This window comes from Kouleothrix sp., from assembly GCF_046328425.1.
In the GTDB taxonomy this organism is placed as follows: domain Bacteria; phylum Chloroflexota; class Chloroflexia; order Chloroflexales; family Roseiflexaceae; genus Kouleothrix.
In genome coordinates this window covers 1-57671 of sequence record NZ_JAXLWP010000013.1, presented here as the reverse complement: position 1 = coordinate 57671, position 57671 = coordinate 1, and the positions used below count along the sequence as shown (strand labels likewise).

48 protein-coding genes and 1 riboswitch (1 of these 49 running past the window's edge) are annotated in these 57671 nt (G+C 67.7%); of the genes, 32 read left to right on the top strand and 16 right to left on the bottom strand.

The genetic code is table 11. The features are described from left to right. The 7 genes from U0177_RS13500 to U0177_RS13470 all read left to right on the top strand — a co-directional run. Positions 1–296, top strand: the final stretch of a protein-coding gene (locus U0177_RS13500) for a HEAT repeat domain-containing protein (protein ID WP_409571161.1). 619 nt of this gene lie to the left of the window's left edge; the window shows 296 of its 915 coding nt (coding positions 620–915); its start codon lies off the left edge, out of view; its stop codon occupies positions 294–296. 2 nt (positions 297–298) lie between these two features. Next, positions 299–1402 (top strand): lipid II:glycine glycyltransferase FemX, encoded by a 1104-nt coding sequence (locus U0177_RS13495; RefSeq protein ID WP_409571160.1) that lies wholly within the window; start codon positions 299–301, stop codon positions 1400–1402. A gap of 24 nt (positions 1403–1426) precedes the next feature. After that, the gene (locus U0177_RS13490) at positions 1427–1708 is read left to right on the top strand and encodes a DUF2203 domain-containing protein (protein WP_409571159.1); all 282 of its coding nucleotides are present in this window, start codon (positions 1427–1429) and stop codon (positions 1706–1708) included. A gap of 8 nt (positions 1709–1716) precedes the next feature. Further along, a complete protein-coding gene (locus tag U0177_RS13485; RefSeq protein WP_409571158.1) occupies positions 1717–2457 on the top strand; it encodes an HAD family hydrolase in 741 nt (246 codons plus the stop codon). Between the two features lie 84 nt (positions 2458–2541). Then, positions 2542–3255, top strand: coding sequence for an SGNH/GDSL hydrolase family protein (locus tag U0177_RS13480; protein ID WP_409571157.1), 714 nt, complete (start codon positions 2542–2544; stop codon positions 3253–3255). Positions 3256–4148: 893 nt separating this feature from the next. Then, the gene (locus tag U0177_RS13475) at positions 4149–5789 is read left to right on the top strand and encodes a UDP-N-acetylmuramoyl-L-alanyl-D-glutamate--2,6-diaminopimelate ligase (protein WP_409571156.1); all 1641 of its coding nucleotides are present in this window, start codon (positions 4149–4151) and stop codon (positions 5787–5789) included. 184 nt (positions 5790–5973) lie between these two features. Beyond that, complete coding sequence (locus U0177_RS13470; RefSeq protein ID WP_409571155.1) at positions 5974–6948, top strand: alpha/beta fold hydrolase; 975 nt, start codon at positions 5974–5976, stop codon at positions 6946–6948. Between the two features lie 500 nt (positions 6949–7448). Here the strand turns inward: U0177_RS13470 and U0177_RS13465 are convergent, their stop codons facing one another. From U0177_RS13465 to U0177_RS13450, 4 genes are all read right to left on the bottom strand, one after another. Then, entirely contained in the window at positions 7449–8537 is a 1089-nt protein-coding gene (locus U0177_RS13465) for a response regulator (protein ID WP_409571154.1), read from the bottom strand. Positions 8538–8586: 49 nt separating this feature from the next. Continuing rightward, positions 8587–8811, bottom strand: coding sequence for a hypothetical protein (locus tag U0177_RS13460; RefSeq protein ID WP_409571153.1), 225 nt, complete (start codon positions 8809–8811; stop codon positions 8587–8589). A 447-nt stretch (positions 8812–9258) separates the two neighbouring features. Further along, the gene (locus U0177_RS13455) at positions 9259–9978 is read right to left on the bottom strand and encodes a rhomboid family intramembrane serine protease (RefSeq protein WP_409571152.1); all 720 of its coding nucleotides are present in this window, start codon (positions 9976–9978) and stop codon (positions 9259–9261) included. A gap of 192 nt (positions 9979–10170) precedes the next feature. Further along, entirely contained in the window at positions 10171–11361 is a 1191-nt protein-coding gene (locus U0177_RS13450; RefSeq protein WP_409571151.1) for an aspartate aminotransferase family protein, read from the bottom strand. Between the two features lie 238 nt (positions 11362–11599). Here U0177_RS13450 and U0177_RS13445 point away from each other — a divergent pair, with 238 nt between their 5' ends. Continuing rightward, positions 11600–12775 carry an esterase/lipase family protein gene (locus U0177_RS13445; protein ID WP_409571150.1) on the top strand — a complete coding sequence of 392 codons (1176 nt, stop codon included), beginning with the start codon at positions 11600–11602 and terminating at the stop codon, positions 12773–12775. A gap of 42 nt (positions 12776–12817) precedes the next feature. Next, entirely contained in the window at positions 12818–13975 is a 1158-nt protein-coding gene (locus tag U0177_RS13440) for a pyridoxal phosphate-dependent aminotransferase (RefSeq protein ID WP_409571149.1), read from the top strand. Here the strand turns inward: U0177_RS13440 and U0177_RS13435 are convergent, their stop codons facing one another. The 4 genes from U0177_RS13435 to U0177_RS13420 all read right to left on the bottom strand — a co-directional run bounded on the left by U0177_RS13435 (position 13976) and on the right by U0177_RS13420 (position 18387). Next, positions 13976–14674: an ABC transporter ATP-binding protein gene (locus U0177_RS13435; RefSeq protein ID WP_409571148.1), complete on the bottom strand. Its 699-nt coding sequence runs from the start codon at positions 14672–14674 to the stop codon at positions 13976–13978. It abuts the gene before it with no gap. A gap of 59 nt (positions 14675–14733) precedes the next feature. Further along, entirely contained in the window at positions 14734–14883 is a 150-nt protein-coding gene (locus U0177_RS13430) for a hypothetical protein (RefSeq protein ID WP_409571147.1), read from the bottom strand. A 154-nt stretch (positions 14884–15037) separates the two neighbouring features. Then, positions 15038–16348, bottom strand: coding sequence for an ABC transporter permease (locus tag U0177_RS13425; RefSeq protein ID WP_409571146.1), 1311 nt, complete (start codon positions 16346–16348; stop codon positions 15038–15040). 272 nt (positions 16349–16620) lie between these two features. Next, the gene (locus U0177_RS13420) at positions 16621–18387 is read right to left on the bottom strand and encodes an HlyD family efflux transporter periplasmic adaptor subunit (RefSeq protein WP_409571145.1); all 1767 of its coding nucleotides are present in this window, start codon (positions 18385–18387) and stop codon (positions 16621–16623) included. Between the two features lie 465 nt (positions 18388–18852). Between U0177_RS13420 and hrcA the strand changes: the two genes are divergently transcribed. The 10 genes from hrcA to gcvPB all read left to right on the top strand — a co-directional run bounded on the left by hrcA (position 18853) and on the right by gcvPB (position 30899). After that, complete coding sequence (gene hrcA / locus U0177_RS13415; RefSeq protein ID WP_409571144.1) at positions 18853–19920, top strand: heat-inducible transcriptional repressor HrcA; 1068 nt, start codon at positions 18853–18855, stop codon at positions 19918–19920. A gap of 144 nt (positions 19921–20064) precedes the next feature. Next, positions 20065–20619, top strand: a complete 555-nt coding sequence (gene grpE / locus U0177_RS13410) for a nucleotide exchange factor GrpE (protein WP_409571143.1) — start codon at positions 20065–20067, stop codon at positions 20617–20619. A 61-nt stretch (positions 20620–20680) separates the two neighbouring features. Beyond that, a complete protein-coding gene (gene dnaK, locus U0177_RS13405) occupies positions 20681–22543 on the top strand; it encodes a molecular chaperone DnaK (protein WP_409571142.1) in 1863 nt (620 codons plus the stop codon). Between the two features lie 78 nt (positions 22544–22621). Further along, on the top strand, positions 22622–23740 hold the full coding sequence (dnaJ, locus tag U0177_RS13400; RefSeq protein WP_409571141.1) for a molecular chaperone DnaJ: 1119 nt from the start codon (positions 22622–22624) through the stop codon (positions 23738–23740). A 360-nt stretch (positions 23741–24100) separates the two neighbouring features. Further along, positions 24101–24203, top strand: a riboswitch (glycine riboswitch). A gap of 204 nt (positions 24204–24407) precedes the next feature. Next, a complete protein-coding gene (locus U0177_RS13395; protein WP_409571140.1) occupies positions 24408–25202 on the top strand; it encodes a biotin/lipoate A/B protein ligase family protein in 795 nt (264 codons plus the stop codon). Positions 25203–25286: 84 nt separating this feature from the next. Beyond that, on the top strand, positions 25287–26405 hold the full coding sequence (gene gcvT, locus U0177_RS13390; RefSeq protein ID WP_409571139.1) for a glycine cleavage system aminomethyltransferase GcvT: 1119 nt from the start codon (positions 25287–25289) through the stop codon (positions 26403–26405). A 106-nt stretch (positions 26406–26511) separates the two neighbouring features. Continuing rightward, the gene (gene gcvH, locus U0177_RS13385; protein WP_409571138.1) at positions 26512–26901 is read left to right on the top strand and encodes a glycine cleavage system protein GcvH; all 390 of its coding nucleotides are present in this window, start codon (positions 26512–26514) and stop codon (positions 26899–26901) included. Between the two features lie 67 nt (positions 26902–26968). Beyond that, positions 26969–28306, top strand: a complete 1338-nt coding sequence (gene gcvPA, locus U0177_RS13380) for an aminomethyl-transferring glycine dehydrogenase subunit GcvPA (RefSeq protein ID WP_409571137.1) — start codon at positions 26969–26971, stop codon at positions 28304–28306. A 69-nt stretch (positions 28307–28375) separates the two neighbouring features. Beyond that, complete coding sequence (locus U0177_RS13375; protein WP_409571136.1) at positions 28376–29332, top strand: phosphotransferase family protein; 957 nt, start codon at positions 28376–28378, stop codon at positions 29330–29332. Between the two features lie 37 nt (positions 29333–29369). Continuing rightward, positions 29370–30899: an aminomethyl-transferring glycine dehydrogenase subunit GcvPB gene (gcvPB, locus tag U0177_RS13370; protein ID WP_409571135.1), complete on the top strand. Its 1530-nt coding sequence runs from the start codon at positions 29370–29372 to the stop codon at positions 30897–30899. Between the two features lie 106 nt (positions 30900–31005). Here the strand turns inward: gcvPB and U0177_RS13365 are convergent, their stop codons facing one another. Further along, positions 31006–31671, bottom strand: coding sequence for a deoxynucleoside kinase (locus U0177_RS13365; protein WP_409571134.1), 666 nt, complete (start codon positions 31669–31671; stop codon positions 31006–31008). Positions 31672–32030: 359 nt separating this feature from the next. On the opposite strand from U0177_RS13365, the gene U0177_RS13360 reads away from it, so the two are divergent. The 4 genes from U0177_RS13360 to U0177_RS13345 all read left to right on the top strand — a co-directional run bounded on the left by U0177_RS13360 (position 32031) and on the right by U0177_RS13345 (position 39735). Continuing rightward, positions 32031–33218, top strand: coding sequence for a GAF domain-containing protein (locus U0177_RS13360; RefSeq protein WP_409571133.1), 1188 nt, complete (start codon positions 32031–32033; stop codon positions 33216–33218). A gap of 48 nt (positions 33219–33266) precedes the next feature. Next, positions 33267–35411, top strand: a complete 2145-nt coding sequence (locus U0177_RS13355) for a GAF domain-containing protein (RefSeq protein ID WP_409571132.1) — start codon at positions 33267–33269, stop codon at positions 35409–35411. 183 nt (positions 35412–35594) lie between these two features. Then, entirely contained in the window at positions 35595–38279 is a 2685-nt protein-coding gene (locus tag U0177_RS13350) for an ATP-binding protein (RefSeq protein WP_409571131.1), read from the top strand. Between the two features lie 76 nt (positions 38280–38355). Further along, entirely contained in the window at positions 38356–39735 is a 1380-nt protein-coding gene (locus U0177_RS13345; protein ID WP_409571130.1) for a hypothetical protein, read from the top strand. A gap of 9 nt (positions 39736–39744) precedes the next feature. On the opposite strand, the gene U0177_RS13340 is transcribed toward U0177_RS13345, so the two are convergent. From U0177_RS13340 to coaBC, 5 genes are all read right to left on the bottom strand, one after another. Continuing rightward, positions 39745–40509: a prepilin peptidase gene (locus tag U0177_RS13340; RefSeq protein ID WP_409571129.1), complete on the bottom strand. Its 765-nt coding sequence runs from the start codon at positions 40507–40509 to the stop codon at positions 39745–39747. A gap of 165 nt (positions 40510–40674) precedes the next feature. Further along, positions 40675–41529: a shikimate dehydrogenase gene (gene aroE, locus U0177_RS13335; protein ID WP_409571128.1), complete on the bottom strand. Its 855-nt coding sequence runs from the start codon at positions 41527–41529 to the stop codon at positions 40675–40677. Positions 41530–41533: 4 nt separating this feature from the next. Further along, the gene (gene mltG / locus U0177_RS13330; RefSeq protein WP_409571127.1) at positions 41534–42634 is read right to left on the bottom strand and encodes an endolytic transglycosylase MltG; all 1101 of its coding nucleotides are present in this window, start codon (positions 42632–42634) and stop codon (positions 41534–41536) included. A 281-nt stretch (positions 42635–42915) separates the two neighbouring features. Next, positions 42916–44076 carry a HEAT repeat domain-containing protein gene (locus tag U0177_RS13325; protein ID WP_409571126.1) on the bottom strand — a complete coding sequence of 387 codons (1161 nt, stop codon included), beginning with the start codon at positions 44074–44076 and terminating at the stop codon, positions 42916–42918. A 12-nt stretch (positions 44077–44088) separates the two neighbouring features. Next, complete coding sequence (gene coaBC / locus U0177_RS13320; RefSeq protein ID WP_409571125.1) at positions 44089–45297, bottom strand: bifunctional phosphopantothenoylcysteine decarboxylase/phosphopantothenate--cysteine ligase CoaBC; 1209 nt, start codon at positions 45295–45297, stop codon at positions 44089–44091. 199 nt (positions 45298–45496) lie between these two features. On the opposite strand from coaBC, the gene U0177_RS13315 reads away from it, so the two are divergent. Further along, positions 45497–46567, top strand: a complete 1071-nt coding sequence (locus tag U0177_RS13315; protein WP_409571124.1) for a multicopper oxidase domain-containing protein — start codon at positions 45497–45499, stop codon at positions 46565–46567. A gap of 156 nt (positions 46568–46723) precedes the next feature. Here the strand turns inward: U0177_RS13315 and U0177_RS13310 are convergent, their stop codons facing one another. After that, entirely contained in the window at positions 46724–47701 is a 978-nt protein-coding gene (locus U0177_RS13310) for an STAS domain-containing protein (protein WP_409571123.1), read from the bottom strand. Between the two features lie 78 nt (positions 47702–47779). Here U0177_RS13310 and U0177_RS13305 point away from each other — a divergent pair, with 78 nt between their 5' ends. From U0177_RS13305 to pstB (U0177_RS13280), 6 genes are all read left to right on the top strand, one after another. After that, positions 47780–48658 (top strand): class I SAM-dependent methyltransferase, encoded by an 879-nt coding sequence (locus U0177_RS13305; protein ID WP_409571122.1) that lies wholly within the window; start codon positions 47780–47782, stop codon positions 48656–48658. Positions 48659–49094: 436 nt separating this feature from the next. After that, a complete protein-coding gene (gene pstS / locus U0177_RS13300; protein WP_409571121.1) occupies positions 49095–50336 on the top strand; it encodes a phosphate ABC transporter substrate-binding protein PstS in 1242 nt (413 codons plus the stop codon). 442 nt (positions 50337–50778) lie between these two features. Continuing rightward, positions 50779–51756 carry a phosphate ABC transporter permease subunit PstC gene (gene pstC, locus U0177_RS13295; RefSeq protein WP_409571120.1) on the top strand — a complete coding sequence of 326 codons (978 nt, stop codon included), beginning with the start codon at positions 50779–50781 and terminating at the stop codon, positions 51754–51756. Continuing rightward, positions 51753–52622, top strand: coding sequence for a phosphate ABC transporter permease PstA (gene pstA / locus U0177_RS13290; RefSeq protein ID WP_409571119.1), 870 nt, complete (start codon positions 51753–51755; stop codon positions 52620–52622). Before pstC ends, pstA begins: the two co-directional genes overlap by 4 nt. A 30-nt stretch (positions 52623–52652) precedes the next feature. Next, on the top strand, positions 52653–53435 hold the full coding sequence (pstB, locus tag U0177_RS13285; protein ID WP_409571118.1) for a phosphate ABC transporter ATP-binding protein PstB: 783 nt from the start codon (positions 52653–52655) through the stop codon (positions 53433–53435). A gap of 13 nt (positions 53436–53448) precedes the next feature. Continuing rightward, positions 53449–54309 (top strand): phosphate ABC transporter ATP-binding protein PstB, encoded by an 861-nt coding sequence (gene pstB, locus U0177_RS13280; RefSeq protein ID WP_409571117.1) that lies wholly within the window; start codon positions 53449–53451, stop codon positions 54307–54309. 96 nt (positions 54310–54405) lie between these two features. Here pstB (U0177_RS13280) and U0177_RS13275 read toward each other — a convergent pair whose 3' ends face one another. Beyond that, on the bottom strand, positions 54406–54990 hold the full coding sequence (locus tag U0177_RS13275; RefSeq protein WP_409571116.1) for a hypothetical protein: 585 nt from the start codon (positions 54988–54990) through the stop codon (positions 54406–54408). A 170-nt stretch (positions 54991–55160) separates the two neighbouring features. On the opposite strand from U0177_RS13275, the gene U0177_RS13270 reads away from it, so the two are divergent. Together U0177_RS13270 and U0177_RS13265 are read left to right on the top strand one after the other, a co-directional pair. Then, a complete protein-coding gene (locus U0177_RS13270; protein ID WP_409571115.1) occupies positions 55161–55943 on the top strand; it encodes a DUF2270 domain-containing protein in 783 nt (260 codons plus the stop codon). 48 nt (positions 55944–55991) lie between these two features. Further along, positions 55992–57506 carry a 1,4-alpha-glucan branching protein domain-containing protein gene (locus U0177_RS13265; RefSeq protein WP_409571114.1) on the top strand — a complete coding sequence of 505 codons (1515 nt, stop codon included), beginning with the start codon at positions 55992–55994 and terminating at the stop codon, positions 57504–57506. The last annotated feature ends 165 nt before the right edge of the window (positions 57507–57671 follow it).

Genomic DNA, 57671 nt, shown 5'->3' with positions numbered 1-57671 from the left:
GGCTGCCGACGATCGGCCAGGCGCTGGCCGACGCGTCGCCGGCGCTGCGCTACGAGGCCGCCCGCGCCGTCGGCGAGATGGGCGAAGACGCGCAGCAGCTGCTGCCCAAGCTTACGCCGCTGCTGAACGACGGCGATAGCGAGGTGGCGTTCGCGGCGATCTGGGCGCTTGGCCAGGTCGGCGGCAGCAGCGCCGAGCGCCTGCTCAAGCAGATCGCCAAGAGCGAAGACGAGGCCCGCCGCCAGGCCGCGCGCGACGCGCTCGACGAGCTGTCGCTCGGCGAGAGCCTGCTGTAGCGATGGCGCACGCCACCACGCCGCCAGCGGCTGCCCCCGCCGCCCGGCTCGCCGTCGTCGAGCCGGGCGCCGCCGAGTGGGACGCGTTCGCGCAGGCACACCCGCACGGCCACCTGCTGCAGTCGAGCAGCTGGGGCGCGCTGAAGCAGCGGGTGGGCTGGCAGGCACGCCGCGTGCTCGTGATCGGCCCCGACGGACCGCGCGCCGGCGCGCAGCTGCTGATCCGCAGCCGCCTGGGCCTCGGCGCGGCGTATGTGCCGCGCGGGCCGCTGCTGGCCGACGACGCCAGCAACGCGGCTTTGATCGGCGCGCTCGACCGCATGGCGCGCCGGGCGCGCGCGGTGTTTCTGCGGCTCGAGCCGAATGTGCTCGAGCGCGCACCCGGCGCGGGGGCGCTGCACAGCGCGATGCTGGTGCAGGGCTTCGCGCCCGCGCCGCCGCTCCAGCCGCACACCACCCTGCTGCTCGGCCTGGCGCCCGCGCCCGAGCGCCTGCTGGCAGGGATGAGCAAGGGCCACCGCGCCGACATCCGCCGCGCCCAGCGCGAGGGCGTGCAGGTGCGCGTGGGCGCGGCGCCCGCCGACCTCGACGCGTTCTACGCGATCATGCGCGAGACTGGCCAGCGCGCTGAGTTTGGCATCCACAGCCGCGAGTACTACGCCAGCGCCTGGGAGCAGTTCCGCGCCGCGCCCGGCGGCGAGGGCGCGCGGCTGCTGCTGGCCGAGTATGCCGGCGCCACCGTAGCGGCCTGCCTGGTGTTCGCCTGGGCCGGCGCCGGCCTGTACCTGTACGGCGGCTCGAACGACGCGGGCCTGAGGAGCGGCGCCAACCACCTGCTGCAGTGGCACGCGCTGCAGTGGGCGCGCGAGCGCGGCTGCCAGACCTACGACTTCTGGGGCGTGCCCGACCAGTTCGGGCAGGCCGCCGACGCGGCCGGCGACGCCGAGCGCGCCCTGCTTGAGGAGCAGGCCAGGCGCGACCCGCTGTACGGCGTGTTTCGCTTCAAGAAAGGCTTTGGCGGCGAGGTGGCGCGCTTCCTGCCGGCCTACGACCGCGTGTATATCGCGCCGCTCTACCGCGCCTGGATGCGCCGCTTCGCCAGCTAGAGCCCCACCGGTAAGTAGTGCAATATGACAGATATGAGCGAAGAACAGCAGACCGCCGACGAGGCCGAGCGGCTGATCGCCTGGCTGCGGCGCGAGCTTGAGCACCAGCGCGAGCTGAACGGCGAGATGCGCCGCGCCGTGGCCGAGCTTGCGCGCGCCTTCCAGGAGTCGCTGGCGCGCGCGCACGACGCCGCCGAGAGCGGCGACCTCGAGCGGGTGCGGCGGATTACGATCGAAAATCGCGACGCCTGGCAGGCGTACCTGCAGCAGATCATCGAGGCGGCCAAACCTAAGCGCGACATATAGGAGGCGCCATGACCCGCGCGATTATCTTCGATATGGGCAACACGCTGATGCAGTTCGTGCGGCCCGGCACCGGCAGCTGGCGCGAGTTCGAGACCCCCGGCATTCGCGGTATCTACCAGTACCTGATCGACCAGGGCCACCCGATCGGCTCGCACGTCGACGATTTCGTCGAGGCGATGTTCGCGCGGCTGGCCGAGGGCTGGGCGCAGTCGACCGGCGGGCACATCAACCTGCGCGCCGTCGATTGGATCGCGGCCGGCGCCGCCGCGCACGCGCTGACGCTCGACGAGGCGGCGCTGCTCGAGGCCGCGCGCCACTACGCCCGCCCGATGCGCCAGGGCGTGGCGGCAACGCCTGGCGCGGTGGCAACGCTGGCCGAGCTGCGCGAGCGCGGCTACCGGATCGGGCTGATCTCGAACACGATCTGGCCGGCCGAGCTGCACCTCGAGGACCTGGAGACGATCGGCGTGCTGCCGTACCTCGAGCACCCGCTGTTCTCGGGCGAGCTGGGGATCTGGAAGCCAAACCCGCGCGTGTTCCGGCACTCGCTCGAGCTGCTGGGCGTGGCGCCCGCCGACGCGGTGTTCGTGGGCGACAGCCCGCGCGAGGATATTGTCGGTGCGCAGGGCGTGGGCATGCGCGCGGTGTGGATGCGCGGCCAAGAGTTCCCGCTTGGCGATGTGCAGCCCGACGCGACGATCGTGACGCTGCCCGAGCTGCTGCCGATCCTCGAGCGCTGGGGCATCTAGCCGCCTGGCCGGCGCAGGCCGGTGCGCCCGCGCCCTGAGGCATCCGCAGCGGGCGCTTGTTCAACCACAGGAGATCTTCAAACCATGGGCGCAGGCAAGACGCTGGTGTGCTTCGGCGATAGTATCACCGAGGGCTTGATCGGCGCGTCGTATGTCGAGCGGCTGCGCACGGCGCTGCCGGGCGTCGCCGTGGTGAACGCCGGGGTCAACGGCGACACGGTGCTGCACCTGTTGCGGCGCGTCGAGCGCGATGTGATCGCGCGGCGCCCCGACGTGGTGACGATTATGGTGGGCCTGAACGACCTGACGACGCTGTACGGCCTGCCCAGCAGCAGGGCGTACTACCGCACGCTGAAGAACCTGCACGTGGTGCTGACGCCGCGCCGCTTTATCGCCGGCTACCGCCGGCTGATCGCGATGCTGCGCGCGCGCACCGACGCGCGGATCGCGCTGTGCACGCTCACGACCGTGGGCGAAGACCCGAGCGACCCGGTGCAGACGCTGATCGACGGCTACTCGACGATCGTGCGCGCGCTGGCGGGGCAAGAGCAGCTGCCGCTGATCGACGTGCGCGCGGCGTTTCTGGGCGCGCTCGCGGCCGACCCGCGCGTCGGCCCGCCGTACAGGATCTGGGTGCCGGTGCAAGATTGGCTGGCGATCGGCGCGCGCGGCGCCAGCTACGCGGCGCTGGCCGAGCGGCGCGGCTACCGGCTGCTGTGCGACGGCGCGCACCTCGCCGATGCCGGCGCCGCGCTGGTAGCCGAGACGATGCTGCCCACACTGCGCGACCTGCTCTGAAACCCGCGCGCCTGGCTTTTAGCAGAGCGTTGGAGCTTTGGAGCGTCGGAGCGGAGAGCGGGAGAGCGGGAGAGCGGGGAGCATATTACCAAATGTAGGGCGCGCATGGTGCGCGCCTCCACAGGAAAGAAGGCCAGGCCACCATCAGCGCCGGTGGCGCATGCCTCAGGGCAAGCCAACACATTCTGCCGCGCCACGAGGCATGCGCCACCAACGGTGTACACACGACGACATTGATTACGGGGTCTGGGGCGCGCAGCCCCGACAGGGAGAAGGCGCGCACGATGCGCGCCCTACGGGGAGGCCGTGCCAGTGGCAACGTCAGGCGCGCATGCCTCAGGGTGAACCACCACCGGCATCCGTGCCACGAGGCATGCGCCACCAACGGTGTACACACGACGGCATTCATTACGGGGTCTGGGGCGGAGCCCCATTGGGAAGTGCAGAGGGCGGGCGGCCGCCCTCTGCCGCGGGCACGGGGGCGCGTAGCCCCCAAAGCCCTCGCAGGGCACGGGGCGCGTAGCCCCGAACGCCCACGGAGGGAAACGGTGGCGCGAAGCCTCCGAAGGCTCACCCGATTGGGAGAAGGCGCGCACGATGCGCGCCCTACGGGGGAGGCCGTGCCAATGGCAACGTCAGGCGCGCATGCCTCAGGGCAAACCACCACCCGCATCCGCGCCACGAGGCATGCGCCACCAACGGTGTACACACGACGGCATTCATTACGGGGTCTGGGGCGGAGCCCCAGCGGGGAAGTGCAGAGGGCGGGCGGCCGCCCTCTGCCGCGGGGGCACGGGGGCGCGCAGCCCCGAACGCCCTCGCAGCCCCCGAACGCCCTCAGGCGCGCGCCCGCGCGCCGATTAGAATGGCGCGGCATTTCACAGGGAGGGCATATGCAGCTACACGAGCTTCTGGCCGGCCTGCCGGGCGCGCAGGCGACCGGCCCAACCGATATCGCGATCGACAGCCTGGCCTACGACTCGCGCGCGGCCCAGCCCGGCGGCCTGTTTGTGGCGATCAGCGGCTTCCATACCGACGGCCACGCGTTTATCGGCCAGGCGCTGGCGCGCGGCGCGCGCGCGGTGGTGGGCGAGCGCGACCCGGCCGACCTGGCGCTGCCGCCCGACGTGGCGTATGTGCGCGTCGGCAATGCGCGCGCCGCGCTGGCGCCGATCGCGGCGGCATTCTACGGCTACCCCGGCGCGCGCATGCGCGTCGTCGGCATCACCGGCACCGACGGCAAGACCACCACCACGTTTCTCACCAGCGCGGTGCTGGAGGCTGGCGGCCACACCACCGGCACGATCGGCACCGTCGACTTCAAGATCGCCGGGCGGCAGTGGGCGAACGACACGCGCCAGAGTACGCCCGAGGCCCCCGAGATCCAGGCGATGCTGCGCGACATGGCCGCGGCCGGCTGCGATTACGCCGTGCTCGAATCGACCTCGCACGCGCTCTCGGCGCGCTGGAACCGGCTCGGCGGCGCGCTGTTCGACGTGGCGGTGCTCACCAATGTTACGCACGAGCACCTCGACTTCCACGGCACCGTCGAGCAGTACCGGCGCGATAAGGCGAGATTGTTCGAAATGCTGGGGGACGACCAAGGACAAAGGACGAAAGACCAAGCTCCGCCCCTGCTTGATAGTAGTGCTGCGGCCTCCGACGGCGCGGAGGCATTGATCCTTGATTCTTCGTCATTCGTCCGCCGTCCCGACAAGCGCCGCAAGGTTGCGATCGTCAACGCCGACGACCCGAACCACCAGATGTTTCTCGACGCCGCGCCGCCTGGGGCGCAGCGGCTGACCTACGGCATCGCCAACGCGGCCGACGTGCGCGCCTACGACGTGGCCGCCAGCCAGCACGGCCTGCGCTTCCGCGTGGCCACGCCGTGGGGCGAGCGCGAGCTGCGGCTGAAGCTCACCGGCGATTTCAACGTGGCCAACGCGCTGGCGGCGCTGGCGGTGGGCCTGGCCGAGGGCGTGCCGCTCGAGGCTGCGGCGCGCGCGCTCGAGGCCATCCCCGGCGTGCGCGGGCGCATGGAGCGCGTCGAGCAGGGCCAGCCGTTCACCGTGCTGGTGGACTACGCCCATACGCCTGGCGCGTTCGAGAAGCTCATGGGCATCGTGCGGCCGCTGACGGGCGGCCAGCTGATCGCGGTGTTCGGCAGCGCCGGCGAGCGCGACCGCGAGAAGCGCGCGATCCAGGGGCGCGTGGCAGCGCGCTTCTGCGACTTCGTGGTGCTCGCCGACGAAGACCCGCGCCTCGAGGACCGCGACGCGATCATCGGCGAGATCGCCGAGGGCCTCGAGGCGGCCGTGGCCGAGGGCGCGGCCCGGCCGGGCCTGGCGTACGCGCGCATCCCCGACCGGCCGGCGGCAATCGCGGCGGCGTTCGCGCGCGCGCGGCCGGGCGATATTGTGCTGCTGCTCGGCAAGGGCCACGAGGCCTGCATCATCTATGGCGAGCAGAAGGTGCCGTGGGACGAGCCTGCGGCCGCGCGCGCGGCGCTGGCGGCACTCGGCTACGCGGGCTGATACCAACTCCGTTTGATTACTTGTGTTTTCTTGTGCGGCGGGCCGGCCAGCCGGGGGGCGCACAAGAAAACGAAATTTCGGGGGCGGCTTTGCCGCCCCGAACCCCCACCATAATCCAAGCGCTCAGCCGGATTTGGTATGACGTGGGCGTACGCGCCGCTCGCGGCAGAAAGGTCGCTACACTATGGCAAAACTTCCGGGGCGCTCGGCGCTGGCGCTGGCGCTGTGCCTGATTGTGGCGCTGTGCGCGGCGGGCTGCGGCCGGCAAGGCGCCGAGCCTCCAGCGCAGGGCCTGAAAGACATCAACGGCACACGGCTCTTCTACACCGCGCTCGGCAGCGGCCAGCCGATCGTGTTTGTGCACGGCCGCAGCGGCTCGCATCGCTATTTCTTGCCGCACGTGGCGCCGCTCGCCGATCAGTACCGGCTGCTGCTCTACGACCAGCGCGGCACTGGCGCATCGGACGCGAAGCTCGAGCTGCGGGCGCTGTCGATCGACCAGTTCGCCGACGACCTCGACGCGCTGCGGGCGGCTTTTGGCCTTGACAAGATCACGCTGGTCGGCCATTCGTGGGGCGCTGTTGTTGCCCTATTCTACGCCTTCAAGTACCAGAACCACCTCGACAAGCTGATCCTGGTGGATGCTGTGCCGCTGACGCGCGAGTTTGTCGCGGCGCAGCTCAAAACAGTGCAGCAGCGCATCGCGCGCCTCAGCCCAGCCGATCAGCAAACCCTCAGCAGCACCTGCTCGCGACCGTATAGCCAGCTGAGCGCGAGCGAGCAGGCCGAGTGCAACCGGCTCGACGCGGCGCTGCGCTTCTACGACCCCGCCAGGGCCACGGCGCTCGATACAACTGCCGAGGCCAATACCCTGCGCAACGCGGCAACCGTGCAATCCATGCTCGCTACCAGCTTCAACCGCAGCCAGCCGGGCATTGAGGCAGGGCTCAAGAGCATCCACGTGCCAACGTTGCTCGTCCACGGCGATTTCGACCCGATCCCGGTCGCCGCCTCCGCGTATATCCAGCAGCACATCGCGGGCGCGCAGCTGGTGGTATTGAAGCAGAGCGGGCACTTCCCGTTTGTCGAGCAGCCCGAGCAGTTTCTGGCAGCAGTGCGCGCATTCATGGGCGGGCAGGCCGCCACTCCGGCCCGGTAATACCACTTGCCCGGCTTCGCCGGGCAGAGCAGCGCAAAAAAGTGATCCAGCGGGATATGGCGGACGGACGTTGCGGGGTGGCGGACGGACGTTGCGGGGTGGCGGACGGACGTTGCGGGGTGGCGGACGGACGTTGCGGGGTGGCGGACGGACGTTGCGGGGTGGCGGACGGACGTTGCGGGGTGGCAGACGGACGTTGCGGGGTGGCGGACGTAACGTTGCGGGGTGGCGGACGGACGTCGCGGGGTGGCGGACGGACGTCGCGGGGTGGCGGACGGACGTCGCGGGGTGGCGGACGGACGTTGCGGGGTGGCGGACGGACGTTGCGGGGTGGCGGACGGACGTTGCGGGGTGGCGGACGGACGTTGCGGGATCGCGCCGAAGCATGCTGCTCAGGGCACTGTCGATGGCGTGATCGCGTATCGGCTGAGCCACCAAACGTTCATGTCAGGCGCAACAAAGCCTCGCTCGTTCCACGCGGAACCAGCGAAGGGCGGGCGCTACTCGGCGGCAGGCAGGGTGAAAAAGAACGTGCTGCCCTGGCCCGGCACGCTCTCGACGCCGGCGCGCCCGCCCAGGCGCGCGACGATCCGCTGCACGATCGCCAGGCCCAGGCCGTAGCCCTGCGAAAGGTTCAGGCGCGTGAACTCCATGAACAGCCTGGCCTGCTCGGCCTCGCTCAGGCCGTGCCCGTTGTCGCGCACCCAGAAACGCAGCATGCCGTCGCTCTGCCGGTCGGCGCCGAGCGCGAGCTGTGGCGGGGTACCGCCGTACTTGAGGCCATTGCTCAGGTAGTTAAACCATACCTCTTCGACCCACGGCCCATAGCCGCGCGCCACCGGCCAGCTGGGCGGCAGCTCGAACTGCGCGCCGCACTGCCGGGCGATATGGTCGAGCCGGTGGCGCGCCTCGGCAACGATCACGGCCATACCCAGCGGCTTGGTGGCGATCGACACCTGCTCGACCTGCGCCAGCAGCAGGATCGCGTCGACGATCTTGGTCGCCTTCTGGGCGTGCTGCCTGAGCTTGCCGAGGATCTCTCGGCGATCTTCGGCCGGCAGGTCGTCGAACATATCGAGCAGCACGTCGGCGTAGCCGTCGATCACCGTCAGCGGGTTCTTCAGGTCGTGCGCGACGGTGCGGGCGAAGCGCTCGAGATCGGCCACCTGGTTCTGGAGCAGGCGGCGCGCCTGCTGAAGCTCGAGCTGCGTGCGCACGCGCGCCAGCACTTCGGCAGGCTGAAACGGCTTGGAGAGGTAGTCGGCGGCGCCTTCGGCAAACGCGCGCACTTTGTCGGCCACGCCATCGAGCGCGGTGATAAAGATCACCGGGATGTCGCGCGTGGCGGCGTCGGCCTTGAGCAGCCGGCACACGGTGTAGCCGTCCATGTCCGGCATCATAATATCGAGCAAGATCAGGTCGGGCGGGGTCTGGCGGACCACCGCCAGCGCGATCGGGCCGCTGAGCGCCGGCTGCACGCTGTAGCCGTGGCGCGCGAGCAGGTCGGCCAGCACCCACAGGTTATCGCGGCTATCGTCGACGACAAGGATCGAGCCGGGCGTGCTGGTGCGCTGTTGCTGTATGCTCATATCAACTTCGCTGTGAAATAATCTGGACTTTCCAAGTCCTTTTACAATCCTACGCGGTGGCCAGCTCGTTGATATGCTGCAGCAGCGCCAGCGCCTCGTCGTAGCGGCTCCAGGACGAGAGAATGCCGCAGAGGATATCGAGGGTCGAGGGCACGCCCGCGGCGATGCCGAGCGGCTCGAACAGCTCGGCGCGGCGCATGCACACGTAGCTCTGGGTGCGCAGGCTGTAGGCCAGGCAGGTACGGCGACTGCGCGTACGGGCCGCTGTGGGCAAGCGCCTCGGCCCGCGCCAGGTCGCGGTCGCGCAGCGCCCACGCCAGCTGGTTCAACAGATCGATCCGATCGCATGGCACAGCCGGCGCATCGCCGTCGAGCGCGGATAATCGAGCTTCGAGCGCTGAGCGATCGCCGACCATACGAAGGCAGACTTTCAGGCAGTCACGCAGCAGCCAGGCTGGATGGTTAGGCTAGCAGGGTTGCCGATCGTGCGTATGGCTTCTTACGTAGCGCGAGTGGTAGCCTCAGTATAGCATGATTTCGCTATCTGGAATAGAAGCATACAGTGCCGTCCAGGGCTTGTGCAACGTCTCGCGCCCCTGATCTACTTTATCGGGGCAGGGGAAGCAGGTTGGCGTCGTGGCGCGGCGCGAAGCGCCCGCGCCACGACGCCAACCTTGCTTCCCTCGCTCACGATACAGCACACGATCGGCCGGGCCTGGCCTCAGCGGCGGTAGTACTGCTGGTACGCCTCGTAGCGCGGCGGCAACTGGGGCTTGCGGAAGAACAGCGTCAGCACCAGGCCAGCGACGAAGCCGCCGACGTGCGCGCCATACGCCACGCCGCCGGTCATCTCGGCGGCGCTGGTGAGCGCCGCATAGCTATTCAGCAGCTGGCCGCCGAACCAGATGAGGATCATGAGCCAGGCGGGCACAAAGAACGAGAACAGGAACAAGATCGGGATGGGCAGGATCGCCCGCACCGAGGCGCGCGGGTACAGCAGCAGGTACGCCGCCAGCACGCCGCTGATCGCGCCCGACGCGCCAATCGCCGGCACGCCGGAGGTAGGCGTAAGCAGCGCCTGGGCCAGCACCGCGCCAAAGCCGGCCAGCAGGTAGAACAGCAGGTAGGGCACGCTGCCGAAGTTATCCTCGACATTATCGCCGAAGATCCACAAAAAGAGCATGTTGAAGATCAGGTGCAGCCAGCCGCCGTGCAAAAACATCGACACCAGCGACTTCAGCAGCACCACGCGCAGAAAGCCAAGCTGGCCGCCCAGCAGCGCGATCACCTCCGGCGAGCGCACGCCCCACGCGCCGATGAACTGGTCGAGCCGGTCGCCCAGCGACAGCTCGTACACAAACACCAGGATATTCGCGAACAGCAGCACGTAGTTGATGAACACGAAGTTGCGCGTCGGATTGCGGTCGCCGATTGGTATCATGCTCTTGCGCCCCCGCCGTACGGGCGCGATAGTATCGCGCCCGTACCGTAGCCGCCACCGTACCATACGGGCGCGATACTATCGCGCTCCTGATCGTCACAAGCTGATTCTGCCTGCGGCAGCTCTGTGCACCGCTTGTGGCGCGGAGCGCCACAAGCGGTGCACAATAGACTTGATTGGAAATAACAGATGTTACGCCTGGCCGAAGGCCACACCCAGCTTCTGCACCAGCTCGTCGACGTGGCGATGCTCGGCGATCAGCGGCGGCAGCAGGCGCACCACGTCATCGCCGGCGGTGGCGACGAGCAGCCCGGCGGAGTGCGCGGCCTCGCGCAGCGCCGCGGCCGAGCCGTCGATCTGCAGGCCGCGCATCAGGCCACGGCCGCGCAGCTCGCGCACCTGTGGGTGGGCGCTGGCAAAATCGTGCAACGCCTCGTCGAGGTAGTCGCCGACCTCGCGCACGTGCGCGAGAAACGCCGGGTCGGCGATCTTGTCGAACACCACGCGCGCGATGCTAGCAACAAACGGCCCGCCGCCGAAGGTGGTGCCGTGCTCGCCGGCGTGGATGGCGTCGGCCACAGCCTGCGTCATGAGGATCGCGCCGATCGGCAGCCCGCCGCCCAGCGGCTTAGCGACGGTCATGATGTCGGGGGTGATGCCGTAGGGCTCGTAGGCCCACAGCGTGCCAGTGCGGCCCATGCCGCACTGGATCTCGTCGGCGATCAGCAGCGCGCCCACCGCATCGCAGCGCGCGCGCAGCCCGCGCAGAAACTCGGGAGTGGCCACGCTCAGGCCGCCCTCGCCCTGCACCGGCTCGACGACCACGGCGCACACGTCGTCGCCGATCGCCGCCTCGGCGGCGGCCAGATCGTTGAACGGCGCGAAGCGCACGCCGGGCATCACCGGCATAAACGGCAGGCGGTACTTCTCGCGGTGCGTCACCGCCACCGCGCCCATGCTGCGGCCGTGAAACGAGCCGCTAAACGCAACGATCGTGGTTTTGTCGTCGTGGCCGTGCTCGCGGGCGTACTTGCGCGCGAACTTCAGCGCGCCCTCGATCGCCTCGGCGCCGCTGTTGCTGAAGAACACCCGGTCGGCGAACGAGTGCTCGGCGAGGCGCTGGGCCAGCTCGGCGGCCGGGCGGGTGTAGTACAGGTTCGAGGTATGGATCAGCCCGCCCGCGCCCGACGCAATCGCGCGGGCGACGTCGGCGTCGCCGTAGCCCAGCGCGTTCACCGCGATGCCGGCGACAAAATCGAGATAGCGGCGGCCCTCGGCGTCGAACAGGTAGCAGCCCTCGCCGCGCTCGATCACGAAATCCGGGCGCTGGTAGGTCTGTAGCACGTAGTCGTGGTCGGCGGCGATCACATCCTCGGCGGTCATGGCGGCTCCTCAACTAGCGTTTGGCGGGGTGCGAACACGCGCAAGTATAGCACAGGTTCGCGCCGGCACACTGCGGCGCCACGCCTCGCACAGGCCGATGTCAACGTCTTTCGACCCCTCCCCCTTGCCCCCCTCTCCCGCGCGGGGGGGGGGGGGGAGGGGGGTGAGGGCCGACGTTGCACGAGCCCTGCCCCAACCCCAACGTGGTATACTGGGATCACACGCATGTGGAGGCAGCATGGCCGACCAGTCGCACCTGCACCCCGCCGACATCCACGGCCTCAGCCGGCTGGCCGTCGAGGCCACGCTCGGGGTGGCCGGCATCGCCGAGGCGCTGCACTACAGCATCGCCGGCACGGCTGCCGGCGGCATCACCGGGCTGGTGTACGGCAGCATTCGCGGCATCACGCGCCTGGTTGGCGGCGCGCTCGACACCACGCTCGCACCGCTGGCGGCGCTGCTCGGCGAGCGCGCGTCGACGCCGGCGCGCGAGGCGATGCTGGCGGCGCTCAACGGCGTGGTCGGCGATCACCTGGCCGCCAGCGGCAACCCGCTGGCGATCGGCATGCAGCTGCGCTACGCCGGGCAGGCGCTCGAGCTGGCCCCGGCGGCGATCGCGGCGGCAGTGCCAAACCCCGGCCGGCGGGTGCTGCTGCTGGCCCACGGGCTGTGCCTGAACGACGCGCACTGGCTGCGCAACGGCCACGACCACGGCGCGCGCCTGGCCGGCGACCTTGGCTACACGCCGGTGTACCTGCGCTACAACACCGGCCTGCACATCGCCGAGAATGGGCGCGCGCTGGCCGCGCTGATCGAGCAGCTGGCCGACGCCTGGCCTGCGCCGATCGACGAGCTGGCGATCGTGGCGCACAGCATGGGCGGGCTGGTGGTGCGCAGCGCCTGCCACTACGGCGCGCAGGCCGGCCTGCGCTGGCCGGGGCGCCTGCGCGCCATCGCGTTCCTCGGCACGCCGCACCACGGCGCGCCGCTCGAGCGCGTCGGCAGCTGGGTGCACGCCCTGCTCGCGCTGAACCCCTACACCGCCGCGTTTGCGCGGCTCGGCCAGATCCGCAGCGCCGGCATCACCGACCTGCGCTACGGCAGCGTGCTCGACGACGACTGGGCCGGCCGCAATCGCTTCGCGCTCAGCGGCGATCACCACCACCCGGCGCCGTTGCCCACAGGGCCGCGCTGCTACGCCATCGCCGCAACGCTTGGCCGCGCGCCCGGCGACGCCCGCGACGCGCTGCTCGGCGACGGACTCGTGCCGCTCGCGAGCGCGCTCGGCCAGCACGCAAGCCAGCGCCTGGCATTCCCCGAGGCCCACCAGTGGGTCGGCTACGGCATCGGCCACATGGGCCTGCTCGACCAGCCGGAGGTCTACGATCGCCTGCGCGAATGGCTCGCCGGCTGATACCGGCGAGCCGAGCGCCCGCACGCCCGCGAAGGAGAGACTATGCCCGTGTCGCGCCTGGCCCACATCGCGCCGATCGGCGTCGAGCAGATGGGCGACCTCGCCGACAGCTTGAAGGACCCCGAAGTCCTACGGCTCGAAAACCTCGACACCGACCTGCGGCCGCCGCCCGCCGCGCTCGACGACACCAGGCGCGCCGTCGACGACGACGCCGCCAACAGCTACCTGCCGTTCTTCGGCCTCGATAGCCTGCGGCAGCAGGCCGCCGCGCTGGTGGGGCGCCAATCGGGGCAGCAGTACAGCTGGAAAACCGAGTGCATCATCAGCGCGGGCGGGCTCTCGGGCGTGCTGAACGTACTGCTGGCCACGCTCGAGCCCGGCGACGAAGTGCTGATGACCGACCCGATCTATGTCGGGCTGATCAACCGCGTGCGGCTCGCGGGCGGCGTGCCGCGCTTTGTGCCGCTGGTGCCTTCGGCGGCGGGCTGGCGGCTGGATCTCGCGGCGCTCGCGGCGATCGACCCAGGCCCGGTGCGCGCGGCGCTGCTGATGAGCCCGTCGATGCCGACAGGCGCGGTGTTCAACCAGGAGGAATGGCAGGCGCTGATCGACTTCTGCCGGCGCGCCGACGCGTGGCTGATCAACGACGCGGCGATGGAGCGCATCCTGTACGACGGCCGCCAGGTCATCCACCCGGCGTCGTTCGCCGGCATGCGCGAGCGCGTGATCACCATTGGCGCAGCCTCGAAAGAGTACCGCATGATCGGCTGGCGCGTGGGCTGGGTGGTGGGGCCGGCGGCGATCGTGGCCGACGTCGCGCGGGCCAGCATCAGCAACGTAGTATGCCAGGTTGGCATCGCGATGGGCGCGGTAGCCGCCGCCATCGCCGCGCCCGACGACGGCATCGCCGCCAGCGTGGCCGAGTGGCAGGCGCGGCGCGACGTACTGCTGGGCGAGCTGCGTGATTTTGCGGTGGTTCCGCCGCACGGCGGCTGGTCGCTGCTGCTCGATGTGGCGCCGCTGGGGCTGGATGGGCCAGCAGCGTCGCGGCGCCTGCTCGAGCATGGCAAGATCGCCGCGACGCCGATGGTGAACTGGGGCAGCGCGCGCAGCGGCAGCTACGTGCGCTTTGTGTTCGCCAACGAGCCGGTGGCGCGGCTGCGCGGCATCGGCGAGCGCGTCAGGCGCGCGCTGGGCTAATCAGCCCACCAGCGCGGCGGCCGGGCGCGCAGCATCCTCGGCGATCAGGCCGTCGCGCACGTGGATCACGCGGCGGGCGTGCGCGGCGATATCCGGCTCGTGCGTCACCAGAATAATCGTCATGCCCTGCTCGCGGTTCAGGCGCTCGAAGATCGCCATGATCTCCTCGCCGGTCTTGCTGTCGAGCGCGCCGGTGGGCTCGTCGGCCATGATGATGCGCGGGCTGGTCACGAGCGCGCGCGCGATCGCCACGCGCTGCTGCTGGCCGCCGGAAAGCTCGTTGGGCTTGTGGTGCAGGCGCTCGCCCATGCCCACCGCCTCAAGCGCGGCGCGCGCGCGCCCGGCCCGGTCGCGGCCGTCGCCGTACAGCAGCGGCATCTCGACATTGCGCAGCGCGTCGGTGCGCTGCAGCAGCATATACTGCTGAAACACAAAGCCGACCTTGCGGTTGCGAATGGCCGCCAGCTGGTCGTCGTTCAGCCCGCCCACGTCGACGCCGTCGAGCATGTACGTGCCGTCGGAGGGCTGGTCGAGGCAGCCCATGATATTCATCAGCGTGCTCTTGCCGCTGCCCGACGGCCCCATGATCGCCACCATCTCGCCCTCGTCGATCGACAGCGAGACGCCGCGCAGCGCGTGCACCTCGACATCGCCCATCTTGTACACCTTGGTGACATCGCGAATATCGATCAGCGGCATAGGCTTCCTCATCCTCCTTAGGCAGGCGGCGCCGGGCGGGCGCAGCGGCGAGAGCCGGATCAGCGCAGCACGCTCAGCACCAGGTAGGCCACCACGGCGATAATCACCAGCGTCAGCGCCAGCTTGATCGCGCCCTTGATGATCCGAAACACCAGCGCAATCAGCAGAATGCCGACGACAATATAGATCAGTGGTTGCAAGCTTGTCACAGGCCGCTCCTTCTCCATGGTTCACGAGCTGCGCGGTGGGCGCCTGAGCCTTCGGCAGGGTGTACCCACCCTGCGGCGTCAGCGCCAGCTCGCGACGCGAGCCACCGCGTTGCTCCTGCATGTTACACAGGGGCCTGTAAGTATAGCACGCCGATCACTCGTAGCGCAGGGCCTCGATCGGCCGAAGCCGCGCCGCGCGGCGGGCCGGGTAAATGCCGAAGAACAGCCCGATGGCCATGGAAAAGCCCAGCGCCAGCAGCATCGCGCCGGGCGTCACCACCGGCGTGATCAGGCCGGTGAGCTTCACGATAAACGAGATCAGCGCGCCCAGCAGCAGCCCGACGATCCCGCCCAGCAAGCTCACCGTCAGCGCCTCGATCAGGAACTGCTGCAGAATATCGCGGCGGCGCGCGCCCACCGCCTTGCGCAGGCCGATCTCTTTGGTGCGCTCGGTGACGCTCACCAGCATGATATTCATCACGCCGATGCCGCCTACCAGCAGCGAGATCCCGGCGATCGCGCCGAGGAATGCCGTCAGCACCGAGGTGATCTGGTTGAGCGACGAGAGCACATCGGCCTGGTTGAACACCGAAAAATCGTCCTCGCTGCCGTCGGCCTTGAGGCGGTGGCGCTGCCGTAAGATCGCCGAGATCTCGTCCGACGCGGCGGTCATCTGGTCGGCGTTGGCCACCTGGATGCTAATGCTCGAGATGCGCGGGCTGGCGGTGTCGAGGTTGCGCGCGCCGAACAGCTTCCGCTGGGCCACGCTGAGCGGCACGAACAGCTGGTCGTCGATCGAGCCGAAGCCGCCGCCGCCCTTGGCCTCGAGCACCCCGATCACCTGGAACGTCTGGCCCTGGATGCGCACGCTGCGCCCGACCGGGCTGGCGAGGCCGAACAGATCGCTGGCGACATTGCTGCCGAGCACCGCCACCGAGCGCTGGCCGCGCATCTGCACCTCGGTGATGAAGTCGCCGCGCGACAGCACCAGGTTGCGCACCGTGGCGTAGCTGGGCGTCACGCCCACCACGTTGGCCTGAAGGTTATTTGAGCCGGCGACAACCTGCGCGCCGCCCTGAAACGACGGCGCAACCGCCGCGAGGCTCGGCACCGCGCCGGGCTTAAGCAGCGCCTCGGCGTCGGCGAGCGTCAGGTTCTGCGTCGGGCCATTCGCGCCGCCCGGCCCAGGGCCGCGCCCGCGCTGGCCGGGGAAAATCGTCAGAATATTGCTGCCGATGCTCGAGATCTGGCTGGTGATCGCGGCCTGGGCGCCATTGCCGATGGCCATGAGCGCCACCACCGACGCCACGCCAATAATAATGCCGAGCATCGTCAGAATAGTGCGCAGCTTGTTGGCGCGCAGGCTGGTGAGCGCGATGCGCAGGCTTTCCCATAGCCCGCCCGCGATATTCAGCCGCAGGCCGGCGCGCGCCGGCTCGGCGGGAAGCTCCCCAATTCGTGCCATGTCGTCTCCCGAATACTTTGCTTGTGTTGCACCGCCTGGCGAAGCCACGCAGTGCAACACAAGCTTAGGACTTACGCAGTGGTGGGGGTTCGGGGCGGCTTTGCCGCCCCCGAAACTTCCTTTTTGGCTATCGCGGCCACGGCGCTGGCCGCGATAGCCAAAAAAAGAGTGATTTTGGAGGGCTTGCGCCCTCCAAGCCTCCCTCGCGAGAGGACACCGCGTAACTCGTGTAAATATATAAGTGATCCAGCGAAGAGCGAATGACAATCGCGCTAGCCGCCTGGCGGGCCGAAGCCGCCGTTGCGCGGCCGTGCCGCCGGCAGCACTACATCATCGCCCTCCTGCAGCCCTTCCAGCACCTCGGTATCGCTGTCGCCCACCAGGCCAATCTTGATCGGCACCAGCGGCGTATCGTTGCCGCGCTTCACCTGCACCTGCGGGCCGGTATCGGTCTCGCGCACTGCGCCGCTCGGCACCAGCAGCACATTCTCGCGCTTGCTGGTGATGATCGACACGGCCGCGCTCAGCCCGACGCGCAGCGGCTGCTGGGTGGGCTTGAGCGTAACCCGCGCGAGGTACGTCGTCACGTTCTGCTGGGTCGTGCCGGCCGGCGAGATATAGTCGAGCGTGCCGGGCAGCTGCTGATCGGGCAGCGCGTCGAGCTCGACCAGCGCGTCCTGGCCAACCTTGAGCTTGCCAAGGTCGGCCTCGCTGATATTGACATCGACATGGAAGGCCGAGTCGTCCACCAGCACGATCGCGGCGGTCTGCGACGCGCCGCCGGCGGTATCGCCGGCCTTGATATTCACCGCTGTAATCGTCCCGCCGAACGGCGCGATCAGCTCGGCGTGCGTGCGGCTGAGCTTGGCCTTGGCCAGGCTGGCGGCGGCCTGGGCCACGTTCGCGTCGGCCTGCGCCAGGTCGCGCTCGGTCGGCGGGGCCTTCAGCGCGTCGAGCGCGGCCTGGCGCTGTGCCACAGTCGCCTGGGCAATCGCCGCGTCGTTCTTGGTGCCGCCCAGCAGCTGGTTGAGCTGCGCGCGCGCCTGGGCGAGCTTGGCCTCGGCGGCGGCGAGCTTCTGCGGCGTAGGGTGCGCCAGCGCGTCGAGCTGGCGCTGCGCGTCGGCAAGCTGCGCCTCGGCCAGCGGCACATCGGCGGCTTCTTTCTGGCGCGCGTTATCGAAGGCCACCTGCGACTGCTGCAGCGCGTCTTCGGCGCTGTGCATCGCGGCCTCGGCCTGCACAAATGCGTCGTAGTACTGCTGGCGCTGGGCGTCGTTCACCGTGTTGGCCACCGCCTTGCCCTGCGCGGTGGTCTTGGTCGGGTTCAGCGGGTCGTTGCCGGTTTCCTGCACATACTGCCAGTTCTGCAGCGCGGTAGAGTAGCGCGACTGCGCCTGGGTCAGCGCGGCGGCCGAGCGGCTGAGATCGGCATCGGCGCGGGTTTTGGCGGCCGAGTCGCCGTCGCGGGTGATCTGCAGGTTCGCCTGGGCCTGCGTCACGCGCAGCTGGGCCGCGCTGAGGTCGGCGGCGGTAGGATTCTTGATCGCGTCAAAGTCGGCCTGGGCGGCGGCAAGCTGCGCCTGGGCGCTAGCGACATCGCTGGCGCGCGCGTTGCCCTTGAGCGCCTGGTTCAGCTGCGTCTGGGCGGCGGCGAGCTGCGCCTCGGCGGTGCGCAGGTCGGTATCCTTCGCGCCGGCCTTGAGCGTGGTGAGCGCGGCCTGGGCGCTCTTGAGGTTCGCCTCGGCCTGCAGCACCTGCTGATCGAGATCGCTCGTCTCGAGCAGCGCCAGCCGGTCGCCCTGCTTCACACGCTGGCCCTCGCGCGCCTGCACCTGGGCGATCGTGCCGGCGGTGCCGAAGTTCAGGTTGATATCTTGCGTAGGCTTGACCTGCCCGCTGCCGCTGACGCTCTGCGTCAGGTTGCCGCGTCGCACCTTGGCGGTGCTGGTGGTGGTTGTAGTGGTGCCGCCGCAGGCAGCCAGCGCCAGCGCGGCGAGCAACAGCCCGCCCACAAGGCGGGGAGGCATTCGAATGGCCATGACATCCTTCTTCACATAGGCTGCGGGTGCCGGCAGAGATCCGCACCCATTATACCGCGCCGGGCCGAAGTGTGGATAGAGCGCGTATGCGCGCTGAGCAGGCTGCCCGAGAAGCCTGTGTATCGCCAAGGCGCCAAGCCACCAAGCGGTACTGCGCTGAGCAAGCACCAACACTACAATACACGATCGTAGTGTCTTCGCGTCGTAGTGGTGACTTCTCAGGGCGCCGTCCACGTCCGGCGCGCGCTATGCGCGCCGAGGCGGAAGCACGCTGCGGGGCGGCGGAGGCAGGCCGGCTGCGCTCGCGGCGCGCAAAAACAGCGTTGAAGATACACGTAATCTATGGTAAAATACTGCCTGGTAGGCGTGCATATGAGCACGCCAATCATTTAGGCTCGTGCCTTAGCACTTAAGGGTCTTGAGTGCTAGATTGTGCAATATCGAACGCAACGCAGGGAAACGGCGATGGCAGGCGAGATGAATGAGCGTCGCCAGCTGATCCTCAAGCTGGTGATTCAAGAGTTTATCGAAACCTCGACACCGGTAGCCTCGGAGCTACTGGTGCGCAAATACGGCCTGAACGTCTCGTCGGCGACGATCCGCAACGAGCTATCCGCGCTCGAGGAGCTTGGCCTGCTGACACACTGGCATACCTCGGCCGGGCGCGTGCCCACCGACGCAGGCTACCGCTACTATGTCGAAACGCTGATGGACCGCACGCCGCTCTCGGCCACCGAGCAGCGCACCATCCGGCACCAGTTCTACCAGGTGCGCTCCGAGCTGGACCAGTGGATCCAGCTGGCGGGCGCGGTGCTGGCGCGCACGGCGCAGAACGCCTCGGTGGTGACGCCGCCGCGCGCCTACCAGGCGCGCTACAAGCACCTCGAGCTGATCGCCATCCACGAGGCCATGGTGCTGCTGGTGCTGGTGCTGCACGACGGCACCATTCGCCAGCAGAGCTTCACGATCGAGAGCGCGCGCTCGCAGGAGGATCTGAGCCGCAGCGCCGGCAAGATCAACGAGCGCTGCCACGACGCGCCGAGCGGCCGGATCGAGGATCTGCTGCAGCACGAGCAGGCCAGCGCCACACCGCTTTTCGACGACTTCGAGCAGCACGTGCTCGACCTGGTGATCAAGGCCATGCGCCAGCTCGAAGACCAGCTCAACAACCAGATCTACAGCGATGGCCTGATCGAAATGCTGAACCAGCCCGAGTTTGCGCAGGTGGCGCGCGTGCGCCAGGTGATCGAGATGCTGCAGGGCGGCAAGGGCCTCGGCTCGCTCATCCCGCGCGTGCTCGCCAGCAATGGCGTGCAGGTGGTGATTGGCGGCGAGCACAGCCGCGACGAGATGCGCGAGTACAGCGTGGTGCTCTCGCGCTACGGCATCGCCGACGAAGTGGTGGGCGTGCTTGGCGTGATCGGCCCGACGCGCATGGCCTACCCGCGCACGATCTCGACGGTGCGCTATATCTCGACGGTGATGAGCGACCTGCTCGGCGATCTGTATGGCGGCGAGACCAGCCGTACCTAAGCCGCCGCAAGCAGCCCGTGATTGTTTCGCTGTGTGCCGGCGCACACGGCAGGGCACCTACCTTACCGGCGCTGGCAACATGTACAGCAGCGCATTGCGGCACAACGCCACCGTGTAAGGCCTGTGTATATAAAGGTGAGAGCGATGACAGAGGAGCAGATGACTCAAAACGACAACGCCACGCCCAACCAACCCGACGCGGGCGTAGCCGATACGGCCGCAGCGCCCGGCGAGCTCGAAGCGCTGAAAGCGCGCGTCGCCCAGCTTGAAAAAGAATCGGCCGAGAATAAAGACCAGTGGCTGCGCGCCGTAGCCGACTATAAAAACTTCAAGCGCCGCACCGACCAGGAGCGCGCCGACTTGATCCGCGGCGCCAGCGCCGGCCTGATCCTCAAGCTGCTGCCGGTGCTCGACGACCTCGAGCGCGCCATGGGCAGCGTCACCCCCGAGGTGGCCGCGTCGGCCTGGTACGGCGGCTTCAAGCTCATCCCGCAGAAGCTCCAGGCCGTACTGGAAAGCGAGGGCGTCGCGGCGATCCAGGCGCTCGGCCAGGACTTCGACCCGAACTTCCACGAGGCGGTGATCTACGAGGCTGCCGGCGATGGCCAGGGCGGCAAAGTCGTGGGCGAGCTGCAAAAGGGCTACATGCTGCGCGAGCGCGTGCTGCGGCCGACGATGGTAAAGGTTGGGCAGGAATAAGAACCTAGAACCAAGAGCAGGTAGCCTCAGGCTAGCTCGCGGTTCTTTCTAGGAGCAGAGCATGGCAAAAGTAATCGGCATCGACCTGGGCACTACCAACTCGGTCGTGGCGGTGATGGAGGGTGGCGAGCCGGTGGTGATCTCGAACGCCGAGGGCAACCGCCTGACCCCGTCGGTGGTGTCGGTCAATAAAGCCGGCGAGCGCCTGGTGGGCCAAGTCGCGAAGCGCCAGGCCGTCACCAACCCTGAAAACACGATCTTCTCGGTGAAGCGCTTCATGGGCCGCAAGCTGAGCGACGCGTTCGTGCAGCGCGACAAAGACCTGGTGCCCTACAAGCTGGCCGGCGCGCCGAACGGCGACGTGCGCGTGCTGCTGAGCGGGCGCGACCACTCGCCGCAAGAGGTCTCGGCCATGGTGCTGCAGAAGCTGAAGGCCGACGCCGAGGCGTACCTGGGCGAGACGGTGACGCAGGTGGTGATCACGGTTCCGGCCTACTTCAACGACAGCCAGCGCCAGGCCACCAAAGACGCCGGCAAGATCGCCGGGCTCGAAGTGCTGCGGATCATCAACGAGCCGACCGCCTCGGCGCTGGCGTACGGCCTCGACAAGCAGGGCAAAGACGAGACGATCGCCGTCTACGACCTGGGCGGCGGCACCTTCGATATTTCGATCCTCGAGCTGGGCGACGGCGTGTTCGAGGTCAAGGCCACCAATGGCGACACGCACCTCGGCGGCGACGACTTCGACCAGCGGATCATCGACTGGCTGGCCGACGAGTTCCGGCGCGAGACCGGGATCGACCTGCGCGGCGACCGCACGGCGCTGCAGCGCCTGAAAGAGGCCGCCGAGAAAGCCAAGATGGAGCTTTCGTCGGTGCTGCAGACCGAGGTGAACCTGCCGTTCATCACCGCCGACTCGAGCGGCCCGCGCCACCTGAACATCAACATCACCCGCGCCAAGCTCGAGCAGCTCACCGGCGACCTGATCGACCGCACGATCGCGCCGGTGCGCCAGGCGCTGGCCGACGCCGGCCTGCGGCCGAACGACATCGACGAGGTCATCCTGGTGGGCGGCCAGACGCGCATGCCCGCCGTGCAAGAGGCCGTGCGCAAATACTTCAACCGCGACCCGCACAAGGGCGTGAACCCCGACGAAGTCGTGGCGATCGGCGCTGCAATCCAGGCCGGCGTGCTTGCCGGCGATGTGAAAGACGTGCTGCTGCTCGACGTGACGCCGCTCACGCTAGGCATCGAGACGCTCGGCGGCGTGATGACGCCGCTGATCGAGCGCAACACCACCATCCCGACGCGCAAGAGCCAGGTGTTTTCGACGGCCAGCGACAGCCAGGCCAGCGTCGAGGTGCACGTGCTACAGGGCGAGCGCGCCGAAGCCCGGCTGAACAAGTCGCTCAGCAAGTTCGTGCTCGACGGCATCCCGCCGGCGCCGCGCGGCGTGCCGCAGATCGAGGTGACGTTCGACATCGACGCCAACGGTATTCTGAACGTGCACGCCCGCGACAAAGCCACCGGCAAAGAGCAGCACATCACGATCACCGCGTCGTCGGGCCTGAGCGACGACGAGATCAGCCGCATGGTGCAAGACGCCGAGGCCCACGCCGAGGAAGACAAGCGCCGGCGCGACATGATCGGCGCGCGCAACAGCGCCGACAGCCTGTGCTACACCGCCGAGAAGACGCTGCGCGACGCCGGCGAGAAGGTGCCGGCCCAGCTGCGCACCGAAGTCGAAGACAAGATCCGCGCGCTGCGCAACACGCTCGACAGCGACGACGTCACACTGATCCAGAACCGCTCGGCCGAGCTGAACGTGGCGCTTCAGCAGGTCGGCCAGGCGATGTACCAGGCCGGCGGCGACGGCGGCACCAGCGACGAAGACGTGGTCGAGGGCGAGTACCGAACGGAGTAAGTTCTGAGCGCTGCGTGTTGAGCGCTCGACGAGGCAGCCCAGCACGCAAGCGCTCAAAACTCAAAACTGAGGATGGTTATGGCGGCAAAGCGTGACTACTACGAGGTATTGGGAGTCGCACGGGGCGCCTCGCAAGACGATATCAAAAAGGCGTTTCGCCGTCTGGCGCGTCAATATCACCCCGACATCAACAAAGAGCCCGGCGCCGACGCCATGTTCAAAGAGATCAACGAGGCCAACGAGGTGCTCTCCGACCCTGAGAAGCGCGCGATGTACGATCGCTTCGGCCACAGCGGCATGAGCGGCTCGCCCGGCTTCGACCCCTTCGGCGGCGCTGACTCGCTCGGCAGCATCTTCGAGACGCTGTTTGGCGGCGCGGCCGGCGGGCGCCCGTCGCAGCGCGGCCCGCAGCGCGGCGCCGACCTACGCTACAACCTGGCGATCAGCTTCGAAGAGGCGATCTTCGGCGTCGAGAAAGATATCGAGTTCCGCCGGCTCGAGGCCTGCCCGAGCTGCCGCGGCAGCGGCGCCGAGCCCGGCACCGAGCCGGTGCGCTGCCCCAAGTGCGGCGGCCTCGGCGAGATCCGCCAGCGCGCGCCGATCTTCAACATGGTGACGGTGACTACCTGCGACCAGTGCCGCGGCGAGGGCACCGTGATCGCCATCCCCTGCAAGGAGTGCCGTGGCGACGGCCGCGTGCGCCAGCCGCGCTCGCTCAAGGTCAAGATCCCGGCCGGCGTCGACGGCGCCTCGCAGATCCGCATCACCGGCGAGGGCGAGGCAGGCCCGCGCGGCGGCCCGCACGGCAACCTGTATGTCGCGCTCGATGTCCAGCCGCACGAGTATTTCGTGCGCGAGGGCAACGACATCCTGCTCGAGCTGCCGCTGAATATCGCCCAGGCGACCCTCGGCACCGACATGGACGTGCCGACGGTCGACGGCACCGAGCGGCTGCGCATCCCGGCCGGCACTCAGAACGGCGCTACCTTCCGCATCGCGCGCAAGGGCGTGCCCTACCTGCGCGGCAGCGGCCGCGGCGACCAGGTGGTGGTGACGCGGGTTGTCGTGCCGACGCGCCTGACCGACCAGCAGCGCCGGCTGTTCCAGGAGCTTGAGAAGTCGCTCGAGCCCGAGCAGATCGGCGGCCAGCAGGACGAAGGCTTCTTTGGCCGGCTGCGCAGCGCACTTGGCCTGTAGCTGGCTCCGGCATGTACGGGCGCGATCGATCGCGCCCGTACGCTTTTATTGTTGGCTTTGTGGTGCGGTTGCCGCCGCGACCGCACCACAAAGCCAGATGTGTCACCCCCTCCCCTGTCATACCAAATCCGGCTGATCGCTTGGATTATGGTGGGGTTCGGGGCAGCTTCGCCGCCCCCGAAATTTTTTCGGCGGCGCCCGGCTTCGCCGGGCGCCGCACAAGAAAACACAAGTAATCAAACGGAGTTGGTATCAGGGGGGAGGGGTCGAAAGACGTTGCACCAGCCCTGAGCTCGCAGCGCGATCGGAATGAAAGCCTGCCGAAGATATGCTATACTATGCGCCAACATGAATAGCCGAATGACGGGCGTGGGAGAGTACCGCACTGCGGTCGCCGAAGGAGCAAACCGGGCGTAGCCATCGCCCGCGCGAAACTCTCAGGCCCACGAACTGCGCCCCGACGGCACTCTGGAGAGCCGCGCGCCGCGCGGCACCGAAGGAGTAACCCGCTACCAAGAACCAGGAACCAGGAGCGGCCTCGCAGCTTGTGCCGGCTCTGGGTTCCTTGCTCCCGGTTCTTCGCTACGGGGAATCTCTCAGGTTCGCGGACAGAGTTCAGGCAATTGGCCTGACGCTGTTCGCGTTTTTGATTCCAGGGCGACGCTCGATGCACCACCGCTGGCGACTGATCATCGACCTACCTGCCGACGGCGCGACCAATATGGCCCGCGACGAGGCGCTGGCGGTGCTCGCCGAGGGCGCTGCGCCGACGCTGCGGCTGTACGCCTGGCAGCCAGCCTGCCTGTCGCTCGGGCGCTTCCAGCGCAGCCGCGACCTCGACCGGGCGGCTTGCGCGAGCGCCGGCGTCGAGGTGGTGCGCCGGCCCTCGGGCGGGCGCGCGCTGCTGCACGACGCCGAGCTGACCTACGCGGTGATCGCGGGCGAGCACCACCCGCTGCTTGGCGGCCAGTCGATCCTCGCCAGCTACCGCGCGATCAGCCTGGCCCTGCTGGCGGGCCTGCGCCGCCTGGGCGTTGCGGCCGAGCTGACGCCGGCCAGCAGCGAGCGCACGGCAGCGGCAGGCCACTCGGCCGCCTGCTTCGACGCGCCGGCCAGCTACGAGCTGACGGTTCGTGGGCGCAAGCTGGTGGGCAGCGCCCAGACGCGCCGCGCCGGCGCCATCCTGCAGCATGGCGCGATCCCGCTCGCGCCGCACGCCGCCCGGCTGCCCGCACTGCTGCGCGGGCTCCCGGCCGACCTGGCCGACCGCATGATCGCGCTCGACCAGGCCGCCGGCCGCGCGATCGGCTTTGGCGAGCTGGCCGAGGCCGTAGTGGCGGGCTTCGCCGAAGCCTGGGGCGTGGCCTTCGAGGCCGGCGAGCTTTCGGGCCGCGAGCGCGCGATCGAGCGCGAACTGCGAGCAGAGAAATACACCAGCGACGCCTGGACGTTCGGACGCTAAGCGAAGCCGCCGAAGCGAAGCGCTCGCGGGGCTTCTGGTATAATCGGTTGCACCTTGTGCAACACAGCGAAAGGAGAAAGCTTGATGACCACTTCGGCGCCACTCAAGCGAACACCGCTGTTCGAGCGCCACGTGGCCCTGGGCGCGCGGGTGGTCGAGTTCGGCGGCTGGGAGATGCCTGTGCAGTACAGTGGCATCATCAGCGAGCACCAGGCGGTGCGCAACGCCGCCGGCCTGTTCGACATCAGCCACATGGGCGAGATCGAGGTGCGCGGCCCTGGCGCGCTGGCATTCCTCCAGCACATCTGCACGCAGGACGTGGCGGCGATCGGCGTAGGCATGGCGAACTACTCGCTGCTGTGCCACCCCGACGGCGGCATCGTCGACGATGTATTCGTCTACCACCTGCCTGGCTACTACCTGGTGGTGGTGAACGCATCGAACGCGGCTAAAGACTTTGCGTGGATGCGCGAGCACGCGCACGGCTTCGACGCCGAGCTGACCGACACCTCGGACGCGACGGCCATGCTGGCGCTGCAGGGGCCTGCCGCCGAGGGCATCCTGGCCCGCGCCGCCGGCGCCGACGCCGCCGCGCTGCCGTTCCACGGCGTAGCCACGGCCACGCTGCTCGGCGACATCCCGGCAATCGTCGCGCACACCGGCTACACTGGCGAAGATGGCTTCGAGCTGTTTGTAGACAACGCAGGCGCCGTGCGGCTGTGGGACGAGCTGCTCGCGCTCGGCGACGACGCCGGGCTCAAGCCCTGCGGCCTGGGCGCGCGCGACAGCCTGCGCTTCGAAGCCTGCCTGCCGCTCTATGGCCACGAGATCGCCGACGACATCAACCCGTACCAGGCCAAGCTCGGCTGGGCCGTGAAGCTCGACAAAGGCGCCGACTTCGTGGGGCGCGACGCGCTGGCGCAGGCCAAGCAGGCCGGCGTGGCGAGCAAGCTGGCCGGCTTCGAAATGATCGACCGCGGCATCGCGCGCGGCGGCTACGCGATCTGCGACGCCGACGGCCAGCCGATCGGCGTGGTGACGACCGGCATGCCCGCGCCGACACTTGGCAAAAACCTCGGGCTGGGGCTTGTGCCAGCCGCGCTCGCCGCCGAGGGCAGCGAGGTCTTCGTGCTCGTGCGCGAGCGGCCATTGCGCGCCCGCGTCGTCAAGACGCCGTTCTACAAGCCACGATACAAAAAGTAAGCCTTCGGCATCGCGGCGCTCGCCAGCACGCCGCACACTTTCCCGACACTTGCTGCTGGCTGCCGACACTCGCCATCGACGAGCGATGAAACAAAGGAGCGCGATTATGTCATCCAATATTCCCGACGACCTGCAATACACCAAAACGCACGAGTGGATCAGGATCGAGGGCGACGAGGCCACGATCGGCGTCACCGACTACGCGCAGCATTCCCTCGGCGACGTGGTGTTTACCGAGCTACCCGAAGTAGGCACCAGATACGATGCCGAGGCCAGATTTGGCACGATCGAGTCGGTGAAAGCCGCGTCGGAGATATACCTGCCCGTGGCCGGCACGGTGATCGCCGTCAACAGCGATTTGGACGCCGAGCCCGAGCTAATAAACGAAGATTCGTACGGCGACGGCTGGCTGATCAAAATCAAGGTAACCCCAGGCGTTGGCGCGCTGATGAGCGCCGATGCGTACAGTAGGTACCTGGAGGGTCTCGAAAATTGATGCGTGCTGAGTGGTGAGCTGTGTGCTCCGAGTAGCCCACAGCTCACAGCTCAAACTGGAGTAAGGGATGTCTCACTATATTTCGATCACCGAGGCCGAGCGTGCCGAGATGCTGGCGGCGATCGGGGTTGGTGCGGTGGCCGACCTGTTCGCCGACGTGCCAGCCGAGGTACGCTTCCCCGAGCTGAAGCTGCCGCCGGCGCTCTCCGAGATCGAGCTACGCCGCGAGCTTGGCGCGATGGCGAATCAGAACGCCAACCCCGGCAGCCACAGCATGTTCCTCGGTGCAGGCGCCTACAATCACTTCGTGCCCAGCGCGGTCGACCAGATCCTGCGCCGGTCGGAGTTCTACACCGCCTACACGCCCTACCAGCCCGAGATCAGCCAGGGCACGCTCCAGGCGATCTTCGAGTACCAGAGCCTGATCTGCGCGCTCACCGGCATGGACGTAGCCAACGCCTCGCACTACGACGGCGCCACCGCGCTGGCCGAGGCGGCGATCATGGCGGTGAACTCGACGCGCAACCGCCGCACCATCCTGGTGCCGCCCAGCGTCAACCCGCAGTACCGCGCGGTGCTGCGCACCTACCTGCAGGGCACGGGCATCCGCGTGCGCGGCGACGAAAACCCCGCCGCGACACTGGCCGAGGTGCTGGCCCAGGCCGACAGCAGCACCGCTGCGGTGCTGGTGCAGAGCCCCGACTTCTTCGGCACGCTACACGACCTCAAGCCGCTAGCCGAGCAGGCCCACGCCGCCGGCGCGCTGCTGGTGGCGCACTTCGACCCGATCGCGCTGGGCTTGTTTCAGTCGCCCGGCGAGGTCGGCGCCGATATCGCCACCGCCGAGGGCCAGCCGCTGGGCATCGGCCTGAACTACGGCGGGCCATACCTGGGCATCTTCGCGTGCAGCGACAAGTATGTGCGCAAGCTGCCCGGCCGCCTGGCCGGCGCCACCCTCGACGTCGACGGGGCCGTGGCCTACGTGCTGACGCTCCAGGCGCGCGAGCAGCACATCCGCCGCGAAAGCGCGACCTCGAATATCTGCACGAACCAGGGCCTGATGGCGCTGGCCGCAGCGGTGTATCTCAGCCTGCTCGGCCGCCAGGGCCTGCGCCGCGTCGCCGAATTGTGCTACCACCGCGCGCACTACGCCGCCGCCGCGATCGGCGCGCTGCCGGGGTACAGCGTGGAAGATCGCGGGCCGTTCTTCAAAGAGTTCGTGGTGCGCTGCCCGCAGCCCGTCGCCGAGATCAACGCGGCGCTGCGCGAGCACGGCATTGTCGGCGGCTACGACCTGGCGCGCGACTACCCGGCCATGCCTCACGCGATGCTGCTATGCGTCACCGAGATGACCAGCAAGGCCGAGATCGATGCGCTGGTGGCCGGGCTGGCCGCTGTATCGTAGGCGCTCGCCGGCCATAGGCAGCGCTGCGCCGAGGGTAGATCGCCAGGGGCGCGCTGCGCCCTGCATGCTATGACACTGACCACTGAACAGCTGAGCACCATCCTGCGGCGCGCGCTGCCCGACGAGCAGCTGCGCGAGGCCCGCGCGCTGCCCGGCAGCCGCTACCTGCTGGCGCTGGCCGGCGGCGAGCAGCTGCAGGTGCAGGCGTACGCCAGCGCGGCGGCGGCGGCCAGCGCGGCGGCGGCGCTGCGGCGCTTGCGCGGCGAGATCGACCTGCCGATTCCGCAGCTGCGCGCCAGCGACCCCGACGGCGCGACGGTCGGCCAGCCCTACCTGCTGCTGAGCGATCTGCCGGGCGAGCCGCTCGCACAGGCGCTCGGCCGCATCCCCGACGACGCGCTCTACCAGCTGGGGCGCCGGCTGGGCGCGATTGCCGGCCGGATACACCGCCTGGCCTGCGATAGCTACGGCGCGCTTGGCGGCAGCGGCCACACCGCCGCCAACGAGCACGACTACGTGCTGGCGCGCGTCGAGCGCGCTACCGGCCACTGCGCCGAGCTTGGGCTGCTCGACCGGCGTAGCGGCGCCGCGCTGCTCGGCTGGTTCGCGCGCGAGTTTGTGCCCACAGGCCGCCAGCCCGCCCTGGTGCACGGCGGCCTCGGCCCGCACACCCTGCTGGTGCGCCAGGGCGACACCTCGGGCACGCGCGGCGCCTGGCGCGTCAGCGGCGTGCTTGGATGGGAGACGGCGCTGGGCTGGTGCCCGGCCTGGGAGCACGCGACCTGGCTCGACACGATCGACGAGCCGCGCTACTTCAGCCTGCGGGTTGGCTACGGCAACGGCTACGACGAGCAGAACAGCCGCACCTACGAGCAGGTGCGCGAGCATGTGCTGGCGCCCTACCGCCTGCTGCTGCTGCTCGATCGGATGCAGGCAGCCCACGCCGCCGGCGATATCGCAGGGTGCGAGCGCCGGCGCAGCGTGCTGCGCGGTCTGATGGAGTTTCTTGATTTAGACACTCGCTAGGCCGCTGTGCCTAACGAGCGTACATGAGTGATACACTATGAACACATACGAGCCGCCGATTTTCGAGCTTTCGGCGCCCGGCAAAATCGGCGCAAACCTGCCGGCCCTCGACGTACCGGCCGCCGAGCTGCCGGGCGAGCTGCTGCGCCAGGACAACCTGGCCGCAATGCCCGAGCTTACCGAAACCGAGGTCGTGCGCCACTTCACCCGCATCAGCCAGCGCAACTACTGCATCGATACCGGAATGTACCCGCTCGGTAGCTGCACAATGAAATACAACCCCAAGATCCACGAAGAGACCGCGCGCTACGCCGGGTTCGCCGGCGCGCACCCGCTGCAGGCCCCCGAGCTATCGCAGGGCGCGCTCCGGCTGATGTACGAGCTGCAGGAGCTGCTCGGCGAGATCTCCGGCTTCGACGCGGTGTCGCTCCAGCCCGCGGCCGGCGCGCAGGGCGAGTTCACCGGCGTGCTGGTGTTCCGGGCCTACCACCTCAGCCGCGGCGACACCGAGCGCGTCGAGATCCTGGTGCCCGACTCGGCCCACGGCACCAACCCCGCTACCGCCGCGATGGTCGGCATGAAAGTGGCCGAGGTGAAAAGCGACGCGTATGGCAATGTCGACCTCGACGACCTGCGCGCCAAGCTTTCGCCACGCACCGCCGGGCTGATGCTCACCAACCCCAACACGGTCGGCATCTTCGAGCAGCACGTGCGCGAGGTTGCCCAGATGGTGCACGAGGCCGGCGGCCTGATGTACGGCGACGGCGCAAACTTCAACGCCATCCTGGGCATTGTGAAGCCCGGCGCGGTTGGCTTCGACTTTATGCACTACAACCTGCACAAGACGTTCACGACCCCGCACGGCGGCGGCGGCCCCGGCTCGGGCGCGGTGGGCTGCACAGCCGCGCTGGCGCCGTTCTTGCCCGGCCCGCGCGTTCGGCTACAGCAGCCAGCCGCAGAGGGCGCGCAACCCAGGTACGAGTTCTTCGAGCCCGAGCAGAGCATCGGCCGCGTGAAGTCGTTCTGGGGCAACTTCGGCATGCTGGTGCGCGCCTGGACCTATATTCGCACGCTGGGGGCGGCCGGCCTGCGCGAGGTGAGCGAGACGGCAGTGCTGAACGCGAACTACCTGCGCGTCAAGCTGCAGGGCACCTACCCGGCGGCCTACAACCGCACCTGCATGCACGAGTGCGTGCTGAGGGGCCAGATCGCCGAGGCGCCGCAGGCTCGCACGCTCGACATCGCCAAGCGGCTGATCGACTACGGCTTCCACCCGCCGACGGTCTACTTCCCGCTGATCGTGCCCGAGGCGCTGATGATCGAGCCGACCGAGACCGAGAGCAAGCTCAACCTCGACGCATTCGTCGCGGCCATGCTGAAGATCGCCGACGAGGCCCGCAGCGATATCGAGATCCTGCACCAGGCGCCCACCACCGCGCCGGTGCGCCGGCTCGACGAGGTGCGCGCCGCGCGCCAGGCAATCCTCAGGTACGACGCTGCAAAGTTCGGCAAGCTGCGCGAAGAGGGGGCTGCGCACGCGCGCGAGCTGGCCACGCCAACCGTATAGCGCACCTTGATCACCTTCTGTGTGCGGTGCCCTGCCCGGCGAAGCCGGGCAGGGCACCGCACACAGAAATCGAACCCCGCACAAACCACGTGATCGGCTGGATATGCTACGCCAGCATGCGCTCCTGCACCATCCCGCGTATCCCGGCGGCCTGGCTGATGATCTCGACCACCTCGCGCCGCGCTTCGACTTCGTGTGCAAAATCGAGCTGGTCGGTCTCGATCGTCAGCACCGGGCATAGCTCGAAGCGGCGCAGCCACTCCTCGTAGCGCCGGTTCAGCTGCGCCAGATACTCGGCCGGGATGGCGCGCTCGTAGGGCCGCGAGCGCCCGTTGATACGCTGCAACAGCGTCGGCACGCTGGCATGCAGGTACACCAGCAGCGTCGGCGGGGTCAGGCTGCGCACGAGCGACTGGAACAGCCGGCGGTAGGTGCGGAAATCGCGGTGAGAAAAGATCCCCTGCTCGAGCAGCCCCTTCACAAACACCTCGTAGTCCTCGTAGATGCTGCGATCTTGGCATACCGAGGTCGGCGTGTCGCTGATCTCGAGGTGCTGCTCGTAGCGCTGCGATAAGAACCAGATCTGTGAGTGAAAGCCCCAGCGCTCACGATCGGCGTAGTAGTCGTCCAGGTACGGATGATCCGCTACCAGCTCGTAGTACGGCTGCCACCCAAATTCCTCGGCCAGAATCGCGACCAGCGTGCTTTTACCCACTCCAATATTCCCAGCGATGCTGACATGCTGGCGGCGGGCTGGGCGCAGATGATCCACGAGCGCTCTCTCTTTCCGCCGGATCAGCGCGATACGGCGGGCTCAGGCTGGCGATCCGAGCGGCCATTATACTACCTTGCCCCGCCGCGCTTGCGGGGGCACGAGTTGTGCGCCCACGCCACAAAGAAACTTCAGGGCGGCCTCGCCACCCCCGAACCCCCACGTACAGCGAATGAACAGCCGGATCTCGCATCGCTCGGTCGTGAACCAAGGCAGCTCGCGGCAATCTGTCATCAAACTGTAGCCCGGCCACAGTAGCGCCCACTTCCAGCATCGCATATAATAGGCCCTGATATGCCAGGGCCACCTGTTCCCAGCAGGCTGGCCGCGCGTGCCCAGCTTCGACTGTGGAGGAACTGTTGCCAACGTCGCAGACGAGCCAAAGCCGCACTCAGACGGTCGCGCTCGCCAACGGGGGCGTATCGGCCGATACCATGACGGCGCTGCATCAGTTCGCCCTCGACCTGAGCGCGCGCCGCGATCTGAACGACCTGCTTGCCCACGCCATCCTCGCAGCCGCCCAGCTTACCGCATCGCCACACGCCACGCTCTTGCTGCTCGACCCGGCCGGCGAGCGGATCTGCTACCGCGTGGCGCTCGACAACGGCAACCTCGCGCCGCTCGACCTGGTGGCCCGCCCGATGATGCAGCGCGGCCTGGCCGGCTGGGTGGTGCGCGAGCGCCGCGCGGCGCTGGTGCGCGATACCAACCACGACGCGCGCTGGCTGCCGGCCCCGGGCCTGGGCGATCTGCGCTCCGCGATCGTGGCGCCGATCGTGCACGGCGACGCCGTGCTGGGGATCATGACGCTCGGCCACGAGGCGCCGTACCACTACCACGCCGATCACCTGAACCTGCTCGAGCTGCTGTGCGCGCCGATCGCGCTGGCGATCGAGCTGGCGCGCCTGGCCGAGGCCAGCGAAGCAGCACCGGCGGCCGGGTTTGCCCCGCCCGCGCGCCTGCACGCCCCGCCGGCCGAATATGATGCGGTAGCACTGGCGGCCCAGCTGCGCGGGCTGTGCGCTGCGGCGGCCCGGCACGCCCCTGCCGGGTTTGACGATCTGATCGCGCCATTCTTCCAGGCCGCCGCCGCGATCGTCCAGCGCCACGGTGGCACGCTCGCCACGCTCGACGGCGATACGCTGCTGGCGGTGTTTCATTCGCGCGCCGAGCGCATGCTTGGCGCCGCCAGTGCGGCGCGCGAGCTACACGAAGCCACGCAGCGGCTGCGCACAGCCTGGCACCTGCGCTTTGGCCTCGCCACCGGCGCGCTCGATATCGGCATTGCCAGCGGGCCGATCACAATCGGCGCACTGGCGATCGGCCAACCGGCGACGCACGCGTTCGGCGGCGCGATCGAGCTGGCGCGCCGCCTCAGCGGCCTGGCCCGCGGCGAGATCTTGATCTCCGAGCAGGTCGCCGCCGCGCTTGGCAGCGCGCCCGGCCTGGCAGCCGAAGCTCAGCCGCCGCTGACACTGCGCGATGGAGTGTGCCAGCCGATCTTTCGGCTGCGCGCGCACCCGCCGACCGAGCAGGCCCGCGCATAGCCGCCCGCCCATCGTCTCCGGCCCGATACACGACTGGGAGAGAGCACCTTGAACGAACCATCTACCGCCGAGATACGCATTGATGCGCTGACAAGGATCACCGAGGCGATCGAGACCGCCGCGACACTCGACGAGCTCTTGCTGCTGGCGCTGCGCGAGCTGTCGCTGCTGTTCGACCTGCCGCGCGGCGGTGTGGCGCTGCTCAACGACGACGGCAGCGCCGGCCAGGTTGTGCGCGAGTACCCGCCGCAGGCCGACCCGGCAATGCCACTGCAGCCCGCCGACCTGGCGTTGATGCACGGCGCGGTCAGCCGGCGCCAGCCGATCCAGGTCCACGACGACGAGCACGCCGACCAGTCGCCGCGCGCGCTCGAGCTGCTGCGCTCGTACGGCCTGCGCGCCGCGCTGCTCATGCCGCTGATCGCCCAGGATCACGCGATTGGCATGCTGGCGCTCGGCGCCACCGAGCCGCGCCAGTTCGCCGTCGACGAGATCGCGCTGGTGCGAACGCTCGCCAGCCAGCTCGCCGCGGCGATCTCGGCCTTCCGGATCTACGACGAAGCGCAGCGGCGCAACCAGGAGCTGAGCACGCTCAACGAGATCGCCTCGACAATCACCTCGACGCTCGACACCAGCGAGGTGTATCGGCTGGTGGTGCAGCGCCTGAATGCGTACTTCAACGTGGAGGCCGGCTCGCTGCTGCTGGTGGAAGAGAGCAGCGGCGACCTGCGCTTTGTGATGACGATCGAGGGCGGCGAGGCGAAGCTTGCCGGCGTGAAAGTACCCATGGGCCAGGGCGTGGTCGGCGCGGTGGCCACCGGCCGCCAGTGGGAGATCGTGCCCGACGCCCAGAGCGACCCGCGCTTCTACCGCAAGATCAGCGAAGACCTGGGCTTTGTCACCAAGTCGATCCTGTGCGTGCCCATGATTGCCAAGGGCCGGGTAATCGGCGTGATCGAGCTGCTGAACAAGCTCGACGGCCAGTTCACGCCCGACGAAGCCGAGCGATTGATGCGCATGGCCGCGTTTATCGGCGTGGCGATCGAGAACGCGCGCCTGTTCCAGCAGGTGGCGAGCGGCCGCGACCGGCTGGCGGCCATCCTCAACTCCACCGCCGACGGCATCCTGATGACCGATATGCACGGCAGCGTCCTTACGGCCAACCCCATGGCCGCCGAGCTGTTCGGCGCGAGCGAGCAGCAGCTCACCGGCCGCCCGCTCGACGAGCTGCTGCGCTCGCTGCACAGCCGCGCGCGCGAGGTCAACACCCGGTCGCGCGGCGACAGCAATGGCGATGCCGAGACGCCCGTGCACGTGAGCGATATCGAGCTTGGCGGCACGCACCACCGCTTCATCCGCCACCTGAGCATGCCGGTGCGCGACGCCGACGGCGCGGTGTACGGCCAGCTCGCCGTGTTGCGCGATATCACCCAGGAGCGCGAGCTCGAGCAGATCCGCGACGACTGGACGAGCATGCTGGTGCACGACCTGCGCGCGCCGCTGACGTCGATCATGAATGGCGTGATGATGGTGAAGCGCGGCATTGGCGGGCCTGTCACCGAAGCCCAGAACGAGCTGCTCGAGATCGCCCACCAGGGCAGCCAGGCCATGCTCGAGCTGGTGAACAACCTGCTCGACATCTCGAAGATGGAGCAGGGCCGCATGACCATCGACCTTGAGCCGGTGGCGCCCTACACGATCATCGACCAGGCGCTCGACCGGCTACGCGTATCGGCGCGCAGCAAAAACGTCGATCTGGCAACCTGCATGGCGCTCAACCTGCCGCTGATCGACGCCGACGACGATAAGATCGTGCGCGTGCTGCAGAACCTGATCGACAACGCCATTAAGTTCTCATCCTCGAGCACCAGCGTCACCGTGGGCGCGCACGCCTACGGCGCCGACCACCTGCTGCCCACCGACACGCCGCTGCATCCGCCATTCGCCGACGGCGAGTGGATCGTCTTCTGGGTGCAAGACCGCGGCATGGGCATCCCGGCAGCCTACCACGAGCGTATCTTCGAGAAATTTGGCCAGGTGCGCGGCCGCAAGGTGCGCGGCACCGGCCTTGGCCTGACTTTCTGCAAGCTCGCCGTCGAGGCCCACCACGGCCGGATCTGGCTCGAGAGCGAGGAGGGCGTGGGGAGCGTGTTTGCCTTTGCGCTACCGCGTACCCATACCGACGAGCGCTGATATTGAAATACTTTACAGTTTTGTCATAATTCGGGTGGCTTGATTCGCGTCATCGGTTCGTATATAATGTGGCTACCCTCTGGTTACCTACTAATGTGTGTAAAACTATCGCATGTCTGAGGTAGTTTGTTGATAGGCCGCCTGCTACAGTTGATCCGCTCGCATATCCGCTACAAGATCATCATGCCATACCTGGCACTGACGATCTTCGTGATGCTGGCTGGCGCGGCGATTGTTCTGTTTCTGGTGGCAGCCAACGCCCAGGACGTTCTCACGAACCAGCTGGCGAACAACGCGCGGATCGTCAGCGCGACGCTGGTCGAGCGCGAGCAGAACCATATCAACTTCCTGCGCCAGGCCGCTTTCGCCGGCGGCAGTGCCGAGAACGCCACACCGTCGGTGGCGGCGGCGCTGGCCAGCGGCAGCACCGATACGGTGTCGCGCACGCTCAAGGTGTTCTACCTCAGCGGCATCAGCAACCCGACGCTCGACATCGACCGGCTGATCGCCTTCGACCGCAACGGCCAGTCGCTGATCGACTGGCAGCGCGTGAAGGACGACCCGCTCGAAGAGCCGTACCGCAACGCCAGCACCGACCTGACGCCCATCCGCGATGTCAAGCGCATCATCAGCAACACGCTGGTCGACGGCGCCGACAAATTCTCGGGCCTGATCCAGTTCGGCAACGACCCGCAGCCGCATTTCTATACCGTGGTGCCGGTGAAGCAGGGAAGCACCGTGGTAGGCGGCCTGATGATCTCGATCAAGATCGACCGGCTGCTGACCGCGCTGCAGCGCAACACTCAGGTGCCGATCACCACGTTCTACAACCTGAAGGGCGAGGCGCTGGGCACAACATTCATCCCGCGCGCCGACCTCGCCAGCCTGAACCTGCGCCCCGAGGTCATCGGCGCGCTGGCAAACAACAACGCGCAGTCGGTGATCAATACCGAAAACAAGCCCAACACGCCTTCGTACTTCCCCAGCACCATTCAGCAGCGCGATTACCAGATCGCCTATAGCCCGCTCTACATCCAGAACAAGCTCACCGGCTACTTCTCGGTCGGCCTGCCGACCGACTTTCAGGTCAACTCGATCCGCATTAACCGCACGGCGATCAGCCTGATCGCGGTAGCGCTAGCGCTCGGCTCGATCGTGCTGGGCTACTACATCGCGCGCAATATCACTCGCCCGCTTTCGGCGCTCGTCGATACCGCCGACGCGGTGACCGCCGGCAATTTTGCCCAGCAGAACATGCCGCAGTCGGACGACGAGATCGGCAGGCTGGCCCAGGCGTTCAACCAGATGACCGGCCACCTGCTGCACCTGTACCGCACCAGCCGCGACCTGAGCACCGCGATCGAGATCGAGCCGGTGCTCGACGCGACACAGCGCGCGGTGGCCGAGTTTGTGCCGGGCACCGAGGTGCTCGCGCTGATCGACGACCGCGGCATCTGGCGCTACCGGCTGCGCAGCGCCGCAGCCGCGCCCGTGCTGGCACTGCGCAACCTGCGCGTCGCCCCCGGCGACCCGCTGATCCGCGACTTGGCGCGCGGCCTGCTGCCGCACCTGCTCGACTCGTCGAGCGAGCCGCGGCTCGACGCGCTTGGCCTCGGCGACGTGGCGGGCTTCCACAGCCTGATGCTCACCCCGCTGGTGGTGCAGGATGTCGTGGCCGGCGTGCTGATCTTCGGCCATGCCGCGCCGGGCGCGTTTGAGGGCGTCAACGCGCCAACGCTCTCGGCTACCGCGAACATGGCCGCCAGCGTGCTGTATAACGCCATTCTGTTCGACCGCGTCCACGACGAGGCCAGCGAGCGCGAGGCCATTCTCAAGTCGATCGCCGATGGCGTGGTGGTGTGCGACCAGCAGCGCAATATCATGCTGGTGAACCGCACCGCCGAGCAGATGCTGAACCTGCGCGATTGGCATATTGTGCGCCGCAACTGGAACGACATACCGCTCGTGCCGGCGCCGGCCGCCAAAGATATGTTCGGCAACGACGTGGCAAACCTCAACCACTACGAGCTTGGCGACCGGGTGATGAGCATCAATAGCGCGCCGGTCATCGGCGAAAACAACGAAAGCCTCGGCGAGGTGATCGTCCTGCACGACCTTTCGGCCGAGGCCGCCGTCGACCGCGCCAAGACGCGCTTTATCGAGCGCGTGTCGCACGAGCTGCGCACGCCGCTCACGCCGATCTGCGGCAGCGCCGACCTGCTGCTGCGCGGCTACCTGGGCGAGCTGAACGCCGATCAGCGCGACTACCTCGAGGTCATTCGCATGCGCTCCGAGCAGATGCGCGACCTGGTGAATAACTTCGTGATGATCGCCAGCATCGAGGCGAATACGCTGATCACCGAGCCCGAGCCGCAGGATGTGTGGGTGGCGATCGAAAGCGCCCTGGCGCCAATGCGCAGCGCGTTCCTGAAAAAAGGCATCGACATTCACCTCGACTTGCCCGACACGCTGCCGCCGGTGCACGCCGACCGCCAGCAGCTGCAGATCGTGCTTACGCAGCTGCTCGATAACGCCCGCCGCTATACCATGAAAGGCAGCGTGACAGTGCGCGCGCGCCATGTCCACGACACAGTGCAGATCGACATCGTCGACACCGGGCCGGGTATTTCAAGCGAAGAGTTCACCCAGCTCTTCACGCGCTTCCATCGGGTCGAGGGTAATAATTCGCCCGAGCGCGGCGGCGGGCTGGGCCTTGCCATCACCCGCCAGCTCGTCGAGCGCCAGGGCGGGCGAGTGTGGGCCGCCAGCACCCCCGGCCAGGGCAGCACGTTCAGCATTGCACTACTGGTAGCGAATGAGCACGCAGACGTCGTTGCCGAACCAAACAAAACCGAACAATCAGCGTGACCCGCTGCGCTGGCTGATACCAGCGGCGTTGCTGCTGTTGTTTCTGGCAATTTGCTGCGTTGGGCAGGTTGTCATTGTGCTCCTGTCGCCGCGCGACCAGGCTTCGAACCTGAACTTGCTCTCCAAAAAGCTCGCCGATTACCGCCCCTGGCTGATAAACCTGCAGCTGCCGCCGATCGCGCCCGAGGCCGCCGCAGCCGAGGCCGCCGATCGCGCAACCGCCGCCGCGCTCGCGACGACCAGCCCCACGCCGCAGGCCGCTGCGGCTATTCCCACCGAAGATGTGATCGTGATCGCCCAGCCCGAAAATGCGCCGACAGTCACACCCGGCGTGGTTGTGCTCATACCCGAGCCTACCGTCACACCACGCCCGACGATCAGCGGCCCGACCGATACGCCAGTGCTCGGCACAGTTCCGCCCGATACGGCGGTTCCAGTGCTCGACACGGCCACACCTACCAGCCAGCCAGTGCAATCCAGCACCAGCACGCCAACCAGCACACCGCCGCCGCCTACGCTGGTGCAGCCGAGCAGCACGGCCACAGCGGCCACAACACCCACCAATACGCCCGCGCCGGCCACTAGCACGCCGCGCCCGGCGACCGATACGCCGCGCCCGCCCACCAGCACGCCGGTGCCGCCAACCAGCACACCCGCGCCGCCGACCGACACGCCCGCGCCGCCGACCGACACGCCCGCGCCGCCGACCGACACGCCGCGCCCGCCCACCAGCACGCCGCGCCCGCCCACCAGCACGCCGACGATCACTAACACGCCGTCGGATACGCCAACACGCACCAATACGCCGACGCCGAGCATTACGCGCACGCCGAGCATTACGCCGACGCCGAGTAGTACGCTCACACCTACGAGCACGCCGACGCCGAGCAATACGCTCACGCCCACGAACACCAACACGCCGACGGCATCGCCGACGAGCACCAACACGCCAACCAGCACCGATACGCCGACCAGCACGGCGACCGATACGCCGACCAGCACGGCGACCAGCACGCCCACGCCCACGAATGTGCCAGGATGCGGCGCGCAGGCGGGCATCTTCAAGATGGGCAAGCGCACCCTAACGCCAAGCGTGGTAGCAGGGCAGCCGGCGACATACGAGATCTGCATCTTTAATCGCAGCGGCGCTCCGCAGACAATCAGCTTCGCCACCGACAGCTTCCCGCAGCAGTGGAGCTACCTCAGCTGTAGCTCATCGGATCCGGGCAACATCCAATGCACCAGCGATGGCCAACCAAACGGCGGCACGGTCAGCTGGGGGCCAAGCGGCGGCGGGCAGTACATACTGGCCGACGGCGCGGACCTGGCATTGACGGTGACGGGAAGCTACAGCGCTGCCGGCTCGTGGTGCAATGCGCCGGCCAACTACACGCTCAACTTGGCTGGCGGCGGCACACTCAAGGGCACGGATACAGCGTGTGTGGTGGTGAACTAGCCGCTCGTGCTAGTTCAGGCCCCAGGCCACGAGGTAGGCCAGCGCGCCCAGGCACAGAAACGAGCCGTAGGATATATACTGCGGCACGTTTGGCCGGCCGGCGGCGCGCAACGCCAGCAGCGCCAGCGAAAACAGCCCGGCCAGCACCATGCCATAGAAGATCGCCGGCATCAGGCGCAGCAGGCCCAGCGCCGCGCCAATAAAGATCGCCAGGTAGACATCGCCTAGGCCAAATGGGACGGCCGTGCTGGGGAATAGCAGCCGCGCCAGCGCGAAGAAGATCGCAAACACAAACCCGGCCAGCAGCGCGCCAAGCAGGGCATTCAGAAAGCTGTGGTGCGGGATCGCAAATGATACTGCCAGCGTCGCCAGCGCCGCTCCCAGGATCACAAAGGTGTAGATCGAGCGGTGCAGCCAGTCGATCGCCCCGGTGAGCACCAGCACCAGCGCCACAAACGCCAGGTAGAAGAACGACGTGGTTAGCCCGTAGCGCAGGTGGAACAGCACCAGCGCTGCGGCGACAAGCAGCTCGTTCAGCGGGAAGATCCAGTGCAGCGGCCGCCCGCAGCAGCGCCCACGCCCACCCTGCGCCAGCCAGCCGATCAGCGGCAGCTGCTGCCACCACGCCAGCGCGCGGCCGCAGCGGGTGCAGTGCGCCGGCCCACCCAGCCCGCGCTCGCGCGGGAGCCGAGCCACCACCCTATTCACCAGCGCACCGAGCGCCAGGCCAGCGACGCCGACCGCGATATTCGTGAGGATACTCGTAAGATCCATAGCGCTTCTCATACCAAATTAGGCTGAACACTTGCTGTACGGAGGGTTCGGTGGCGGCTTCGCCGCCACCGACTTTCTTTGTGATGCCCTGCCCGGCGAAGCCGGGCAGGGCATCACAAAAGAAAGTGATCAAACGAAGGAGGGCCATAGCCCCGCGCACTCCCCTCAAACAGGCTCTCCGGCGAGCATAGCCGCGCGCATAGCATCAAGCGGCGCTGGTAGCCCCGTCCAGCGCTCAAACGCAAGCGCGGCCTGGCGCACGAGCATGCCCGCGCCGTCGAGGGTGCGCGCCCCGCGCGCCGCCGCGTCGCGCAGCAGCCGGGTCGGGCGATAGACCATATCGAAAACCAGCGCGGTAGCGGGTATCAGCTCGGCGGCGAGCGGGCTCTCGGCGTCGTGCCAGCCCAGCGAGGTCGCATTGACGATCAGGCCGGCCTCGGCCAGTGCGGCGGGCAGGTCGGCGTCGTCGGGCGCCATGGCGAACAGCAGCGGATCGGCGTCGGCGGCGGCCAGCACATCGCCGAGCAGCTGCTCGGCCTTCTCGAGCGTGCGGTTCACCACCACCAGCCGCCGGATTCCCGCCCCCACCAGCGCAACCGCCGCCGCGCGCGCGGCCCCGCTGGCCCCCAGAATCAGCGCGGCGCCGCCTGCCGGGTCGTAGCCCGCATCTTCGCGCAGCGTCGCCAGGCAGGCCGGCGCGTCGGTGTTGGCGCCAACAAGCGCGCCATCGGCCGCGTGGACGATCGTATTGACTGCGCCGATCGCCGCCGCCGCCGGCTCAAGCCGGTCCAGCAGGTCGATCACGGCGATTTTATGTGGCAGCGTCACATTCGCGCCCAGCACGTGCGCGGCGCGCAGGCTGGCCACGCGCGCGGGCAGTTCGGCGGCGGCAGTGGGCCACAGCTCGTAGTGCGCGTGCAGCCCTAGCCGCGCGAAGGCGGCATTATGCAGCCTGGGCGAGCGGCTGTGCGCCACTGGGTCGCCGATCAGGCCAGCCAGCTTAAGCGTATCGTCGGTCATCGTCTCAGGGCTTGGGGCAGGCCAGGTACTCCTGCTCGTAGCGGTTGAACTCGTCGAATGTCGTGGCGAACTTGTGCGTACCGGGCTTCTCGCACGAGGCCACGAAGTACAGGTAGTTGGCCGACTCGTCGGGCTGTGCCGCGGCGCGCAGCGCGTCGAGGCCAGGCGTGCTGATCGGGCCGGGCGGCAAGCCGCCGTTGGCGCGCGTATTATAGGAAAAACCAGGCGTATTCGCGCCGACATTATTAATCTCGTCGGCGGCCATTGTGTCGATCTTGGGCCACCAGTTGCCCTTCTGGCCCAGCAGGTACTGCACCGTTGGGTCGGAGCCAAGCTTGCCGCCGCCGAACTCGCCCTGGTTCTCGGGCTTCAGGCGGTTCCAAAACACTGCGGCGATCAGCGGCATTTCGCTTTTTTCGGTAGCCTCGCGCTGCACAAGCGACGCCATGGTGACGATCTTATGCACATCGGTTTCAGGCACGCGCACGGCGGTTTCGAATGTCTGGTACTGCTCGTCGAAGCGGCCGAGCATGGTCTCGATCACATCGGTAACAGTGGCGGTGCTGGCCAGGCGGTAGGTGTCGGGAAACAGGTAGCCCTCGAGCGAGGCGCCGGCAGGCAGGCTGCTCAGGCGGAAATGGGTATTTTTAAAGGCGGCGCCGTTGCGCGCCAGCGCAAGGAATTCCGACTCGGTGACATTTGGGAGCCCGGCGCCGCCAAGCTTTTCGGCGATCTCTTCGAGGCGCAGGCCCTCGATAATCGTCACCTGCACCTCTTCGATCTTGATACCAGTCTGCAGCGCGGCCATGATCTGGCCCATGGTCATATTCGGGCGCAGCATGTAGTGGCCAGCGCGCAGCTTGCCATCAAAGCCTTGGGCACGCACCAGGTAGGTGAACAGCTGCGGCAGGCGGATCAGCCCTTCGCCCCGCAGCTTTGTCGCAATCGTGCTGGTCGAGTCGCCAGCGTCGACCACAAATTCAACTGGTGTAGCGTCATCGCTCACCGGGCTGCGTACCTCGCGCAGCACCAGCGAGCCAAGGCAGGCAATCATCAACGCGACGAGCGCCACCCCAAGAAACAGGGCGCGCAATGGCTTAGCCAACGAGAACCTCCACTATATTACAGGACTTACGCGGTCGCCTGCGATATCGGCCTGTTCTGCCTGCGGCAGCGCTGAGATGTTGGCGCTTTGCGCCAAAATCTCAGCACCATAGATGAAAAGTACCACTCTGCCGAAGGCAAAAACGCGCGCCGCGTAAGTCCTATATATTACACGAGTTATGCGGTCGCCCGCGTCGTTGACTGATTCTGCCTGCGGCAGCGCGGAAAACCGCACGCAATGCTGCCGAAGGCTGAGGGCGCCAACAGCGTAAGTTCTCTATATCACGGCGTCGGCGTCGGCGAGCTGGCCGGCGTGCCGCCCGAAAAATCGGCCGGCGTGTCGTCGACCGGAACCGTGCCGCCTGGCTGCGATAGCAGCGAGCGATTGACCCAGCCTTCGCCATTCGCGCTATTGATCTTCGACGACGCGGCGTAGCGCGTGCCCAGCCGGATACGGTACCACTGGCCGTCGGCGGTGCTGGCCAGAAACACGATCTCATCGCCCTCGCTGATCCGGCCAATCACCGCGCCGTTAGCGACTTCGGGCAGCGCACGAACATTCGCCGCGGCGCGCACCGTGCCTACCAGCTGGGCCAGCGGAGTAGCCGTAGGCTCCGGCGTCGCGCTTACGCCCGGCGTCGGCTGGAGCGAAGCGGTATCGGGGCGGGCAGTTGGTGCCGGCACTGCGAGCACGCTTGGGTCGACAACCTCGAAGCCGACCTGCCTGAGCTGTGTGCGCAGGTCGCCAATCACCTTCCAAGCGACGATCAGCGCCACCAGCATCAGCACGCAGGCTACCGCAGTCTTGATCAAGTCGGCGCCGCGCAGCAGCATGTTCTGGCTCTGCATGTGGTTCAGCGCGCTCCGGGCCGCGCCCGCCACCGGCTCGCCCCAGCTGGTTTTGCCGCGGTCTTCGCGCGCAACCCGCCGCAGCTCAAGCAGCGCGCGCGCATCGCCCACCACTGCCAGGGCGCGCACCGCGCTCCAGCGCACATTGCTGTTCGGGTGGTGCAGCGCTTCGAGCAGCGGCCCGGCCGCGCGGCCATCGCCGATCTGGCCGAGCGCCTCGGCGGCGCGGTAGGCCACCAGCCAGGGCCGGTTTGGGCTCAGCGCCTCGTTGAGCGCGGGAACAGCGGCTGGCCCAAGCGCCACAAGGTCGTCGACGGCGCCCTGGTGCAGTGGGTTGGCGGTATCGCCAAGCGCCGCAATCAGCGTAGCAACGCGCTCGCGCGCAGCCTGCTGAGCCGCGCGGGCTTCGGCACGGCGCGAGTGCGGCGGTGTCGATATGCCTTTGCCAAGCGGCCGGGTAGTAGCGGGGGCGCCAACCACCACCTGGCCCACCTGTGTATCGTCGGTGGCGCCAGCGCGCTCGGCGGCGGGCGGGTACTGCCCCGGCCCGGTGCCATTGGCCGGCGTATCGGCGCGTGTATCCTGATCTTCCATGTGTTCCCTGAGCTATGTTGGCGCCAGCCGCGCGGGCCAGCGCCGAATAATCGCTTCCAGTATCGCCGCCGCCGCCTGCTCTTTGGGCTGGCGCGGCAGCCGCTGCGCGCCTTGCGCGTCGAACAGCGTCACCTCGATATCGTCGTGGCCGATGCTGGCAACCGCCTCGTTGGCGATGATCATGTCCAGCCCCTTGCGCTCGAGCTTCGACAGCGCATAGGCCGCCAGGTCGTGTGTCTCGGCGGCAAAGCCAACCTTCACGAGGTCGCGCCGGGCCGCCAGGCCAGCGAGAATGTCGGGGTTACGCACCAGCCGCAGCAGCATCTCGTCGTCGTCGCCCTTTTTAATCTTGCGCTCGGCGCGCTCGGCCGGGCGAAAATCGGCCACCGCCGCATTCATGATCAGGAGATCGGCGCCCTCCACCGCAGCATACACGGCATCGCGCATCTGCAACGCCGTCTCGACGCGCACCAGATCGACGGCGGGCGGCGGCGGCAACGCGGCCGGCCCGGCCACCAGCGTCACCTGCGCGCCGCCATCGCGCGCGGCGCCGGCCAGCGCAAAGCCCATGCGCCCCGAGGCGCGGTTGCCGATAAAGCGCACCGGGTCGATCGGCTCGTGGGTGCCGCCGGCGCTCACCACAACGCGCCGCCCACGCAGCGGGCCACCGGCGCGGCCAAGCAGAGCGCGCGCGTGGCCCTCGATCACCGCCGGCTCGGGCATGCGCCCCAGGCCCACCTGCGGCTCAGCCATGCGGCCAAAGCCAGGCTCTAGCACGGCCACGCCACGCTGGCGCAGCGTGGCAATATTCGCCTGCGTGGCTGGGTTGGCGTACATTTGCGGGTTCATGGCCGGGGCACACAGCACCGGCGCGCTGGTGGCCAACACCGTCGTCGTCAGCAGATCGTCGCTCAGGCCGGCGGCAATTCGCGCGATCGTATTTGCGGTAGCAGGCGCCAGCACCACCAGATCGGCGCGGCGGCCCAGCGCCACGTGGCCCACCACGCCATCTTCGGGCAGCGCCCACATATCGGCGAGCACCGGCCGCCCGGTGAGCGCCTGAAACGTCGGCGCGCCCACAAACCGTTGCGCCGCCTCGGTCATGATCACATCGACTAGGGCGCCGCCAAGACTCAGGCTGCGCGCTAGCTCAGCCGCTTTATATGCCGCGATGCTGCCGCTCACACCCAGAATAATCTGCTTGTTGGCGATTACATTCATTGATTTGCAGCAAGAATCACACCAGCGTCGGCGCATTGTAGCATTGCGATGGGTCAGCGTCAATTGAGCGGCACGGTTGAGAAATCCTAATATTTAGTTATCGTTCCTTTCCTCACAAACTAACCGCCCCTGCGTATCATGCCATAGTCACAAGTACGATTCAGGGCCAGCAGCCCACTCGAAAGGAACAGATACCACTATGGCTAAGCAACTTGCCTCCGACCTAATCTCTCGCCGCAATTTCCTCAAAGGCGCATCGTTGGGTGTTGGGATACCGGTGGTTGGCACAGTGCTAGCCGCCTGTGGCAACGCACCGGCCACCGCGCAAAGCCCCACGGCCATGCCCGCCGACCATAATATGACCACTGCGCCGCAAGGGCAGGCCGGTGGCGGTATGACCGCCGACGAGATGGATGCGCACCACGAGGCCGGCATCAAGGCGTTCCTGGCCGGCAAAGAGACGACAACCAAAGGCAACCAGCCGCTCGAGCCCAAGATGGACGGCGATGTCAAAGTGTTCGAGCTGACCAGCAGCGTCATCCAGTGGGAATATGCCAAAGACCAGAAGGTCGAGGCCTGGGTGTACAACGAGCAGCTGCCCGGCCCAGTGATCCGCGTCACCGAGGGCGACAAGGTGCGCGTGGTGCTTAAGAACCAGCTACCCGAGAGCACCGCGATCCACTTCCATGGCGTGCTCGTGCCGAACAACATGGACGGCGTGCCGTTCATCACCCAGCCGCCGATCAAGCCCGGCGCGAGCTTCACCTACGAGTTCACCATACGGAACTCGGGCTCGCACATGTACCACTCGCACCACAATGCCACCAAGCAGGTCGGCAAGGGCCAGCTCGGCGCGTTCATCGTCGACCCGAAGGACAAGAGCAAGGACTTTGCCTATGACGTCGAGCACCTGATGATCCTGAACGATCAGGTGGGTGGCTTCACAATCAACGGCAAGGGCTTCCCGGCCACCGAGCCGGTGGTGGCGAAGAAGGGCCAGAAGCTGCGCATTCGCTACATGAACGAGGGCCAGCTGATCCACCCGATGCACCTGCACGGCCTGCCGCAGCTGGTAGTGGCGAAGGACGGCTGGCCGCTACCGCAGCCATATATGTGCGATACGCTGAACGTGGCGCCGGGCGAGCGCTGGGACGTGATCGTCGACTGTACCGAGCCAGGCGCGTGGGCCTTCCACTGCCATATCCTCTCGCACGCCGAGGGCGACAACGGTATGTTCGGCATGGTCACCGCGCTGGTGATCCAGGAGTAGCTCTCCCCTCGGTTTAGCTTGATCTATTTCTTTTGGGTATGTCCCGCCCGGCTTCGCCGGGCGGGACATACCCAAAAGAAATTTCGGGGGCGGCAATGCCACCCCCGAACCCCCACCATACAGCAAATGTTCAGCTGAATTTAGCCTCACACCAGGTCAAGGCGAGCCGGGCAGCGCGACGATCTGGCGGCGCACCAGGCGCAGCGCGCGCTGCAGCCCTTCGGCCAGCGTCGAATGGGTGGTGACGCCGCGCAGATCAACGCCCAGGCCCACCAGCGTCTGGGCTATTTCGGGCCGCACGCCCACCAGGATCGTCTGGCAGCCCAGCAGCCGGGCCGCGTCGGCCGAGCGGATCAGCTGCATCGCCACATTCGTATCGACAACCGCAGTGCCTGTTATGTCGACAAGCACTACCTCGGTGCGCTCGCGGATGATCGCATCAAGCTCGGCGGCGAGGATGCGCTCGGCGCGAATACTATCGATCGAGCCAATCAGCGGCAGCACCAGCACCCCCGGCAGCAGCGGCAGCAGCGGCGCCGAAAGCTCCATCACCGTGGCTTGCAGCACCTGCTGCTCGGCCATCAGCCGCTGCAGGTCTTCGATCGTCTGCTGGCGCACCTGGAAAACCCGCGCAGTATCGAGCGCGACCGCGACGCGGTCGCCCAGCCGCGTGAGCAGCTCGACGCCCGCGGCCGTCGGCGCGGGCCGAGGCGCCTCAAGCGCGACAAAGCCGACGCGCTCGGTAAACGCTAGCGGAACAATCGCCGTATGGCCAGCTGCCGCAAGGCTGCGCAATGGCGCCGGCACCGTGGCCGACATCGGCCAGCCCATCCAGTACACCCCACCCTGAGCTTCACATTCGGCCAGCAAGCTTTGAAAGCTCGCCTCGTCGATCGCCGCACCGGGCATCTGGCCGACACGCTGCCGGTCGAGGCCCTGCCAAGCGCCGCTATGGTAGGTTGCCGCGCCATACTGCCATAGGCTGCCGCCGGCATAATCGCCCAGATCGCAAAATGCCTGCAGCGCCAGGCCATACAGATCAAGCGCCGGCAGATCTGGGCGCATCGCATCGATCAGGTTGAGCAGCGTCTCGAGCTGTGTAAGCTGCTGGTGAAGGCTGGCGATCTCGTCCATACCAACTCCTTAAGCCATTGCATTGGCCTGGCCACCGCCGCTAGTGTAGCAGGCACACGATTTGCTATACCCTGAATCATGACCGCACTCTATGCCAGCAAGACGCGCCCTGCCGAGGCCGACCAGCTGCCAGACTACTGGCGGATGCTCCATGCCTACCATTGCTCGCGCCAGGACGAGCTGCGCGCGATCGTCGCCACGCTACCGCTGACGCCGAGCGCGCGGGTGCTCGACCTGGCCTCGGGCGACGGCTGCTACGCCGGCTGGCTGGCCGAGCGCGCCGGCCAGGTGATCGGCGCCGACGCCTCGCGAGCATACATTGAACTGGCGCGCCAGCGCCTTGCTGCCCGGCCTCGCGCCGCGAGTGTTGCATTTCAAGCCTGCGACGCGGCGGCGCTGCCGTTCGCCGACAATACATTCGACCTAGCCTGGTGCGCGCAGAGCTTCTACAGCCTGCCCGACCCCAACACCGCGCTACGCGAGATGATCCGCGTAACCCGCCCAGGCGGCACGGTGGCCGTGCTCGAAAACGACACGCTGCACCAGATCATCCTGCCCTGGCCAGCCTGGCTCGAGCTGGCGGTACGCCAGGCCCAGCTCGAAGCGCTAGCCGATCGCCACCCCGGCGCCGAGCTTGCGAAATTCTATGTCGGGCGCAACTTACGCGGCGTGTTTCAGCAGCACGGCCTGGAAGCATGCGAGCTACGCAGCTACTCGGTCGATCGCCACGCGCCGCTGAGCGCCGACGAGCTGCTGTTTCTGCGCGGTTACCTGGCCGATCTGCGCGAGCGCGCGTGGCCGCGCCTGGCCCCCAACGCGCGCGCAGAGCTCGATTGGCTGATCCAGCCAGATTCGCCGGGATACCTGCTGCGCCGGCCCGATCTGCACCTGGCGCACCTCGAGCTGCTTGCGCTTGGACGCAAACCCCGCACCTATGGCGCAGCACCGAGCGATTGAGCGCTGTTCGACGCGAAGCGCAGGAACAGCCGCACACAGAGCTGAGTTCCATGCTGCCGCGCACAAAAGTACAGCATTGAGAGAGCCGAACACCACCACTGCGTACATCCCAAGAATATCAGCAGGCGGCGCTTCCGCGCAGGCCGGCTAAGGAAATTATACGACGTTTGCGCAAGCAAGCGCGCGGCGGCGCTGGCCGTGGCCGCGCGATTTGCCGCTACGCAGTGCGTCGCCCGGTCGTACTGCGCCCCTCGGGCACGCGCCCAAAGCACCTCCTACGCTTAATGAGCACTTAACAAATGCTTGTGAGTGATTTAACAGAGCTTCTCTATGATAGCACCATCGCCGATGAGCTGTTTCGGCGGGTGACCCACAACGTGGATGCCTGTGCGCACCCGTATGGTACGCACTCAATCGTAGTAAATGGAGGAGTCTCGTGATCACCACTCCCAAACGCTGGCTGGCCCTGGTGCTTATGCTGGTGCTGATTGTACCCGTGTTGGCCGCATGTGGCGGCTCGGGCACCGCAGATACGCCAACCAACGCCCCGGCTGCTGCGCCCACTGCGGCCGCCGCCGCGCCCACCGCTGCCGCCGCCGCGCCCACCGCTGCCGCCGCCGCGCCTACTGCCGGCAGCGCCGCGACCGGCAGCTTCAAGGCGCGCGATGTGACAGCGAAGCTGACCGGATCGGGCGCCAGCTTCCCCGACCCAATCTACCAGAAGTGGATCAAAGACTACAAAGCGGTTGCATCAAATGTCGAGATCAACTACCAGAGCGTTGGCTCGGGCCAGGGCCGCAAAGATTTCTTCGGCGGCGTCACCGATTTTGGCGGTAGCGACAAATTCGCCAGCAACAACGAGCTGAAGGCCGCGACCGACCCGACCACCGGCACGCTGAAAACCGACGTGCTGCACATTCCGACCGTGCTGGGCGCGGTGGTGGCCACCTACAATCTGCCTGGCGTCAGCAAGCTCCAGTTCTCGGGCGAGACGCTGGCCGGGATCTTCCTGGGCACGATCACCAGCTGGAACGACCCGAAGATCGCCGCCGACAACCCCGGCGTGACGCTCCCCGACACCGAGATCGTCGTGGCGCACCGCTCCGACGGCTCGGGTACCACCAGCATCTTCACCAACTACCTGAGCAGCGTCAGCCCGGAGTGGAAGTCGAAGGTCGGCGCGGGCGACACCGTGCAGTGGCCAGTGGGCCAGGGCGGCGAGAAAAACCCCGGCGTGGCCGCGATTGTGCAGCAGACCGAAGGCGCGATCGGCTATGTGGAGCTGATCTACGCCGCCGCGAACAACCTGCCCGAGCCGGCGATCAAGAATGCGGCCGGCAAGTACGTGGCCCCAACACTCGAGAGCGTGAGCGCCGCTGCGCAGGGCTTCCTGGCCAAAACGCCCGACGACCTGCGCGTGAACATCGTCAACCCGCCCGAGGGCGAGAACGCCTACCCGATCGCCGGCTACACCTGGGTGCTGGTTGCCAAGGAGCAGAAGGACGAGGCCAAGGCCCAGGCGCTGACCGATTTCCTGTACTGGGCGCTGACCTCGGGCAGTGAATCGGCCAAGGCGCTGAACTACGCGCCGCTGCCCGACGAGATCCGCGAGAAGGCAATCGCCAAGCTAGGCCAGATCAGCGTAAACGGCAAGCCGGCCTTCACCATGCCCAAGTAGCGCAGCCAGCACGGCTGCTGGATCTGCTGCCTACGGCGGAGCGGTACTTTCCCATCGGCATGCGCTCAGCGTTCGCTCACTCCACGCGCAAACGCTGAGCGCACCCGGCGACCGAGTACCACGCTGCCGCGGGCGCATTTCGGCTTTACGCGGCGCGCATTTCGTCTGAGGAACGACGCACGTGCGGTCTCAAGTCTAAGAACTTACGCAGTTGCGCTGTTCGGCTTCCCGAAGCCGTGCATGGTGCCTGCGGCAGCAAGGTACTTTTTGATCATGGTGTGCGGTTTTTCCGCACGGAGCGCGGAAAAACCTCACACGTCCAAAAGGAAAATACCGCTCTGCCGAAGGCTAAGCACACCAACTACGTAACTCCTAAGTCTAATGAAAAATGAGCCATTGTTGATCTTGCTGGCAATCGAACGTCATCATATAGAGGGTTGGTATGGCACAAGTTGAACGCCTGAGCACCTGGCAAGCTTTTCAGCAGCGCACCAAGCACGGCGACGTGATCTTCTGGCTGCTGACGCTTTTCTTCGCCCTGCTGGTGATCGCGCTGGTGGCGGCGGTGGGATATGTAACCTGGATGGGCTCAAGCGAAGCGCGCGGCCGCTTCGGCCTGAGCTTCTTGCTGCAAACCGGCTGGGATCCGAACGCGCAGAACTTTGGCGCGCTGCCGGCGATCTACGGCACACTGATGTCGTCGGGCATCGCGCTGCTGCTGGCCGGGCCGCTTGGCATCCTGATCGGCATTTTCTTATCGGAGCTGTGCCCGCAGCGCCTGAGGAACCCGCTTTCGTTCCTGGTAGAGCTGCTGGCGGCCATCCCCAGCGTGATCTACGGCATGTGGGGCGTATTCGTGTTCGTGCCGTTCTTCCGCAGCTGGGTAGCCGCGCCGATCGCCAAGGGCGTGGGCAAGAGCTTCCCGCTGCTGAGCGGGCCGGTAGCCGCCGGGCGCGGGCTCCTGGTGGCCGGGATTATCCTGGCGATCATGATCCTGCCGACGATCGCCGCGATCACGCGCGACGTGCTGGCGGTGGTGCCGAACCACCAGCGCGAGGCCATGCTGGCGGTCGGCGCCACTCGCTGGGAGATGATCCGCAGGGCGGTGCTGCCATACGCGCGCGCGGGCATCATCGGCGGGCTGATGCTGGGCCTGGGCCGCGCGCTTGGCGAGACCATGGCGGCGCTGATGGTGATCGGCAGCGTGAAAGATAAGATCAGCCCATCGCTGTTTGGTGGTGGCATCACAGCTGCTTCGCTGGTGGCCAGCGAGCTGCCGAACGCCAACGATAGCATGCACGAATCGACCCTGATCCTGATCGCCCTGGTGCTGTTCGGCATCACATTATTGGTCAACGCGCTGGCACGCCTGATGGTATGGCGCGCCGCGCGCGGGCCAGTCGGGAGCGCGCGCGCATGATCACCCAAGCGCCTAACTATCGCCGGCGCAAGCTGGCCGACCAGCTCATGCGCGGCCTGACCATCGGCGCGACGCTGCTCGCGCTGGTGCCGCTGTTTCTGATCCTCGGCTATGTGCTGGTGCGCGGCGCCAGCGCGCTCAACCTGGCCTTCTTCACCCAGGCCTACGAGCCGCCGGTGGTTGAGCTGAATGGCGCGGTCGGCAACGCCGGCGGCGTGCTGCACGGCATCATTGGCTCGCTCATGATCGTGGGCATCGCGCTGCTGATGGCGCTGCCGATCGGCATCCTAGCGGCGGTGTTTCTTTCGGAGTACCCCAGCAACAGCATCGCCACCGTGGTGCGCTTCTGCACCGATGTGCTGAGCGCGGCGCCCTCGATCGTGATCGGCGTGGTGGCGTATGTGCTGATCGTCCAGCGCACGCACCAGTTCTCGGCGCTGGCCGGCAGCGTCGCACTGGCCGTGCTCATGATCCCGGTGATCACGCGCACCACCGAGGAGATTTTGAAGCTCGTGCCGAGCACCATGCGCGAGGCGGCGGTGGCGTTGGGCGCGCCAAAGTGGTGGCTAACGCTGACGGTGATCCTGCCCACCGCGCTGAGCGGGATCGTCACCGGCGTGCTGCTGGCATTCGCACGCGCCACCGGCGAAACTGCCCCGCTGCTGCTGACGGTGCTGGGCAACAATAACGTGAGCTTCAAGCTGCTCGAGCCAATGGCAGCGCTGCCGCTGCTGACCTACAAGTACACCGATACGCCGTTTCCAGCGCAGAATACCCTGGCCTGGGGCACCGCGCTGGTGCTGACGCTGCTGGTGCTGACCGTCAATATTACCGTTCGCTGGGCCACCCGCCGGCGCATGAAATAGCCACGTGCTAGCTACTACAACACAAATACTATGAATACACAACACGTCACTCTTCAGCGCCTGACGCCATTCTACGGCCCCGTACAGGCGGTGCAGCCAGTCGATGCGAGCATCGCGGCGCGCGCGATCACTGCGATCATCGGGCCGTCGGGCTGCGGCAAATCGACGGTGCTGCGCTGCATCAACCGCATGCACGAAACCCTGGCCTACGCGCGCGTCGAAGGCCAGGTGCTGCTGGGCAGCCAGGATATCTACGCGCCCGGCGTCGAGGCTCAATCGGTGCGACGGCGGATCGGGATGGTCTTTCAGCAGCCCAACCCGCTGCGGATGCTCTCGATCTTCGAGAATGTCGCGATTGGCATGCGGCTAGAGGGGCTGCCGCGCAACGTCGTCGCCGAGCGCGTCGAGGCCAGCCTGAAGGCCGCGGCGCTGTGGGACGAGGTGAAAGACAAGCTCGGCCACTCGGGCCTGGCGCTCTCGGGCGGGCAGCAGCAGCGCCTGTGCATCGCCCGCGCGATCGCGCTGCAGCCCGAGGTGCTGCTGCTCGACGAGCCCTGCTCGGCGCTTGACCCAATATCGACCTATAAAATTGAGGAGCTGCTGATCGAGCTGAAGCAGAACTTCACGATCGTCATTGTGACCCACAATATGCAGCAGGCCGCCCGCGTCGCCGACCGCACCATGGTGTTCATGGTCGATCGCACGCAGGCGCGGCCAATCGGCGTGCTGGTGGAGGAGGGCGAGACCAACCGGATCTTCACCGCCCCGCGCGACCCGCGCACCGAAGAGTATATCAGCGGACGAATAGGCTAGGAGAGAGCAGGATATGAGCGAAATGCATATGCCGGCGCGCACGCTGCCGCGCACAGTTGCGGTTGGCGCGCTCGATCGCGAGCGCGGCGCGGCCGATCAGCTCGAGCAGAAGCTGGAGGCCCGAAACTTCCACTTCTACTACGGCGCGTTTCAGGCGCTGCGCGACGTGAGCCTGAGCATGCGCGAGCGCAGCATCACGGCGATCATCGGGCCGTCGGGCTGCGGCAAATCGACGTTTCTGCGCGCGATCAACCGCATGCACGACGCCACCCCCGGCGCGCGCGGCGACGGGCAGCTGCTGCTCGACGGCCAGAACATCTACAGCGCCACGACCGACCCGGTGCTGCTGCGGCGGCGGATCGGCATGGTCTTCCAGCGCCCGAACGCCTTCGCCAAGTCGATCTTCGACAATGTCGCGTATGGCCTGCGCGTGGCCGGCTGGAGCAGCCGCCAGCGCATCGCCGAGCGTGTCGAGCAGGCGCTGCACCAGGCCGCGCTGTGGGACGAGGTGAAGGATCGGCTGGCCGGCTCGGCGCTGGGGCTCTCGGGCGGGCAGCAGCAGCGCCTGTGCATCGCCCGCGCGATTGCGCCGAACCCCGAGGTGCTGCTGATGGACGAGCCGTGCTCGGCGCTTGACCCGATCGCCACGCTAAAGATCGAAGAGCTGATGATGGACCTGCGCCGCGAGTACACGATCGTGATTGTGACGCACAACATGCAGCAGGCCGCCCGCGCCTCCGACGAGACCGTGTTTATGCTGATGGATCCGGCCACGCGCGCCGGCCAGCTGATCGAGTTCGGCCTGACCAACCAGATCTTCACGCGGCCGCGCGACAAGCGCACTGAGGACTACGTGACCGGGCGTTTCGGCTAGCTGGCCTCGGCCGTGTGCGTACAGAATTGCGCGAACCGGTGGCAGTGCCACCGGTTCGCGCTGTTTTGCTGGCGCATCTGCACCGCGCAACTCGTGCTATTCAGCGAACAGCTCGGGCATGCGCTCGCCATAGTACGCGCCCAGGCGCTGCTGTGTCTCGGCGCGGGTGCGGCGGTACGCCTCGCTGGCCAGCCGGTGGTCGATCACCGCGTTGCGGCGCTCGGTCTCGCAGCGGGCCGCATTGCCGATCGCGGCTTCGAGCGCCGTACAGCTGTGGGCGATCTCGTCCTGGCGCTCGCCCGCAACGCTGGCGGCGGCAAGCAGGCGCCGCAGGTCGGCCAGCAGCTCGCTGGGGGTGCTATCGGCCTCGGCGCCGCCGCGCGAGAGCAGCTGAACCGCAGGCGCATGCTCGCCGCCGTGCTGCTCGATCAGCCGCCGCAGCGTGCGCTTATACAGCCGCCTGCCCGCCACCTCGCACTCCCAGCGGCGCGCCAGCGCGGCGCGCCAGGCGGCTACCGCCTGCTCGCTGCGCGCGTAGGTTTGTTCGAGCTCGTGCTGCCGGGGGATGTGCGCGGCCAGCAGCTCGTCGGCGAAGGGCAAATCGCCGCGCAGCTGCTCGAGCGTCGCGATCAGGCGCCGCGACTCGGCCAGGGTTTCCGTCGGGGCCAGCGTGGTGTTCATGCCCGGGGTCTCCTCTCCAATCGTGCGTTCCGAACCTGATCATAGCCGCATATGGCGCCCGCGTCTATAGTACTTGCGTCGCCTCTGGCCATGGGCCGGGTGCTTGACGCGGCGCGCGCGGCGTGCCTATAATGGCGCTGCATGTTGCCGATGTTCGCGCCGGAGCGACGATGAAAACAGTGCTGGGCTCGCAATCGGCGCCGCCGCCCGTGGCCGCGACAATCCACATCTACCGCGGCCTGATGGATCGCGCGTCGACGTGGCGGCAGCGGATCGATAACCCTACCAACTGGGCGATCGTGACATGCGGCACGTCCGTGAGCTTTACCCTGAGCGACGAGACGCACTCGCACGCGGTGCTGCTGCTGGTGATGCTGTTCGTGATTATGTTCCTGGTGGTCGAGGCGCGGCGGACGCGCTACTACGACCTGTGGAGCAGCTGGCTGCGCCTGCTCGAAACCGAGTACCTGGCGCCCATTTTACAAGATAACAGCATTACCGCCAACGACACCTGGCAAGAGCTGCTGGTGCGCGACCTGGCCTACCCACACTTCAAGGCGCCGCTCGGCAAGATGCTCCAGCGCCGCCTGCGCGACCACTACATGGCGATCTATTTGTTTCTGCTCGGCTCGTGGCTGCTGAAGCTGCTGCAGCATTCGGCCAGCAGCCCGGCCTGCCGCGCCGACACCCTGGCATGCCACGCCACGGTCGGGCCGGTGCCGGGGTGGGCTGTGCTGGTGGTGGTGGGCTGCTTCTACGTGGTGCTGGTGGCTGCGACGCTGCTGGCCTACTCGTCGCGCGACCCGACGATCGAGATCCTGTCGCGCGAGCGCACACTGCAGAAGATCGTCTCGCCGCTACAGCAGCCGGTAAGCCGCCTGCAGTGGCACGGCGAGAGTATGCCACTGGGCGCCGAGCGGCGCGACGAAGACGTGTCGGCGGTGGAAGACTAGATTAGCCGCGGAACGGCGTTTGGCCGAAAGGTGCGCGTTGCTCACTCAATGAACGGCTACCTGACGCTCATCCTGACCGGGCATGTTCCGTACCTGCGCGCCGCCGGGCGTGAGCCGGCCGGCGAAGACTTGCTGCACGAAACGATCGCCGACGCGCTGGTGCCCACGCTGAATGCGCTTTACGACCTGCGCGAGCTTGGGGTGCGGCCGCACGTGGGCCTGGCGTACTCGCCGGTGCTGATCGAGCAGCTGGCCGACAACGTGGTGCAGAAGCATTTCTTTGTGTGGATGGAGCGCCGGCTGGCGCAGCTCGACGCGGCGGTGACTGGCTGGGAGCGCGAGGGCGAGCCGCACCGCGCCTACCTGGCGCGCTTCTACCTCGAGTGGGGGCGCGGCATTCTTGAAAGCTTCACCGGGCGCTATAATCGCAACCTCGTCGCCGCGCTGCGCGATCTGTGCGCCGATGGGCTGGCCGAGCCGCTCAGCAGCGCCGCGACCCACGCCTACCTGCCGCTGCTCGAGCGCACCGCCTCGCGGCGCGCCCAGATCGACGTGGGCGCGCTGGCGATCACCCGGCGCCTGGGGGCGCGCCCGCACGGCCTGTGGCTGCCCGAGTGCGGCTACAGCCCCGCGCTCGAGCCGCTGGTGCGGCCAAGCGGCATGCGCTACCTGATCGTCGATCCGTCGAGCGTGACGCGCGCCGACGTGCCGCACCTGCGCCCGCGCTGGCTGGCGGCGCGCCAGCTCGCCGTGCTGGTGCGCGACCCCGAGGCCGCCGCCCAGATCATGGCGCCCACGCTTGGTTACGCCAGCGACCCGCTGTACCGCGCGCCGCGACGCGACGCGCGATCGGGGCTGGCGCTGTGGCGCAGCGGCCTGAGTGGTGAGGCCGAGACGCTGTACGACCCCTACGATGCCTTCCGGCGCGCTCAGGAGCACGCGGTGCACTTCAGTAGCTTTGTGGCCGCCGAGCTCGAGCGCTTCCGCGAGCGCCACGACCGGCCGGGCATTGCGGTGGTTCCGCTCGACCTCGACGTACTCGGGCGCGGCTGGTTCGAAGGCCCGACCTGGCTGCGCGCGATGATCGAGGCGTTCGCCGAGCGCCGATCGCTGGCGCTCACCACGCCTCTGGCCTACCTGCAGAGCCTGCGCCCGCGCTTCAGCGTGACATTGCGCGACGGCTCGTGGGCCGCAGGCGACTACCACCGGCCGTGGGATGCGCCGGCCGCGCGCCCGCTGCGCCAGGCGATCGCCGAGGTTGAAGACCGGCTCGAGATGCTGGTGCGGCGCTTTCCAAATGCCCAGGGCGACACCGAGCGCGCGCTGTCGCAGGCGGTGCGCGAGCTGCTGCTGGCGCAGTCGAGCGACTGGCCGCTGCTGCTGAGCCGCGGGCCTGACGCCGAGGCGATCCGCCGCCCGCGCGAGCACCTGCTGCGCTGCGAGCGGCTGTGCGCGCTGGCCGAGGCTGCAGATTGGTCGGAAGAAGACTGCGCCTTTCTCGACGCGGTTGAGGAGTGGGACAACCCGTTCCCGATGCTTAACTACCGCGTCTTCGCCGACTGATACGCTCTTCGCTTGATCATGTACAGGTTGTATTGCACTGCATGGCTTCGCCACGCAGTGCCACACAATTGTCCGAGCCCCTAAGCCTGCACCAGCGACCGCAGCTGCTCGATCTGGTAGCCCGCCTTCGTGGCGGCGTCGCGCAGCTGGCCCAGCAGCTCGTAA

Bases quoted from the DNA above. Each gene is read 5' to 3' on its own strand.
- U0177_RS13480 (WP_409571157.1), top strand. From the start codon at position 2,542: ATGGGCGCAGGCAAGACGCTGGTGTGCTTCGGCGATAGTATCACCGAG.
- pstA (WP_409571119.1), top strand. From the start codon at position 51,753: ATGATCACCCAAGCGCCTAACTATCGCCGGCGCAAGCTGGCCGACCAG.
- coaBC (WP_409571125.1), bottom strand. From the start codon at position 45,297: ATGAATGTAATCGCCAACAAGCAGATTATTCTGGGTGTGAGCGGCAGC.
- U0177_RS13445 (WP_409571150.1), top strand. From the start codon at position 11,600: ATGGCCGACCAGTCGCACCTGCACCCCGCCGACATCCACGGCCTCAGC.
- pstC (WP_409571120.1), top strand. From the start codon at position 50,779: ATGGCACAAGTTGAACGCCTGAGCACCTGGCAAGCTTTTCAGCAGCGC.
- U0177_RS13485 (WP_409571158.1), top strand. From the start codon at position 1,717: ATGACCCGCGCGATTATCTTCGATATGGGCAACACGCTGATGCAGTTC.
- U0177_RS13305 (WP_409571122.1), top strand. From the start codon at position 47,780: ATGACCGCACTCTATGCCAGCAAGACGCGCCCTGCCGAGGCCGACCAG.
- U0177_RS13265 (WP_409571114.1), top strand. From the start codon at position 55,992: ATGAACGGCTACCTGACGCTCATCCTGACCGGGCATGTTCCGTACCTG.
- dnaK (WP_409571142.1), top strand. From the start codon at position 20,681: ATGGCAAAAGTAATCGGCATCGACCTGGGCACTACCAACTCGGTCGTG.
- grpE (WP_409571143.1), top strand. From the start codon at position 20,065: ATGACAGAGGAGCAGATGACTCAAAACGACAACGCCACGCCCAACCAA.
- U0177_RS13490 (WP_409571159.1), top strand. From the start codon at position 1,427: ATGACAGATATGAGCGAAGAACAGCAGACCGCCGACGAGGCCGAGCGG.
- U0177_RS13420 (WP_409571145.1), bottom strand. From the start codon at position 18,387: ATGGCCATTCGAATGCCTCCCCGCCTTGTGGGCGGGCTGTTGCTCGCC.
- U0177_RS13310 (WP_409571123.1), bottom strand. From the start codon at position 47,701: ATGGACGAGATCGCCAGCCTTCACCAGCAGCTTACACAGCTCGAGACG.
- hrcA (WP_409571144.1), top strand. From the start codon at position 18,853: ATGGCAGGCGAGATGAATGAGCGTCGCCAGCTGATCCTCAAGCTGGTG.
- U0177_RS13455 (WP_409571152.1), bottom strand. From the start codon at position 9,978: ATGATACCAATCGGCGACCGCAATCCGACGCGCAACTTCGTGTTCATC.
- pstB (WP_409571118.1), top strand. From the start codon at position 52,653: ATGAATACACAACACGTCACTCTTCAGCGCCTGACGCCATTCTACGGC.
- gcvPA (WP_409571137.1), top strand. From the start codon at position 26,969: ATGTCTCACTATATTTCGATCACCGAGGCCGAGCGTGCCGAGATGCTG.
- U0177_RS13470 (WP_409571155.1), top strand. From the start codon at position 5,974: ATGGCAAAACTTCCGGGGCGCTCGGCGCTGGCGCTGGCGCTGTGCCTG.
- U0177_RS13495 (WP_409571160.1), top strand. From the start codon at position 299: ATGGCGCACGCCACCACGCCGCCAGCGGCTGCCCCCGCCGCCCGGCTC.
- U0177_RS13315 (WP_409571124.1), top strand. From the start codon at position 45,497: ATGGCTAAGCAACTTGCCTCCGACCTAATCTCTCGCCGCAATTTCCTC.
- U0177_RS13450 (WP_409571151.1), bottom strand. From the start codon at position 11,361: ATGACCGCCGAGGATGTGATCGCCGCCGACCACGACTACGTGCTACAG.
- gcvPB (WP_409571135.1), top strand. From the start codon at position 29,370: ATGAACACATACGAGCCGCCGATTTTCGAGCTTTCGGCGCCCGGCAAA.
- U0177_RS13270 (WP_409571115.1), top strand. From the start codon at position 55,161: ATGAAAACAGTGCTGGGCTCGCAATCGGCGCCGCCGCCCGTGGCCGCG.
- pstB (WP_409571117.1), top strand. From the start codon at position 53,449: ATGAGCGAAATGCATATGCCGGCGCGCACGCTGCCGCGCACAGTTGCG.
- dnaJ (WP_409571141.1), top strand. From the start codon at position 22,622: ATGGCGGCAAAGCGTGACTACTACGAGGTATTGGGAGTCGCACGGGGC.
- U0177_RS13475 (WP_409571156.1), top strand. From the start codon at position 4,149: ATGCAGCTACACGAGCTTCTGGCCGGCCTGCCGGGCGCGCAGGCGACC.
- U0177_RS13340 (WP_409571129.1), bottom strand. From the start codon at position 40,509: ATGGATCTTACGAGTATCCTCACGAATATCGCGGTCGGCGTCGCTGGC.
- U0177_RS13325 (WP_409571126.1), bottom strand. From the start codon at position 44,076: ATGGAAGATCAGGATACACGCGCCGATACGCCGGCCAATGGCACCGGG.
- U0177_RS13395 (WP_409571140.1), top strand. From the start codon at position 24,408: ATGCACCACCGCTGGCGACTGATCATCGACCTACCTGCCGACGGCGCG.
- U0177_RS13465 (WP_409571154.1), bottom strand. From the start codon at position 8,537: ATGAGCATACAGCAACAGCGCACCAGCACGCCCGGCTCGATCCTTGTC.
- U0177_RS13350 (WP_409571131.1), top strand. From the start codon at position 35,595: ATGCCATACCTGGCACTGACGATCTTCGTGATGCTGGCTGGCGCGGCG.
- U0177_RS13375 (WP_409571136.1), top strand. From the start codon at position 28,376: ATGACACTGACCACTGAACAGCTGAGCACCATCCTGCGGCGCGCGCTG.
- U0177_RS13440 (WP_409571149.1), top strand. From the start codon at position 12,818: ATGCCCGTGTCGCGCCTGGCCCACATCGCGCCGATCGGCGTCGAGCAG.
- U0177_RS13435 (WP_409571148.1), bottom strand. From the start codon at position 14,674: ATGCCGCTGATCGATATTCGCGATGTCACCAAGGTGTACAAGATGGGC.
- gcvT (WP_409571139.1), top strand. From the start codon at position 25,287: ATGACCACTTCGGCGCCACTCAAGCGAACACCGCTGTTCGAGCGCCAC.
- gcvH (WP_409571138.1), top strand. From the start codon at position 26,512: ATGTCATCCAATATTCCCGACGACCTGCAATACACCAAAACGCACGAG.
- aroE (WP_409571128.1), bottom strand. From the start codon at position 41,529: ATGACCGACGATACGCTTAAGCTGGCTGGCCTGATCGGCGACCCAGTG.
- U0177_RS13425 (WP_409571146.1), bottom strand. From the start codon at position 16,348: ATGGCACGAATTGGGGAGCTTCCCGCCGAGCCGGCGCGCGCCGGCCTG.
- U0177_RS13275 (WP_409571116.1), bottom strand. From the start codon at position 54,990: ATGAACACCACGCTGGCCCCGACGGAAACCCTGGCCGAGTCGCGGCGC.